The 57,671-nt window shown below is 52.6% G+C and carries 45 protein-coding genes (1 of these 45 running past the window's edge); 32 read left to right on the forward strand and 13 right to left on the reverse strand.

All coding sequences use genetic code 11. From position 1 onward, the window contains the following. Window positions 1–309: 309 nt before the first annotated feature. From C173_RS35720 to C173_RS28160, 12 genes are all read left to right on the forward strand, one after another. Complete coding sequence (locus tag C173_RS35720) at window positions 310–1,932, forward strand: beta strand repeat-containing protein (protein ID WP_442792681.1); 1,623 nt, start codon at window positions 310–312, stop codon at window positions 1,930–1,932. A 188-nt stretch (window positions 1,933–2,120) separates the two neighbouring features. Continuing rightward, on the forward strand, window positions 2,121–3,308 hold the full coding sequence (locus tag C173_RS35535; protein WP_051478525.1) for a collagen-like triple helix repeat-containing protein: 1,188 nt from the start codon (window positions 2,121–2,123) through the stop codon (window positions 3,306–3,308). 27 nt (window positions 3,309–3,335) lie between these two features. Further along, window positions 3,336–4,514, forward strand: a complete 1,179-nt coding sequence (locus C173_RS35540) for a collagen-like protein (RefSeq protein WP_051478527.1) — start codon at window positions 3,336–3,338, stop codon at window positions 4,512–4,514. Between the two features lie 301 nt (window positions 4,515–4,815). Continuing rightward, a complete protein-coding gene (locus C173_RS35545; protein ID WP_051478528.1) occupies window positions 4,816–6,048 on the forward strand; it encodes a collagen-like protein in 1,233 nt (410 codons plus the stop codon). Window positions 6,049–6,071: 23 nt separating this feature from the next. After that, complete coding sequence (locus C173_RS35550; RefSeq protein ID WP_051478529.1) at window positions 6,072–7,277, forward strand: collagen-like protein; 1,206 nt, start codon at window positions 6,072–6,074, stop codon at window positions 7,275–7,277. A 31-nt stretch (window positions 7,278–7,308) separates the two neighbouring features. Further along, complete coding sequence (locus tag C173_RS35725; RefSeq protein WP_051478531.1) at window positions 7,309–9,639, forward strand: collagen-like protein; 2,331 nt, start codon at window positions 7,309–7,311, stop codon at window positions 9,637–9,639. A gap of 127 nt (window positions 9,640–9,766) precedes the next feature. After that, a complete protein-coding gene (locus C173_RS35560) occupies window positions 9,767–10,999 on the forward strand; it encodes a hypothetical protein (protein ID WP_051478532.1) in 1,233 nt (410 codons plus the stop codon). A gap of 61 nt (window positions 11,000–11,060) precedes the next feature. Further along, window positions 11,061–12,269, forward strand: coding sequence for a hypothetical protein (locus tag C173_RS35565; protein ID WP_051478535.1), 1,209 nt, complete (start codon window positions 11,061–11,063; stop codon window positions 12,267–12,269). A 31-nt stretch (window positions 12,270–12,300) separates the two neighbouring features. After that, the gene (locus C173_RS35570) at window positions 12,301–14,652 is read left to right on the forward strand and encodes a collagen-like protein (RefSeq protein WP_051478537.1); all 2,352 of its coding nucleotides are present in this window, start codon (window positions 12,301–12,303) and stop codon (window positions 14,650–14,652) included. Between the two features lie 128 nt (window positions 14,653–14,780). Continuing rightward, complete coding sequence (gene rfbA / locus C173_RS28150; protein ID WP_036731496.1) at window positions 14,781–15,665, forward strand: glucose-1-phosphate thymidylyltransferase RfbA; 885 nt, start codon at window positions 14,781–14,783, stop codon at window positions 15,663–15,665. A 274-nt stretch (window positions 15,666–15,939) separates the two neighbouring features. Next, complete coding sequence (locus C173_RS33950) at window positions 15,940–17,301, forward strand: collagen-like protein (protein ID WP_081751379.1); 1,362 nt, start codon at window positions 15,940–15,942, stop codon at window positions 17,299–17,301. 108 nt (window positions 17,302–17,409) lie between these two features. Then, window positions 17,410–18,543 (forward strand): glycosyltransferase family 2 protein, encoded by a 1,134-nt coding sequence (locus C173_RS28160; protein ID WP_036731498.1) that lies wholly within the window; start codon window positions 17,410–17,412, stop codon window positions 18,541–18,543. A gap of 56 nt (window positions 18,544–18,599) precedes the next feature. Here C173_RS28160 and dmpG read toward each other — a convergent pair whose 3' ends face one another. The 3 genes from dmpG to C173_RS28175 are packed head-to-tail and all read right to left on the reverse strand — an operon-like array spanning window position 18,600 to window position 22,275. Beyond that, complete coding sequence (dmpG, locus tag C173_RS28165; RefSeq protein WP_036731500.1) at window positions 18,600–19,607, reverse strand: 4-hydroxy-2-oxovalerate aldolase; 1,008 nt, start codon at window positions 19,605–19,607, stop codon at window positions 18,600–18,602. 2 nt (window positions 19,608–19,609) lie between these two features. Beyond that, window positions 19,610–20,500, reverse strand: coding sequence for an acetaldehyde dehydrogenase (acetylating) (locus tag C173_RS28170; RefSeq protein WP_036731502.1), 891 nt, complete (start codon window positions 20,498–20,500; stop codon window positions 19,610–19,612). A 5-nt stretch (window positions 20,501–20,505) separates the two neighbouring features. After that, window positions 20,506–22,275, reverse strand: coding sequence for a thiamine pyrophosphate-binding protein (locus C173_RS28175; protein ID WP_036731504.1), 1,770 nt, complete (start codon window positions 22,273–22,275; stop codon window positions 20,506–20,508). A 217-nt stretch (window positions 22,276–22,492) separates the two neighbouring features. Here C173_RS28175 and C173_RS28180 point away from each other — a divergent pair, with 217 nt between their 5' ends. From C173_RS28180 to C173_RS28190, 3 genes are all read left to right on the forward strand, one after another. Further along, entirely contained in the window at window positions 22,493–23,938 is a 1,446-nt protein-coding gene (locus tag C173_RS28180) for a glycosyltransferase (protein ID WP_155991671.1), read from the forward strand. Beyond that, a complete protein-coding gene (locus tag C173_RS28185) occupies window positions 23,935–24,879 on the forward strand; it encodes an NAD-dependent epimerase/dehydratase family protein (protein WP_036731508.1) in 945 nt (314 codons plus the stop codon). Before C173_RS28180 ends, C173_RS28185 begins: the two co-directional genes overlap by 4 nt. 79 nt (window positions 24,880–24,958) lie before the next feature. Further along, window positions 24,959–26,401 carry an amino acid permease gene (locus C173_RS28190; protein WP_036731510.1) on the forward strand — a complete coding sequence of 481 codons (1,443 nt, stop codon included), beginning with the start codon at window positions 24,959–24,961 and terminating at the stop codon, window positions 26,399–26,401. Here C173_RS28190 and C173_RS28195 read toward each other — a convergent pair. Both C173_RS28195 and C173_RS28200 read right to left on the reverse strand, forming a co-directional pair. Then, window positions 26,398–27,009: a LysE family transporter gene (locus C173_RS28195; protein WP_235192055.1), complete on the reverse strand. Its 612-nt coding sequence runs from the start codon at window positions 27,007–27,009 to the stop codon at window positions 26,398–26,400. The two genes, C173_RS28190 and C173_RS28195, sit on opposite strands and share 4 nt — an antisense overlap. A 143-nt stretch (window positions 27,010–27,152) precedes the next feature. After that, the gene (locus C173_RS28200) at window positions 27,153–27,674 is read right to left on the reverse strand and encodes a DUF3231 family protein (RefSeq protein ID WP_036731512.1); all 522 of its coding nucleotides are present in this window, start codon (window positions 27,672–27,674) and stop codon (window positions 27,153–27,155) included. Between the two features lie 160 nt (window positions 27,675–27,834). Here C173_RS28200 and C173_RS28205 point away from each other — a divergent pair, with 160 nt between their 5' ends. The 3 genes from C173_RS28205 (at window position 27,835) to C173_RS28215 (ending at window position 30,550) form a co-directional block, all read left to right on the forward strand. Continuing rightward, on the forward strand, window positions 27,835–28,284 hold the full coding sequence (locus tag C173_RS28205) for a CBO0543 family protein (protein WP_036731514.1): 450 nt from the start codon (window positions 27,835–27,837) through the stop codon (window positions 28,282–28,284). A gap of 58 nt (window positions 28,285–28,342) precedes the next feature. After that, complete coding sequence (locus tag C173_RS28210) at window positions 28,343–29,650, forward strand: MFS transporter (RefSeq protein WP_051478545.1); 1,308 nt, start codon at window positions 28,343–28,345, stop codon at window positions 29,648–29,650. Window positions 29,651–29,893: 243 nt separating this feature from the next. Beyond that, window positions 29,894–30,550 carry a class I SAM-dependent methyltransferase gene (locus C173_RS28215; RefSeq protein ID WP_036731516.1) on the forward strand — a complete coding sequence of 219 codons (657 nt, stop codon included), beginning with the start codon at window positions 29,894–29,896 and terminating at the stop codon, window positions 30,548–30,550. A gap of 49 nt (window positions 30,551–30,599) precedes the next feature. On the opposite strand, the gene C173_RS28220 is transcribed toward C173_RS28215, so the two are convergent. Beyond that, window positions 30,600–31,628: an alpha/beta fold hydrolase gene (locus C173_RS28220; protein ID WP_235192056.1), complete on the reverse strand. Its 1,029-nt coding sequence runs from the start codon at window positions 31,626–31,628 to the stop codon at window positions 30,600–30,602. Between the two features lie 164 nt (window positions 31,629–31,792). On the opposite strand from C173_RS28220, the gene C173_RS34375 reads away from it, so the two are divergent. The 9 genes from C173_RS34375 (at window position 31,793) to C173_RS28260 (ending at window position 42,545) form a co-directional block, all read left to right on the forward strand. Continuing rightward, complete coding sequence (locus C173_RS34375; RefSeq protein WP_155991672.1) at window positions 31,793–31,939, forward strand: lmo0937 family membrane protein; 147 nt, start codon at window positions 31,793–31,795, stop codon at window positions 31,937–31,939. Between the two features lie 155 nt (window positions 31,940–32,094). After that, window positions 32,095–32,652, forward strand: a complete 558-nt coding sequence (locus C173_RS28225) for a 5' nucleotidase, NT5C type (protein WP_036731518.1) — start codon at window positions 32,095–32,097, stop codon at window positions 32,650–32,652. A 188-nt stretch (window positions 32,653–32,840) separates the two neighbouring features. Then, a complete protein-coding gene (locus tag C173_RS28230) occupies window positions 32,841–34,433 on the forward strand; it encodes a sensor domain-containing diguanylate cyclase (protein ID WP_036731520.1) in 1,593 nt (530 codons plus the stop codon). Window positions 34,434–34,516: 83 nt separating this feature from the next. Next, on the forward strand, window positions 34,517–36,142 hold the full coding sequence (gene dcuS / locus C173_RS28235) for a DcuS/MalK family sensor histidine kinase (protein ID WP_036731522.1): 1,626 nt from the start codon (window positions 34,517–34,519) through the stop codon (window positions 36,140–36,142). Window positions 36,143–36,187: 45 nt separating this feature from the next. Then, window positions 36,188–36,895 (forward strand): response regulator, encoded by a 708-nt coding sequence (locus C173_RS28240; protein ID WP_036731524.1) that lies wholly within the window; start codon window positions 36,188–36,190, stop codon window positions 36,893–36,895. A gap of 241 nt (window positions 36,896–37,136) precedes the next feature. Further along, a complete protein-coding gene (locus C173_RS28245) occupies window positions 37,137–38,495 on the forward strand; it encodes a 2-hydroxycarboxylate transporter family protein (RefSeq protein WP_036731526.1) in 1,359 nt (452 codons plus the stop codon). Window positions 38,496–38,766: 271 nt separating this feature from the next. Then, complete coding sequence (locus C173_RS28250) at window positions 38,767–39,951, forward strand: NAD(P)-dependent malic enzyme (protein ID WP_036731528.1); 1,185 nt, start codon at window positions 38,767–38,769, stop codon at window positions 39,949–39,951. 175 nt (window positions 39,952–40,126) lie between these two features. Continuing rightward, window positions 40,127–41,191 carry a suppressor of fused domain protein gene (locus tag C173_RS28255; protein ID WP_036732071.1) on the forward strand — a complete coding sequence of 355 codons (1,065 nt, stop codon included), beginning with the start codon at window positions 40,127–40,129 and terminating at the stop codon, window positions 41,189–41,191. Between the two features lie 205 nt (window positions 41,192–41,396). Next, window positions 41,397–42,545 (forward strand): AI-2E family transporter, encoded by a 1,149-nt coding sequence (locus C173_RS28260; RefSeq protein ID WP_081751381.1) that lies wholly within the window; start codon window positions 41,397–41,399, stop codon window positions 42,543–42,545. A gap of 516 nt (window positions 42,546–43,061) precedes the next feature. Here the strand turns inward: C173_RS28260 and C173_RS28265 are convergent. From C173_RS28265 to C173_RS28280, 4 genes are all read right to left on the reverse strand, one after another. Then, on the reverse strand, window positions 43,062–43,805 hold the full coding sequence (locus tag C173_RS28265; RefSeq protein WP_036731530.1) for an amino acid ABC transporter ATP-binding protein: 744 nt from the start codon (window positions 43,803–43,805) through the stop codon (window positions 43,062–43,064). Between the two features lie 15 nt (window positions 43,806–43,820). Then, complete coding sequence (locus tag C173_RS28270) at window positions 43,821–44,480, reverse strand: amino acid ABC transporter permease (protein ID WP_036731532.1); 660 nt, start codon at window positions 44,478–44,480, stop codon at window positions 43,821–43,823. Between the two features lie 28 nt (window positions 44,481–44,508). Then, a complete protein-coding gene (locus C173_RS28275; RefSeq protein WP_442792682.1) occupies window positions 44,509–45,249 on the reverse strand; it encodes an amino acid ABC transporter substrate-binding protein in 741 nt (246 codons plus the stop codon). A 343-nt stretch (window positions 45,250–45,592) separates the two neighbouring features. Next, window positions 45,593–46,276, reverse strand: coding sequence for a pectate lyase (locus C173_RS28280; RefSeq protein ID WP_036731535.1), 684 nt, complete (start codon window positions 46,274–46,276; stop codon window positions 45,593–45,595). Between the two features lie 241 nt (window positions 46,277–46,517). On the opposite strand from C173_RS28280, the gene C173_RS28285 reads away from it, so the two are divergent. Further along, window positions 46,518–47,198, forward strand: a complete 681-nt coding sequence (locus C173_RS28285) for a GDSL-type esterase/lipase family protein (protein WP_036731538.1) — start codon at window positions 46,518–46,520, stop codon at window positions 47,196–47,198. A 69-nt stretch (window positions 47,199–47,267) separates the two neighbouring features. Here the strand turns inward: C173_RS28285 and C173_RS28290 are convergent, their stop codons facing one another. The 3 genes from C173_RS28290 to C173_RS28300 all read right to left on the reverse strand — a co-directional run bounded on the left by C173_RS28290 (window position 47,268) and on the right by C173_RS28300 (window position 51,107). Next, window positions 47,268–48,467: an MFS transporter gene (locus tag C173_RS28290; RefSeq protein WP_051478609.1), complete on the reverse strand. Its 1,200-nt coding sequence runs from the start codon at window positions 48,465–48,467 to the stop codon at window positions 47,268–47,270. A gap of 252 nt (window positions 48,468–48,719) precedes the next feature. After that, entirely contained in the window at window positions 48,720–50,090 is a 1,371-nt protein-coding gene (locus tag C173_RS35210) for a hypothetical protein (protein ID WP_051478547.1), read from the reverse strand. A gap of 183 nt (window positions 50,091–50,273) precedes the next feature. Continuing rightward, window positions 50,274–51,107: an AraC family transcriptional regulator gene (locus tag C173_RS28300; RefSeq protein ID WP_036731542.1), complete on the reverse strand. Its 834-nt coding sequence runs from the start codon at window positions 51,105–51,107 to the stop codon at window positions 50,274–50,276. Window positions 51,108–51,332: 225 nt separating this feature from the next. Between C173_RS28300 and C173_RS28305 the strand changes: the two genes are divergently transcribed. From C173_RS28305 to treP, 4 genes are all read left to right on the forward strand, one after another. Continuing rightward, window positions 51,333–51,992 (forward strand): ThuA domain-containing protein, encoded by a 660-nt coding sequence (locus tag C173_RS28305; RefSeq protein WP_036731544.1) that lies wholly within the window; start codon window positions 51,333–51,335, stop codon window positions 51,990–51,992. Between the two features lie 24 nt (window positions 51,993–52,016). Then, window positions 52,017–53,120, forward strand: a complete 1,104-nt coding sequence (locus C173_RS28310; protein WP_036731545.1) for a Gfo/Idh/MocA family protein — start codon at window positions 52,017–52,019, stop codon at window positions 53,118–53,120. Window positions 53,121–53,896: 776 nt separating this feature from the next. After that, a complete protein-coding gene (gene treC / locus C173_RS28315; RefSeq protein ID WP_036731547.1) occupies window positions 53,897–55,621 on the forward strand; it encodes an alpha,alpha-phosphotrehalase in 1,725 nt (574 codons plus the stop codon). A gap of 101 nt (window positions 55,622–55,722) precedes the next feature. After that, a protein-coding gene (treP, locus tag C173_RS28320) for a PTS system trehalose-specific EIIBC component (protein ID WP_036731549.1) crosses the window boundary here: on the forward strand, window positions 55,723–57,671 show its 5' portion. Its footprint extends 37 nt past the window's final position; only the first 1,949 of its 1,986 coding nucleotides appear in the window; its start codon is at window positions 55,723–55,725; the stop codon falls past the right edge of the window.

Below are 57,671 nucleotides of genomic sequence, written 5' to 3' on the forward strand. Positions count from 1 at the left end.
GGAGCGACGGGTCTTACGGGAGAGACCGGGGCGACAGGGCTGACGGGAGAGACCGGAGCAACGGGGCTTACAGGTGAGACTGGTGCAACGGGGCTTACAGGTGAGACTGGTGCAACAGGGCTTACAGGAGAGACCGGAGCAACGGGGCTTACAGGTGAGACTGGTGCAACAGGGCTTACGGGAGAGACTGGAGCGACGGGGCTCACGGGAGAGACTGGAGCGACGGGGCTCACCGGAGAGACTGGTGCGACAGGGCTGACTGGAGAGACCGGGGCGACAGGGCTGACTGGAGAGACCGGGGCGACGGGGCTGACGGGAGAGACCGGAGCGACGGGTCTTACGGGAGAGACCGGAGCAACTGGGCTCACGGGAGAGACCGGAGCAACGGGGCTTACAGGAGAGACTGGTGCAACGGGGCTTACAGGTGAGACTGGAGCGACAGGGCTGACTGGCGAGACCGGAGCGACAGGATTGACAGGATTGACAGGATTGACAGGAGAGACCGGGGCGACGGGGCTGACGGGAGAGACCGGAGCAACTGGGCTTACAGGTGAGACTGGTGCAACAGGTCTTACAGGTGAGACCGGAGCGACAGGGCTCACAGGAGAAACGGGAGCAACGGGGCTTACCGGAGAAACAGGAGCAACGGGGCTTACAGGAGAGACTGGAGCGACAGGGCTGACGGGAGAGACTGGAGCGACAGGGCTCACAGGTGAGACTGGTGCAACTGGGCTGACGGGAGAGACCGGAGCAACGGGGCTTACAGGAGAAACGGGGGCGACAGGGCTCACGGGAGAAACGGGAGCAACGGGGCTTACCGGGGAAACGGGAGCAACGGGGCTTACCGGGGAAACAGGAGCAACGGGGCTTACAGGAGAGACCGGAGCGACAGGGCTGACGGGAGAAACGGGAGCGACTGGGCTCACGGGAGAGACCGGAGCAACTGGGCTTACAGGAGAGACTGGTGCAACGGGGCTTACAGGTGAGACTGGAGCCACTGGAGTTACAGGTGTGACTGGTGTGACTGGTGTGACTGGTCCAACAGGAGTTACTGGATTAAGTGTTGTTGAAACAGGTGCGACGGGTCAAACAGGTCTGACTGGTCCAACAGGTCCAACAGGTATGACGGGAGTGACGGGCACAACAGGGAAAGCAGGTAAAGACGGAATAAATGGAGGCCCAGGTTCAAAAGGTGAGGATGGTAACACTGGTTTAACAGGGATTACAGGATTAACAGGGGCAACGGGAGCAACAGGACTCACTGGAGATACCGGAGCAACGGGTCTCACAGGGGTAACAGGATCGACTGGCGTCACTGGGTTAACGGGAGCAACAGGAACAACAGGCCTGACGGGAGAAACTGGTGCAACGGGTCTTACGGGTGAGACAGGAGCAACAGGTCTCACAGGGGCAACAGGAGCGACTGGCGTCACTGGATTAACGGGAGCGACTGGACCAACGGGTATTGGTCTTGTAGGTCCGACTGGTGTTCTGTCCCAGAATTACGCCCAGTATGTTTTCACAGGTGAAAATATTGTGGCAACGGGCGATAATTTCTCTCTTCCACACTTTAGTGTTGTTTTCACATCCAGCAGCGGTACTACTATAAGACCGTTTGTCCTTAATACGAATGAGTTTGTGGTAGATGCCGGAAACTATTTGATATTGTATCAAGCCAATGTTCTATCCTCTGATACAAGAGCAGCAGGGCTGGAATTGAAAATTAACAATAATCCAGAGTCTACATCAATAGTTACTGCTGCAATAAATACTGTCCCTTCTATTGTGAATGGAACTTATATTTTAGAAGCTCAAGATACAACAACTATTCAACTTGCGCTTGTATATGAAGGGACTGCTGTAACTGTTGATATGGATGGAGTTTATTATGGCTTCTTCCCTGCCAAGGTCACTATAATTCAGTTGAGCTGAGTTTCCTTGATTGTGATCATTAAATTTGTTTCTCATGAAGACCAGCCTGATTTGGGCTGGTCTTTTCTCACATAATAAGAACTGTAACACATATCAGTTTTTTCTTACATAGCCTGGACGAATTGCCGAACCAATCGTACAGAGCGGCATATGATGGACTATTCTAAACCAGAAAGGAGAGGATTGATTTGTCTCAAGCTAATCTGCCTAACATTACACCAACCATTACACTCACCCGGAGCGATGCCATCAACATGATGATGGCAGCCATCGCCATGGAAGAGTTAGGACTTAGCCATGTAATTAATGCAGAAGGGGAGAAGATGCAGTACGCGCTCGGCACTCTTCCTGGAGTTACTGCCCCGGTGGTGAACATCTCCAATCTTCAGGACATCACTGATAGTATCCGTAGTATGCTGGGGGAAACGGTGAAAAGCGCCTGGCTGCAGACCAGCCAGTTAGAGAGTCTGCTTGCAGCACCGGTTGATTATGGCGGGATCGGAGCCACAGGCGTAACAGGACCAGACGAGGGTCCGATCGGTCCAAGAGGTCTGCAAGGCGAAATAGGAGAGACTGGAGACGATGGCCCGAGCGGTACCACGGGAGTTAGCGGCTTCCCAGGCATAGAGGGACCTTCAGGGGCAACAGGGGCTACAGGTATAACTGGGGCCACTGGATTGACCGCATTGACCGGGGCAACTGGCCTCACTGGGGAGTCCGGGGCTATCGGGTTAACGGGTCTGACAGGAGAAACAGGCGAGACTGGCGTAACAGGGCAAAGCGGAGAAACGGGAGCTACCGGACTCACGGGTCTGACAGGAGTTACAGGAGAAACAGGAGTTACAGGGGAAACAGGAGCGACTGGCGCTACCGGCCTGACGGGTCTAACAGGAGTTACAGGAGTAACCGGCTTGACCGGAGTAACCGGAGGAACAGGTGAGCCGCCTATTGACCGGTGGTTGTCCACCCTTACTTCAGGAGGTCCAATAGGTCCAAGAGGTCCAATAGTCTTTGATGCCGATGCTTATTCCACTGGTTCCAATATCAGCCGTAGCATAGGTGGTTTCAATCTGCAAAATAACGATGTTATAGGCGTTTTGGAACCGGCAACCTACTACGTTCATTATTCAGCTAATGCTTCTACTCCGACAGGGGAGAATTTTAGCGTTGCCCTTACGCTCAATGGGGCTACCCTTCCAGCTAGCGAAGCAATATCGTATCATACAGCTGTCGCTGCCACTTCTAATCTTATAGTGGGCGGGAGTATTTTCCCCACCGTTACTGGTGAAGCAGTGAATACATTAGTTATGATTAATAGCGGCGCCGGTACAATTACAGATGTTAATGCCTCGATATCTATTCTTAAATTGTTCTAAGCCCACTAACCTAGAGGAGTTGATCATATGTCTCAGGCGAATCTGCCTAACATCACCCCAACCATAAGCATTGCCAGGGATGATGCCGTTAACCTGCTGCTGTCCTCCATTGCGATGGAAGAATTGGGACTCAGCCACATTATCAATGCCGAAGGAGAGAAGCTGCAATATATCCTGGGTACCTTACCCGGAGTTACAGCTCCTGAAGCGACCATTGGCGATGTGCTGGCTATGAACGACAGTGTAAGAAATATGATGCGGGATATTGTGAAGAAGGAATTCATTCTTACCAACAAGCTGGAGACGGTGCTGAACGCTTCAATAATGGTAGGGCCTACGGGTGCAACGGGGGCTACGGGGAATCCGGGCGGGCCTCCAGGACCTCAAGGAGAGCAGGGCATTCAGGGTATCCAAGGTCCCGCAGGAATAACTGGTCAAACGGGAGAGACAGGAGCCACGGGGCTGACGGGATTGACCGGAGTGACCGGCTTAACGGGGCCGACAGGAGAGACTGGACTAACCGGAGCTACGGGGTTAACCGGGCTAACCGGAGTAACCGGCTTAACGGGGCTAACCGGAGAGACGGGGGCCACAGGCTTAACCGGGCTGACTGGACTGACAGGCTTAACCGGAGAGACTGGCGTAACCGGTATAACGGGTGCCACCGGCATAACGGGTGCTACAGGGCTAACCGGCTTAACAGGTGAAACCGGGCTGACCGGAGTAACCGGCTTAACCGGGCTGACTGGCATGACCGGGATGACCGGCTTAACGGGTCTTGCCTTCTTCGCAGATTTCTTCTCTGCGATCTCTACTGAGTTTCAAGTTGGGTTTGATGAAATGGTGACCTGGAGCGTAACCGGACCGGAAAGCGGTGCTATTACTATAAATGATACAAATCAGTTTTTTACTTTGCCTGCTGATTCTACAGTCCTGGTCCAATACTATGTCAATGCTCAGAATAATAGCCTGGACACCATGGAATTTCAATTGTGGACCGTAGATCTGACGTCTGGAGCTTTAATAGAAGGTGTTACTGGTTCTATAGCATCCTCAACACTAAACAATACGGCAATTGCAACCGTAGCGGGAGCCGGTATCATAGGGACAACAGCCGAACAAGGTGTGGCGTTAGTTAATAATACTAATGACGTTATAGGTGAGGGCACTTTCTATGCCAACATCCAATTGATCAGGATTAATTAAATGATCTTTTTATAGCGAGATGCGCCAGAATTGAATTCTGGCGCTTTTCTGCGTGTGGATATTAATAATTGACTAATGAATCCGCCTTTTTAGAGCTGGTGGCCGAATAATCCAGACCCCATGGCTTCAGCGGCATAGAATACTATGTGCTGCCGGACCAGAGAGGTCCATGAATATTCTGCATAGCATGGACTTGGACAATCTATAGGCAGCATAAACTGGTATTGGGGGTGTTGATTGAATAGTTCTGCCGTTCGCAAATGGCAAGCAAATATGAAAGTGAAAGAAGGGTTGTGTCCACATGTCATCATTAATTCCGGTGCAACTGGGAAGTCCGGGACCGGCAATCAGGCTGTCAAGTCCGGTATTGCTGGAAGAGAGTCATCCCTACTTCCAAATTGATTTCAGTGTGCCTCTGTCGTTCAAGCCGGAAGTGTCCGGCAATTATCACCTGATTATCGGGTTATCTGTTCTGAAAGACGGCAATATCATTCATTCCCTGACCGAGCCCTATATCGGAAGCGGGAGCGCCGGGGAAGCTCTGATCGCGGATGTGAATGCAAGTATTACAGGAAGCTTTGGCCAAGGAGGACAATCCTTTGAACTGGAGCTGAGGGTTCTGTCTTCACAGAATATTGCAGTAAATCCTCTGGTTGGCCTCCCGGCAGTCTCCGTGCAAAATGATATAGTTGCTGCTGATGATATCGGTCCAACAGGACCGACGGGTTCGCAAGGTCCGTATGGTACGCGAGGTACGAAAGGTCCAACGGGAAATACCGGTCCGACCGGTATAACGGGTCCTGGCATCATGGGAACGAAGGGGCCTAAGGGACCCACTGGAGCTACAGGCGTGGCTGTCGCAACCGGAGAGGGGAGCGGAACCGGACCAACGGGCCTTACGGGAACTACCGGGGTGGGACCTGCCGGTCCAACCGGAATGACTGGTATTGGAGCTACCGGTATGACCGGATATGGGGTGCCAGGACCGGCAGGAATTACCGGACCAACTGGCGTGACTGGGAATCCGGGGCCCGGATCAAGTATTACCGGAGATACGGGGACGACAGGACTCACAGGTGTAACTGGACCAGGCCGGGCGTTACCACTCGTTGTGAGCAACATTCTGCTGTCGAGCAGTCCCATCGAAAGTGAAATCGTGGGGCAACTTCCGGCGGTGCAGATCAATTCGACAGATCAATGTGTAGTCATATCGGGTACTCTTCAGATAATGTACGGGAATCCCCCTGATGGCCATTACACCAACAATCTTCTATATGAAGTGCGTCGAGATGGTCAGGAACCTGATACCAACGGTTTCTTTTTTTGGTCAAAAATATTCAACTATTCAAGTAATCCGGCATTTAATAACGATCCTTCTGAAGAATTACTGTCCTTCTATGCGATTGATGAGAATCCGCCTCCGGGTCTTCACAACTATACGTTGCGCGTTCATATCTATGATGTGTCTGACAATACAACAATCAGCTATAGATCCTTCAATGCATCTGCAAAGGTATTCCAAAGAGGCAACTGAGACATAAAGGAGTTGAAACATGCATGAACATCTATTCGTCGCTTCCCCTTGGAGCCGGCAATGTGCTGGTGCTCACGGATATCCGTGCAGACTTGGAGCAGCCGTATGCATCTGCGGAATTACAGTTGTCGATTCCATTGCTGCTGGATATTCTGTCCCCCGGTTATTATCATCTACATTTGAATGTTGAACTATGGAGGGCTAACGCGCTTGTTGAGATGCGTGATGTATCCTTAGAATCAACAGCAATGTCTGCCGGACTGGTTCAGACTGAATCAACGGTCAGATTCAATGATGTACTGCCCGCAGGGGTTCATCAATACGAGCTGAGAATGAAGCTGCTCCATTATCAGAATATTGCTTCCTATATCCGAGTGGGCTCCCCCCGGTTACAGACCGGCCCAGGGCCTGTCGTATTCAACGGTCCTATAGGTCCTCAAGGTCCAACAGGCCCCACTGGTCTAACGGGACGTACCGGTGTATCTGGTGGCGATGGGAGAATGGGAGAGGATGGCGCCTCGCTTACAGGCCCGACCGGCCTAACCGGACCTACGGGTCCAACAGGGACAACCGGCTATGTAGGAAGCTTTGCCGGACCCACCGGTGTAACCGGAGCAACCGGAACAGGGGTTACGGGGGCAACCGGACCTACGGGTGTGGGAGGCACCGGAGCAACTGGTCCGGCAATTACAGGCGATACCGGACAAACGGGTCCGACAGGACCCATAGGCTTCAACGGTCCGCCCGGATCAGGTAACGAAACAGGCGAAACCGGACCCCAAGGTGCCAAGGGACATACTGGAGCCTTAGCGGGTGGAGCATCTATTCCAATATTGACTTACAATGTTTCACCAGGGGGTGTTGGGTATATTAATAAGCCCGAACTGCTTGCATCTCTCCCGGTGGATCCAGGAAGCGGGCGTTGCCAAGTAGAGGGGATTGTAGGCTTATGGTTTTGGAAACCATCTACTCGATTAAATTCTGGCATACGGTTAACCATCACACTTACTGATTCTGCTGAAAATACATTGTATCAGTATACTGATTATTGGCAGAAACAAGGTCCTGAATATGCTGAATTCGCACAGACCTTCCCATTTACCGTTATGTATGACGGGCCACCGACTACATTGACGCTAACTGAGGTGATTACCGGTGATGATCAAGATCGATTAATTATCGTGATCCTTCCAACTGTCTTAACTTCCACGATAATTCCGAATAACTAGCATTACGTAATATATCTAAGGCGGTGAAAGTATGTCGAATCTAACAACTCTCCCTTTAGGAGCGCCGGGACCGGCTGTTCACCTGGCGGAGACGCTCGAAATCACTGCGGCTCAGCCTCAGGCGCATGTGACCTTTCATATCCCTGTTATCTTCCAGAGCAGCTCTCCAGGCCAATCCCTGCTGCGGGTTGAACTGGAAACGCGGCTCTCTGGCGCTGTGCTGCACACTCAACTGGTCACCCTGTCCCATAACGGGACTGAGGAGACTGCCAGAACGATGCAAGTTACAGTCGACCACCCGGCATACCCGGGAACATATGCCTACAATATAACAGCCCGGGTAGTCAGTTATATTAACGTTAAGGCCGATCCTTCTATAGGCAGAGCTGTTGCAGGGATTGCTTCTGTTCATGCGATTCGGGCTGCTACAGGAATTACCGGTCCGACCGGCCCTACTGGAACGACCGGCACCCAAGGCCAGAGGGGAGGCGGCGGTGATTACGGAAATAAGGGCGTGACGGGGGCAACAGGGTACGGAGCGACCGGTCCGACAGGAGATACAGGCGAATCGGGGCCTTCTGCAAGCTTCACTGGGGGAATTAACTATGGGCCCACTGGTCCGACCGGGATGACAGGGATTACCGGAATAGGGCCAACAGGTGCAACCGGTAATGCGGTGACAGGTGCGACAGGTACGAGTGTGAAGGGGGCGCAGGGTGCACCAGGGAAGGAAGGTCTGCAAGGAGCTCCGGGACCAACAGGGACGATGGGTCCAGGCCCAAGAGGGCCAGCCGGCGCTACTGGTGCAACCGGCTCAACCGGTGAACCGCTGTCTCCTGCCCAATATCAATATCGTACTGATCCGATGGTGTTGACTGATGCTCCGCGAGTTTTTCTAACCTCGAACGTGCAGACTATGGCCAGACAACGCGTTCTATTACAGGGGAATGTACAAATCACTTATCTCCCGCTCTCAGTAGCTACAAGAATTTCTATTATTATTGGCTTTGCGTATAACTTTAGTACCAGTGGTTCCTTCTTCCACTCGTATAACTTTCAGACGATCGTCCAGGGCTACGGGAGCGATATGCCTGATCCCGGACAACGGGCCAGCGTACAGATTCCTTTTAGCCTGACGCATCTCCCCGAACCCGGGACAGGAACATATACTGTATTTTTGTCGCAGAACTCTAATCCACAGGATAATGTGACGCTGACGGCGGAGAGCCGGTATCTTGTGGTAGAGGCAGTCGATGTCGGAACCATCTCCTCCCCGAACAGTGACGCTTATTTTCTGGCGGCGGGCGGGGTGCAGACCATCAATGCATTGGTTGGTCCCACCCAATCGGTTCCGATGGACCCCAATATCCAGTGGGGAGCGAACGCAGCTTATGCCGCTTCAACAGGCAGTGAGATTTACTATGCGGTACAAGACAGGTTGTATCAGTTTGATACAGAGGCTCAAGTGGTGAACTGGGGAATCGATCTGAATCAGGATATGCAGGCAACAGATCTGCTGCTTACTCCTGACCAGAGATATCTGTTCATCTCGGATGAAGCTAGTCCCCAGGTGCAGGTATATGATCTGGTGAACAGTGTTACCGTCCGAACGCTGACGCTGGAATCGAATGTTCTCTTCTCCGCCGCTTCTCCAGACAGCCGCTATGCCTTCTTCTATATCTATACGGGTGAGGTTCATGCCTACAACATTGCCCTGGGAACACTGGAGCGGAATATTTTCAATGGATTGTATGTTATTCAGCCTCAGTTATATCCAGGCTACTCCAACCCGCTGGTAGTATCACCTGACAGTACCGAGGTGCGGTTTACTCCTGGTCTGGCACAAGTCTTTTATGCCTACGCAGAGGTTGGCAACTTCAGCAACAATGGTCTCAGAACCACACCCGGTAACAGCTCATGGGGCATTGTGCAGTTAAATAACGGAAATTGTATAACCATAGATAACGGGGTAGATCCAAATAATTCGGTGCAGTATGCTAATGTCAACCTTCTTAGACCCAATGGAGATTATGTGTTGGTACAATTTGGAGTTCCATTATACTCGCTGGTTCTATCACCGGATCAGCAGTTTGTTTGCATCCAAAGCGCATATGGTCTCTCTGTACTTGATTCTAATACTTTAGTAGGAGGTTCATTCCCCACAATAACGGATCAAACCTTCCGGGGAGGAGTCAACTTCACAAGAGATAGTAGTTTTCTAGTTGTTATAGGAACTCAAAATATTTACACGATAAGCTTGGAGGATCGTTCAGTCAGAACCTTTGACCTTCCGCCAGAACCTGCTAATCAGCCGCTGATCTACACCCTATCCAGTGGAGCGTACAAAACGCAAAGTAAATAAAATGTGGATTATACTGCCCGAGTAATGCTCAGATCAATCCCTACGGTTAGGGAACCGGTGGGGATTGATCCATTTTACACTAAATGGACAAGGTGAATTATAAAGTGGATAGAAGGGTTGTGTTCACATGTCATCATTGATTCCGGTGCAACTGGGAAGTCCGGGACCGGCAATCCGGCTGGGAAGTCCGGTATTGCTGGAAGAGAGTCATCCCTCCTTCCAAATAAATTTCAGTGTGCCTCTATCGTTCAAGCCGGCATTGTCCGGCAAATATCATCTGATCATCGGGCTGTCTGTTCTGAAAGATGGAACGATGCTTCAGACTCTGACCGAGCCTTATATCGGCAGCGGCAACGCAGGGGAAGCGCTAATTGCGGATGTGAATGCAAGTATTACAGGGAGCTTTGGTCAATGGGAGCAATCCTTTGAAGTGGAGCTGAGGGTTCTGTCTTCACAGAATATTGCGGCGAATCCGCTGGCCGGCCTCCCTACAGTCTCTGTACAAGGAGTCGCGGCTGACGAGGATGACATCGGTCCGACCGGACCAACGGGTACGCAAGGTCCACGTGGTACACGTGGGCCTAACGGTCCGACCGGGAGCACCGGTCCGACCGGTACAACCGGCCCTGGGATCAAGGGAACGAAGGGACCTAAGGGACCCACTGGAGCTACGGGCGTGGTTGTGGCAACCGGATCGGGAAGCGTAACCGGACCAACGGGCCCTACGGGAACTACCGGGGTGGGACCTGCCGGTCCAACCGGAATGACAGGAATCGGAGCCACGGGTATGACCGGGTATGGACTGCAGGGCCCGACAGGAACGACCGGAGCAAGGGGGGAGACCGGGTACACAGGTCCAGGTTCAGGATTTACCGGTAATACAGGGACAACTGGCCCCACAGGTGTAACCGGACCCAGCCGTGCATTGCCGGTAGTTGTGAGTGATGCTCTGCTGTCGAGCAGTCCAGAAGAGAGTGAGCTTGTAGGCCAACTTCCGCCAGTACTGGTTACCTCGACTGATCAATGTGTAGTTGTAGCTGGCACTCTACAGATCAGCTACGGGAATCCCCCGGATTACGAATACAGCAATAATATTGTTTATGTGATACAACGTGATGGAGTCAACCTTCCTGAAGGCGCTTTGTTTAATTGGATGTTGTTCTATAATTATTCGAATGATCCATCATCTAATTCCATTCCTTCCGAACAATCGCTGTTCTTCTATGCCATTGATGATCATCCGCCATTAGGTCTTCACAGCTACACATTGTCGGCTACAGCTAGTACGATAACTCCAAACACAACTATCAGCTATGAATCCTTTAATGCAACTGCGAAGGTATTCCTAAGAGGGAACTGAACTATCTGTTCAAGAATCGTACAGAAGAACAGCATCTGAGTAATAAAGGAGTTGAATATACATGGACATCTATTCGTCGCTTCCTCTTGAGAGCGGCAATGAGCTTGTGCTTACGGATATCCGGACGGATGTGGAACAGCCGTATGCATCTGCGCAAGTGCAGTTGTCGATTCCAATGCTTCTGGATATACGGTCCCCTGGTTATTATCATTTGCATTTAAATGTTGAACTATGGAGAGCTAATGCACTTGCTGAAACTCGGGGTGTATCGATAGAATCAACAGCCTTGGCCGCTGGCCTTGTTCAGACTGAAGCCACCGTCAGATTCACCGATGAACTGTCTGCAGGTATTCACCAATACGAACTGAGAATGAAACTGCTGCATGTTCAGAACATCGCCTCGGATATTCGGGTCGGCTCCCCTCTAGTCCAGACGGGACCAGGGCCTGTTATATTCAACGGTCCGATAGGTCCTCCAGGCCCAACAGGACCCACTGGTCTAACCGGACGTACCGGTCTATCTGGTGGCGAGGGGAGAATGGGCGAGGATGGCGTCTCGCTTACAGGCCCGACCGGCCTGACAGGTCCTACAGGACCCACAGGGGCAACAACCTATATGGGAGCACTCAATGGACCTACCGGAGCCACCGGTGCCACCGGAATAGGAGTCACAGGAGCAACAGGAGTTACAGGGATGGGGGCTGTCGGAGCCACCGGTCCTGGAATAACAGGTGACACTGGGCCAGACGGTGGAACTGGGCCTACAGGCTTCACGGGTCCGCCCGGGGCAGGCAGTGAGCAGGGAGATCCTGGGCCAGAAGGTGCCAGAGGGCCTACAGGAGCGGGAGCGAATGAAGTTTTTATTCCAACATTAACTTACACAAGAAGCAGTCCCTCCATCACAGTGAATTATAATGAGCCTTTCTTGATTGCATCTCTCCCGGTGAATCCTGGAAGCAGCCGTTGCCAAATAGAGGGGATGGTAGAAATCGAATATTGGAGTAACTCAATTATAGAGAATAATGGATTGGAAATGACAATTACACTTACGGATACTGCCCAGAACACATTGTATATGTATACAGATTATTGGCAGAAACAAACGGATTTATTTCGAACTGCACAGGTTTTACCATTTTACGTTATGTATGATGGCCCGGCAACGACCCTGTCGTTATCCATATTGGTTGTTGGTGAGGAACAAGATCAAAGGGATGTCTATATTAATCAATGCACCTTATCTTCAACGGTAATACCTGACAGCATCTGATGTTGCAGAGAATATCAAAGGCGGTGAAGTGATGTCGAATCTAACCACTCTCCCTCTGGGAACACCGGGACCGGCTATTCACCTGGCAGAGACACTTGACATTGTTGCAGCGCAGCCTAAGGCGCATGTAACGTTCCAGATTCCTGTTATCTTCCAGGCAGTGACTTCCGGTCCATCCTTGCTGCGGATTGAGCTGGAAACGATGCTCTCCGGCAGTGTACTGCAGACTCAACTGGTCACGCTGTCCCATACCGGAACGGGAGAGACTACCAGAACCTTACAAGTTACGGTCAACCATTCGGCGAATCCGGGAACGTATGCGTACACTATACGAGCCCGGGTCGTCAGCTATATTAACGTCAAGGCAGATCCTTCTATAGGCAGAGCCGTTGCAGGGATAGCTTCTGTTCATGCCGTTAGAGCCGCCACGGGGCATACCGGTCCGACCGGCCCGACTGGAACGACTGGCACCCAAGGTACGAGGGGCGGCGGCGGTGATTACGGCAATAAGGGCGTGACAGGGGCAACAGGGTACGGAGTGACCGGTCCGACAGGAGATACAGGCGAACCTGGGCTTCCCGCAAGCTTCACAGGCACAGCAGGTTACGGTCCGACTGGTCTGACCGGGATGACAGGGCTCACAGGAATTGGTCCTACCGGTGCAACCGGAATAGCCGTAACAGGGACTACAGGGTATAGTGTCAAAGGACCGCAAGGCTCACAAGGGGTGGAAGGTCTGCGGGGCGCACTTGGACCGACAGGTACCGGCAGCAAAGGCCCGACGGGACCGGCAGGTTCTTCCGGTGCAACCGGAGCGACAGGCGAATCCGTGCCCTCTCCCTTATATCAATATCGTGCTGATTCACAGGTATTGACCTCTGAGCTACAAACGGTTCTCACCCTGGATACATTGCAGACGAAGGCCGGACAACGCGTACAACTACAAGGGGATCTCCGCGTCTCCTATCTCCCGCTGGCAGAAGCTGTTCGAATTCCTCTTTCAATCAATGTTCTCTACAATAATGCAGTGATCCGCTCATTTGAATTCAGGTCCATCGTCCAAGGCTATGGCAGCGGTGAAGCTGATCCCGGCAAAAGAGCCAGTGTGCAATTCCCGTTCAGCCTGACGCATATCCCCGAAGCCGGACCGGGAGTCTATTCTGTTCAAGTGCAAATTGACTTGAATATTCCGAGTGCGCTCTCTCTGATTATGGAGAACCGGTATCTGGCGGCAGAGGTAATGGGCAGCGGGACACCTTACGTCGTCAGCGAGGCAACGGCTTATTTTCTGAAGGATGGTGGGGTTGGAATCCTGGATGCCCGGTCGGCTACCATTCAAATAATCCCTGTGGATCCTAGTATCAACTTTCTCTTAGGGCAAGTAGCTTATGCCGCCTCAGGAGACGACAAGTACATTTACTATGCGGTTGTAGATAAATTGTACCGGTTCAATATTCAATCCCGCGCCCTCGATTGGACAGTGGATTTAAACCTGGGTACGCAAGTATTAGATCTGCTATTAACCCCTGATCAGCGCCATCTTTTTATATCGACTGGAATATCGACTGGAAATGTGCAGACGATTGTTTTTGATCTGGCCAATGGAAGTATTATTGATACCTTCTCCACGACATCCGTTGTACAATACTCTGCGGTGTCTCCTGACAGCCGTTATGCTTTTTTCTTACTCGTTGGGGGTCAGTATAATCCGGCGGTTCATGCGTATGAGATTGCAACGGGAACGCTTACCGAGAATATTTTTGGAGCTTATTCGGTCGCATTGGAAAGAACGGCTTACTCCAATCCACTCGTGGTTACGCCTGACAGTATGGAAGTGCGGCTGACACCGTCCATGAAGAACACTTTATACGTCTACGCAGAGATTGGAAATTTCAGTAACACCGGCTTAAAGCCTGCAGCTGGTCATAACAGCACGTGGGGGATTCGTCAGTTAAAATCCGGCGAAGCCTATATCATGGACAATGGGGAAACTCCTGACAACCATATCCCATTGAATGTTAGCCGTATCGACATTAATGGTAACTTATTAAACAGTTTGCGGGGGCCTATCAATCAGTATACGATCATTCTGTCACCGGATGAACGATGGGTGTGTGTACAGGGAACCCAGGAGCTTAAGCTGATATCAACCAGCAATCAGATGACACAGACTATTCCAATGACAGATATCTTCAAGCTAGGTGCACTGAATTTCACTGGAGATAGCCAATATCTAGTTAATATCGGGTGGGAGAACATTTATATAATTAGCATGGCGGATTTCTCAATCCGGACCATTAATTATAATCCGGACAGTGATCCTTCTCTCCTACCGCTATATTACAGTTTCTCTAGCGGACATTACAAGACACAGAGCAAATAGAAGTGTAGTCAAAATTCAATAACATAAATGAAGATCAACCCATACGGTTCCGGAAACCAAGGTGTTGATCTTCACTCCATAACAAGGGGACAAGGGGAGAAATGTTAAGAATTGGGGAGCGTGGATAGATGAAAGGAATTATTCTGGCGGGCGGCTCGGGGACGAGGCTGCATCCGTTAACGAAGTCGATCTCCAAGCAGATCCTTCCGGTGTACGACAAACCTATGATTTACTATCCGCTATCTGTCTTGATGCTGGCAGGCATCCGGGAGATTCTGATCATCTCGACCGAAAGAGATGTCCGATTATTCCAGGACCTTCTGGGCACCGGCGAACAGCTCGGACTATCCTTTCAATATGCGGTGCAGGAACAGCCGCGGGGGCTTGCAGAGGCATTCCTGATCGGGGAGGAATTCATTGGTGCGGATCATGTGTGTATGATTCTGGGGGATAACATTTTCTATGGACAGAGCTTCAGCTCTATTCTGGAGAGAACCGTCCGGCGGCGGGAAGGTGCCACGATCTTCGGCTGCCATGTGCAGGATCCTTCCGCCTACGGCGTTGTGGAATTTGATAACATGGGTCGAGTGGTTGCACTGGAAGAGAAGCCGCTGTATCCCCGTTCTCATTATGCAGTGCCGGGCTTGTACTTCTATGACCGGCAGGTCGTGGAGATTGCAAGACACATTAAGCCTTCGCGGCGCGGTGAAATCGAGATTACGGATGTTAACCAGGAATATTTAAACAGAGGGCAACTCAATGTGGAGGTGTTCGGCCGGGGGATGGCTTGGCTGGATACCGGGACGCCGGATTCGCTGCTGGAGGCCGCTAATCTGGTCGAGACCGTCCAGAAGCGGCAAGGGCTCTACGTGGCCTGCATCGAAGAGATTGCCTTCAATAAAGGCTACATCACCAGAGAGCAACTGCTGGAGCTAGCCCGGCCGCTGCGTAAGCTGACCTACGGACAATACTTGTCCAGCATAGCAGAAGAATCTCTTGTTGAGGGTAGCTGAGATTCATGAACAGCGCAGAAGAGAATGTTCCAGCTTGACTGACGTACACATTCTGGACTTGGAGCATATATTGGTATTCACAGAGCAGAGGAGAATTGGTGGATGGTGATGAAGCCCATTCTGATGAGTTCATCCACTAAGTCCACACCAAACCTGTACACTTGAATACTACTATATTAATCATTAAGTATGCTGCTGACCGGGGTTGTCCGTTGAGCATTATTCCCTGCGCATACTGGAATGAAATCCAAATCTGTAAGGATGTGACCATGTAATGGCTTTTTTATCAACAGGACCTATTGAGAATAATCCTGTGAACGGAGTGAGACCTACTCAGCAGGTTACAGTCAAAATTGATAACCGCAGCGAGGCTTCTGCGTACTCATTAACCATTCAGGGTTATCAATTGACCGGCGGAACGAGAGTGATGTACGTAAGCGAATTACTCAATGTTGCAGCGAACCAGGTAATCACGAAGAATTACTATGCCGACGTCAATGCTTATGAATTCACATTTATTACATCACCGAATTCATCGGAGGAAGTTGAGCCGGTGCAGATCTCGCTATGGGGCAAGAACGCAGCGGGTCAATTGGTAACGGCACACCGTTTAGTATCGGAAGAATTGTTAGGGGCAGACAGAGGTGGTAGTGGCGGCGGAGCCACAGGTCCGGCGGGAGCAACAGGCCCGGCAGGAGAGAGAGGCCCGGCAGGATTACCAGGGGCGCCAGGAGAAGCTGGACCAGCAGGACCTACCGGACCTACCGGGCAAGGGGGAGGAGAATCAGGAGCCACAGGAGCCACAGGAGCCTCAGGACCTACAGGAACAACAGGAGAACCTGGACCTACAGGAACTACAGGATTCCAAGGCCCCCAAGGAACCACAGGGCCCGGAGGAGGAGCTCGGGGAGACACAGGTCTTACAGGAGCTACCGGAGTCACGGGTCTTACTGGGGAAACGGGAGCCACAGGAGCTACCGGAGTCACGGGTCTTACTGGGGAAACGGGAGCCACAGGAGCTACCGGAGTCACGGGTCTTACCGGGGAAACGGGAGCCACAGGAGCCACCGGGGTCACGGGTCTTACCGGGGAAACGGGAGCTACAGGGCTTACAGGAATGACAGGAGTCACAGGAACGACTGGTCCTGTATTAGCAGGTGAAGGCTTCTCGGTATTTCTGCCAACCTTGGTGACAGGCACCACGGCCACGTTTGTTGGCTGGGAAGAAACGTCGCCGTATTACGGCAATGCGGCATTCGATGCAGTTTTGGGTGAATACACCGTTCCAGAAGCAGGTAGGTACTCTATTGAAGCTACAATTAACTTTGCTTTTGATGCTGCGGTCACCACAGCGTTAGGTGCAGATGTGAATCCGTCATTAGTGGTCCAAAAAACTACGCCAGCTCCAGCTATAGATCTGGTCACCGGATTATTACCGGTACTGGATGTGGCTGTCGCCGGAACTTTAACCCTTAGAACACTTCTTAGAAGCGGTACTGTTACCTTAGCAGGTGAAGTGGAGCTTGCGGCAAATGATGTGATCAGCCTCATCTATCAGCCAGATGGATTGGCGCTTAATTTGGATTTAGGTGCTACAGATCCAGGTGTTGTATGGTCTGTTCACAGATTAACCTGATCCTGAAAGGAACCTGCTTTATTTTGCAGCGAGCTTAAGGGCCATCCTTTGCGGGATGGTTTCTTTTTTATATTTTTGTATATCGAATCATTCTCAGGAGGCGGGGAGATGGAAGCAGAACAGGAAGGTCTGTTCAGTCTGTGTATGATTGTGAAGAACGAAGAAGCTGTGTTAGGACGTTGTCTGGACTCGGTCAGAGACCTGATGGATGAGATCATTATTGTGGATACGGGATCGACGGACAGGACTGTCACTGTGGCAGGCTGGTATACAGAGAAGGTGTTCACTTATCCGTGGGATGAGGATTTCGCAGCGGCCCGCAACTATTCCTTTGAACAGGCGACGATGCCTTACGTGTTCTGGATGGATGCCGATGAGCTTCTGGCCGCACCTGAAGCGGAGAAACTGGCCCGCTTGAAACGGCAACTGAAGGAGGAACAAGCCGGTGTAGAGGTGATCTTGATGGGAAGCCGGCTATTTCCACAGCCCTCCCAAGCGGGTTCCGCTTTAGTAGTGGTCCATTCGGAATATCGTCCCCGGATTGTCAGAAGCGGGCAGCATTTCCAGTGGCATGGGCGTGTCCACGAGGAACTGGATATTGGAGCAGGCGCTTCCATGAACACGGATATTTACATGGACCATCGTCCATCCGCTGTTCATACGGAACGCAACCTGCAGATTCTGAAGCGCTGGATCGCTGAGGAAGGCAAGGCTGAAGGAAGGCTGCTCTTTCACTATGCGAATGAATGCTTCGAGACACGGGACTATCAAGCTGCGGCGACTTCCTATGAAGAGTTGCTGAAGGAACCAAACGGCTGCAAAGATGAACGGATTACAGCTTGTCTGCGGCTGTCCGAATGTTACCGGGAGCTGGGGGAAGCGGGGCTCAGGCTGAATAGCCTCTTCCGCTCCTTCAGCTACGGGCTACCCCAGGCGGATGTCTGCTGCGGTGTCGCCGGATTCTTCGAGGAGCGCAGAGAGTGGGAGAGTGCAATCTACTGGTATCTCCAGGCGATCGCCCGGCAGACAGCAGGACCGGGGAACCGTCCTGTCTCCCAAGCTTATTATACCTGGCTACCTCATGTCTTGGTCAGCCGCTGCTGCGCCGCTGCAAGAGAATGGAAGCAGGCCTGGCAGCATAATGAGCAGGCCTTGGCTTACCTGCCGGGTAATCAGGTCTTGCTTGGCCAAAGAAGCGAATTGCAGAAGGTGCTGGAAGAAAGACGGGGCAGGTCAGAGTAATGCAGAAGCAGGCAGCCGTGGGTTACAACTGCCTGCTTTATTGTATTTATTGAAGCTCAAGGGAAGTCATGTCGCGCTAAGGTCAGCGCTGCCTCAAGAATCAGATCCTCCTGACCGGCCACGACCTTCCGGCGTCCAAGCTCGACCATGACCGCCTTGGGATCAACATTGTACTCCTTGGCAATCCGTTCCACCGGCTTCACGAAGCCGGAGAACACACCGGCCATACCGCTTACGATACTCATGCTGCCGAGTTTGGGCGCTTTGGCGAAGGCACTCTCTGCTTGCTCTGCCAGCTCAAGCAGCGCATAGAGCTCAATTCCTGTGTCCCAGCCGGATTGATGAAGCGCTCCAACCAGCACCTCCAGCTGCGCATTGCCGGCCCCGGCGCCGAAACCGCGTGCTGTGCCGTCAAGGATGGAGGCTCCCGCCTCGGCGGCAGCCAGTGAGTTGCCGATTGCCAGGCCCAGATTGTTATGAGCATGGAAGCCCACAGGGATGTCAAGGATGCTGCGCAAATACTGAATCTTTCCGGTGACATCCTTGGGCAGATAAGCACCTGCCGAATCCATCAGAATGACGGCTTGTGCTCCGTAGCTCTGCATCTTAAGAGCTTCGATGCTCAGCACCTCAGCGGGAGCCATATGAGACATCATAAGAACACCGTAAGCGGTCCGGTTCTGTCCGCGCACATATTCGATATGGCGTTTTGTCAGATCTGCCTCTGTGCAATGGGAGGCGACACGCACGATATCGACTCCCAGATCCAGGGCAGCCCGCAGATCGCGGTTAATTGTAGCGAACCCTGGAATGACATGGATCGATAACAGCGTGTGCCGGAGATTGCTTCTGCAGATGGACAGCATCTCTTCATCAGACAGCAGACTTTCACCAAGCTGAAGAGAGGAGGCACCGAGGCCGTTGCCATGTCCGACCTCCAGCACTGCTAGCCCTGCCTTCTCTGCCATCCGGGAATAAAGATCCAGATTCTCCCGGGTCAACTGATGCTTCACAGCATGGGAGCCGTCCCTAAGCGTAGGGTCGCTAATGATAAGTGGGAGCATGATCATTCTCCTTTGCACACAATAAGCGAGCGTCTGGCATATTCTTCTGCCAGGGCGATCGCCGCGCAATTAATAATATCCAGATTTCCGGCATAGGTGGGAAGGAAGTCGCCAAGTCCCTGGACCTTGACCATCATGGCGATTCTGCCGTTCTCAATGACCGGAGGTACAATAATCTGATAGCCTGGGACATAGTGTTGAATTCGGGTGGCCATTTCCTCTACTGCCTTGCTAAGACTATCCATATCTGGTTCAGGAACAACGGCGAAGAGTGTAGTCTGCATATCTATACTGGGAATGGCAGGGTTCAGATTAAGGATGGCCTTGGCCCGCCTGCAGCCGGTATAGCTGCGGAGAGCATCCTCAGTAGCTCCAATATATTCATCCAGGTTAATTCTTGTGGCAGGTCCTGCGCTCAGAGAGGCGATGCTTGATACAACCTCTATATACGATAACTCCTTTTGGGACTGGGCAATAGCATAGGCTAGCGGCACGGAAGCCTGGCCGCCGCAGGTGATCATATTTACATCGTTACTGTCCAGACATTCCTGCAGATTCACAGCCGGGATACACGTTGTCCCTAGCTGCGAGGGTGTCATATCGATCACGAACTTGCCCAGTTCCTTCAGCAAGGGATAATGACGGATGTGGGCGGCGGCAGAGGTAGCATCGATAACAATGTCGCAGCATCCGGGATTGTCCAGAATGGCATTGATGCCTCTGTCGGATACCTGTACGCCAAGCTCCCTGGCAAGCTGAAGTCCTCTGGAATCCGGGTTTCTCCCTGAGAAGAGGGAACATGTCAAGGACTCGGAGCGCAGAACTTTGATAAGCAGGTCTGTCCCGATATTGCCGCTTCCCAGAATGGCAACGTTCAGCTGATTCGTGCGCATGGCAGTCACTCCAAGCAATTAGATTGGTATTCATCCCTCGGCAGAAAAGGGAACATATCATCGTAAGCTGTAGATATCATCGTTCCATCCTCCAGCTGACGGGAGGATACACGCGGAATGAGCAGTTGATCGGTTGGTGTCATAATCTCACAGATCATCGGCCCCGGGTGGCGGAACAGCTCGTTAAGCTGATCATCCAGGTGGTCAAGCTGTGAGATTCTCAGATAGCCTAAGTCAAACGTCTCGGCAAGCCGCTCGAATGGAACGAAGCTTACCCCGGAATCCGGTCCTTCCCCCAGATAACGCCCGCCCATGAAGTTGGACTGGGTATGGCGGATCAGCAGATAACCGCCATTATTGATCAGAATGAACTTCACAGGCAGCCGATGATGACGGATGGTCTGCAATTCCTGCAGATTCATCTGAAACGATCCGTCACCTGTAATACAGAAGACCTCTCTTCGGCCAGCGGCTACCGATGCACCTATGGCACCGGGCGTATAACCCATAGTGGATAATCCGCCTGTGATGATATGCCGTTGCCCGGCTTTGACTTTGAAGGCCTGGGCATGGACATGGAAGCAGGAGCCGGTGTCAACTACGAAGAGGGCATCCTCTGGTGCGAGCTCTGAGAACCGGGTCATGAAGCGGTAGGAATTGATGCCGCTGCTGTCATCGTCATATTCAGGCAAGTCAACAGGGTAACGCTGCTTCCAGTATTGTGTCTGCCGGACCCACCCGGTATAAGAGGCTTCTCCGTCCCATAACGCAGTGAGCCTTATGAAGAAATTGCGGGCTTCTCCCTGCACCGGAATGTCAGGAATAACCGAGGGCTTATTCAATTCCCTGGCATCAATATCCACATGGATTTTGAAGGCATTCTTGGCAAAGTCGGCAAAATCATAACCGACCAGCCCGATCCCAAGCCGGCAGCCCACGGTTAGCAGAAGATCACAATTCTGTACCGTAAAATTCGCTGGCCGGTCACCGTATGTACCGGGACGGCCGACAAACAGGGGATGATCATGATCCATCAGGTCCATTCCCAGACGGGAGGTCAGTACGGGAATGCCGGTAGCTTCCGCGAATGCATGCAGCGCTTCTACCGCATCTCCATGCCGGACGCCTGCACCTGCCAGCAGACAAGGCCGCTTGCTGCGCTTCAGCGCAGCAAGAACCTGATCAAGCTCAGCATCTGTGATCTCGTGTACCTTGGCTATTGGTTCTGTGAATCCCGGGAAGTCATCCGGGTCAAAGGCTGCGCCTTGCAGATCCACCGGCACCTCCAGATAGACCGGACCTACCCGGCCGTTCTTGGCGAGATAGATGCATTTCTCCACTTCATAACGGACTTGTGAGAGGTCCTCCAGCCTGACAGCATATTTGGTAATCTGGCGAAAAATATCCAGAGAATCGAAGCCTTGCAGAGCGAATTGCCGCGGTCCTTTCACCTGGGCAAGCGCAACCTTGGAATTCCCACCAACTACAATCATTGGGGAAGAATCGACATAAGCTCCGGTTATGCCTGTAATGGTATTCAGCGCTCCAGGCCCTGCGGTAACGTAAGCGACGCCAAGCTTGCCGGTCATCCTTCCGTAAGCCTCAGCGGCCATTGCGGCAGCCTGCTCGTGGTGACAGCAGACATATTCCTGCTTGCCATGCTGGTAGAGCGCATCGGTCAGATGCATAATCATTCCCCCGGTGACCAGGAATACGGTCTCCCCGCCTTCATCATATAAAGAGTGCGTGATATAATCCGCAACCCTCATTCTCATTTATGCTTCCTCCTTCCTGAAACACAGCCATACCCATAGCATGCCGGCTTCACTTGACTTGATAAGCCTATTTATATGCGGATTTTGCGGGAATAGGTCCATAAGATTCACTTCATCCGGATTTTCTCCTGGACCTGACGGTTCAGATGGACTCATAACTTGTGCAGTTAGTGAATAACGTATATGTAAATGTCTTAATGAAAAAGGGGCTATTCTCTTGAACAATCCACCATCACTTCTGAAGGAGACGGGTTACATATCGAATCCATCCAGCGTTTCAATAGGTAGAAATGTCACGGTGCAAGGCGGGTATTACTGGAACATTCATGAACCGGCTTCGGGCAATACTCCCCAACTTACAATCAGGGATGGGAGCCGGTTAGAGACAGGTTTGCATGTGCAGTGCAGCCATAAAGTCCATATAGGCCGGAATGTGATGATTGGGCCTTATGTCAGCTTGACGGACTCTGTAGCGGCTTCAGTCAGACCAGGTTATCCAGGCTGGGCACAAGCGACAGATGTTCTTAAAACCAGCGGGGAACTGATAGTGGGCGATGGAAGCGTAATCGGTGCACACGCTGTAATTGACGGACCGGTCAAGATCGGGAAATTCAGTATTATTGAGCCTAACAGTGTTGTTGTGGATCATGTTCCAAGCTTTTGCAGAGTCTCGGGTAATCCGGCTGTTGTTACACAAGTATTCGTTCCTGAGTTACTGGAGTGGGTTAAAGTGAACAGTGATACGGAGAGAGAGTCCGCACTTGCCCGCCGCACAGAACATCCACTGCTGTCGATCGTGATTCCGACCTACAATCGCGTACATCATCTTGGCAATAATCTGCAATCCATCTATAATCAGGTCTCCGATGAGGATCTAGTTGAAGTAGTGGTGTCAGATAATGCATCGCCAGATAATACACAGGAGGTAGGCCGTGTATACACTAACCTATTCTCCAGTTTTCGTTACAGCCGCAATGAACAGAATATCGGTGGCGACTTGAACATCGCTTATGTCAGTACGCTGGCTAATGGCAGCTTCATTAAACTACAGGGAGACGATGATTACTGGCTGGATGGAGCGCTGATTGATTTCATCGGAATTCTTCTGGAGCATTTGGATTGTGCGCTGATTCATACGATGCCATTTCATCCTGATAACCGGGTTTATACTTTAGAGGGCGGTGACTTATTCCTGGCTCATACGAGTAATAATGCAATGCAGATTTCCATGAATACTATGAAAAAATCCGTGTGGGATCAAATTGAGGATAAAAGCAAATATGCTTATACAAGTATTAATCAAATCTACTGGTTCTATGAAATTCTAATTCTTGATCCTAAGTTTTGCATTATCAATCGTAATTTTTATCTTTACGCAGGAATAATTCCGGAGGGATACAACGTAGGTGAGGTATGTATTAAACATTTCCTGGATGCATTACACCATTATGAAGGCCGTACCTTGAAGAGTGAGACCATTCAAGAGGAAAAAAAGAAACGCTTCTACAATGTGATTCTACCGTTGTACGGAACAATTGTTAGAAATAGATTTGCCAGTGATGTGTCTAACCTTGAGCAGTATTACACGGACTATTATGCGAATGAAGATTATTATGAGGATGGCCTGCTGAAGCTGCGGGAGATTTCGGTGATGCGGCCATGATAAACAATAAGCGTAAGACTATTGCCATTCTAGGAGCCACGGGTCATATCGCCAAGAACCTGATTCTCGGTCTTGCAGCGGCGCAGGAATATGAATTGTATTTATTCTCACGGTCCAGGGAGAGAATGGTCCTTTTCCTGACGGAGAACCAGCTTCAGGAGCGTGTTAAGCTCTGTGAATACAATGAATTTGCACGAACGGCGGACTATGATGTCATTATTAACGGGGTGGGAATTGGAGATCCGCAGAACCTGGTTCAACATCCGTTCCAGGTCTTTCAGATTACTGAGCAATACGACAATCTGATTCTGGACTATCTGCACAAGAATCCGGCTGCTATATACATCAATCTGAGCAGTGGGGCGGTATACGGGTCTGAATTTGATCAGCCTGCTACGGACGGGAAATGGCTTAAGCTTGATCCCAACCATCTGTCCGCTCAGGAATTTTATGGGATTACCAAGCTGAACATGGAGGCCAAACACAGAAGTCTGAGCCAGCACCGCATTGTGGACTTAAGGGTCTTCGGTATTTTTAGCGCGTTCATTGATTTGAACTCCCGTTATTTGCTGACGGATATTATTCACCACCTTAGAAAGGGAGAGATACTGCACACCTCACCGGACAACATCGTTAGGGACTATGTGCATCCCGAGGATTTGATCCAGCTTATCAAGCTGTGTATGAGGGAAGAGGTAGGGAATGAGGTATATGATGTGTTTTCACTAAAGCCTGCGGCGAAGTTTGAGATTCTGGATTACTTTGCAGATCACTACGGGCTTAGGTATGAAATAGAAGATAACTCTTCCTATAACTCGATAACCGGCTCCAAGAATAACTATTATTCACTTAACCATAGTGCCACCCAAATAGGCTACCTGCCCCGTTACACCTCACTTCAGAGCATACAGACCGGTTACAGGCATCTGTCCCGAAATTAAATTCATGAATTCCCGCCCTTAGGGAATTATAGAATTCTTAGAGACCTCTCTAATTCTGAACACGATAAGGACGGAATTCATGAAGCAGACTTCTGAATCAACGGGCAATGAGAAGAAACTGAAGTGGTGGCAGCTCAGCCTGCTCGGTATTGCGGGGACGATTGGCACGGGGTACTTCCTCGGTTCGGGGCTGGCGATATCTATGGGCGGGCCGGCGGTGCTGCTGGCTTATCTGCTTGCGGCGGCGGGAACGTATGCCGTCTTCGATGCGCTGGCGCGGATGACGGCGGCACAGCCGGAGCAAGGCTCCTTCCGCTCCTATGCCAAGCAGGCCTTCGGCAACTGGGCGGGGTTCGGCAGCGGCTGGTTATACTGGTTCTCGGAGCTGCTGATTATGGGCAGCCAGCTTACGGCGCTGTCGATCTTCTCGCGGTTCTGGTTCCCGGGCGTGCCGATGTGGATATTTGCAGCCGGGTATGCGGTGGTCGCGCTGGGGATTGTATTCTTCGGCAACAAAGGCTTCGACCGGGTGGAGAACGTGCTGGCCGTCATCAAGGTGGCGGCTATTCTTATGTTCCTGGTGATTGCGGCCCTGCTTCTGGCAGGCTGGATTGGCGGTGGCAAGTTCACTCCGAAGGTGCCAATGAGCTATAAGGCATTGTTCCCGTCAGGGGGCATCGGGTTATGGTCCGCCTTCATCTTCGCCTTCTATGCCTATGGCGGGATCGAGGTGCTGGGAATTATGTCTTACCGGCTCCAGAAGCCGGAGGAAGCGCCGAAGGCGGGGAAGGTGATGCTGCTGGGGCTGGGAACGGTATACATCTTGTCCATTGGACTGGCGGTGATTATGGTGCCGCTTAGTGCTTTTAACCCGAAGGAGAGTCCGTTTGTGCTGGCCCTGCGCAGCGACCATCTGGCCTTCGTGCCCCATCTGTTCAACGGCGTGCTGATCATTGCAGGGTTCTCTACGATGACTGCGTCGCTGTATGCGATTACCTCGATGATGCTTACGCTGGCCCAGGAGGGGGATGCGCCCAAGGTGTTCTCCAGGAAGTGGAAGGACAAGTATCCGCTGCTGGCGCTGTGCCTGATCGCGGGCGGTCTGACGGGGGCTGTAATTATGGCACTGCTGCTGCCGGGAAAAGTGTACGAATACATCACCACCGCCGCCGGGCTGATGATTCTCTATAACTGGGCCTTCATCCTGCTCTCCTCGGGCAAGCTGTTGAAGCCAAGTACGCTCAGCGGCGTGAAGCGCTGGAGCGGGCTGGTGCTGATTCTGGCTGCGGTCAGCGGAACGCTGTTCCATAAGCTCAGCCGTCCGGGCTTCTATATCAGTCTGCTGATCGTAGCCTTAATTGCGCTAAGCGACTGGATACTCCAGCATTACCGCAATAAGCACAAGCAAGAGGGAGCAGGGGATGAACAGCGCCCAGAAGCGCATACGGGAAGCTTCCATTCCTTGCCGGGAGGACCCGGCTTCCGGATTAAGGGCATCCGGCTGCGGAAGAACAAGATCTAATGAGAGAACAGCAGCCGGGCCGCCTGAATCCCGAAATAGAAGCCGAAGCCGACCAGCGACAGGCCGGACAAGACAGAGATCGCCTTCAGTACCCGCCGGGTCAGGAAAGTGCGGAACAGGCTGGAGGCTGCCGCCATCGTCACATCCCAGAGCACAATGCCGAGGACAATGGCCCCGCTGTAGACCAATAACTGCTGCATCGGATACGCATTGACGGCCTTGGCTAAGATAGAGCCATAGATTCCCAGCCAGAACAGGATGGAGAGGGGATTAAACAGCGACATGAGGAATCCCGACACGAAGGATCTGGACAGCGAAGCTCCGCTTCCGCGCACCTCTGCTGCTGAGAGTTCGCCCGAATGCATGATGCTCTCCACGCCGCTGTAGACCAGCACGAAGAAGCCGAACAGCCACAGGAAGGCCTTGACGAACGGGGCATCCAGCAGATGAATTATGCCGAAATAAACAAGCAACATGTAGATAATATCGGCGCTGATGGCCCCAAGACCCACCACCCATGCCGGCAGGAAGCCTCCGCGCAGCCCCTTGTCCAATTGGGCGGCGTTAATAGGCCCGATGGGGGCTGACAGGGATAACCCGAGAACCATATAACCTATGAATATGTTAATGTTGTCCTCCTCCTTTTTATAATTAGCATATTCCGCAGAAGGCAATAATAGGACAACCAGACCTGAAGAAGGCCCGCGAAGAATCGCGGGCCTCTTGCTTTACAGATGCTGGAGCTGCTGCGTTACGCGTGGACCGTTTCAGGTCTCTTGACCAGCAGCGGCGGGGGAACCAGCCAGCCTTTTTTCTTCAGCAGATGCAGGTTCTTCAGGCCGATGGCCGCCTTGGTCAGATGATATTTGGCGAACAATGCGCCGATATCCTCACGGATGGACTGACCCATCGCCTGGCTGCACGCTACCATCCCAACCGCCAGACTGGCTGCAACCATGGCTGCAATCTCAGGGTCCGTGAACCGTGCGCCCACCGGAATATCCTCCAGTCTCGCTTCAGGCCGGTTCGGGAGTGCCGGAGCAGCAGCAATGCCCTGCTCTGCAAGCAGCGAGTCGCATTCGCTGATCTCCAGCTCCGCCTGGTCGATCATGGCGGCCAGAATTTTTTTTAGGTCGCTGTCCCCGGCGTGATACATATGAGCTCTGTAGCCGGATAAAGCACCCTTTGCTGCCATTGAGGTCTCCCACAGGGTAAAGATCTCTCCATAATGCATCGGCTCTTCCTTGGGGTTGCCGCCTAGAATTCCTGTCATAGGTAAGCTCCTTTACGGTTGGATTTGAACATGGAGTAGCATGTCCCGCAGGAAACGGAGATATTACAGTGCGAGGTTGTGACTTTGTTTACACGGATAAAAGGCTGACTGTCATGCCATAATAAGCAGATGTGAAGTCAGGGTGGAGGAATAGAAGCTTATGCTTATTAATGTGATCATCGGCTGGATCATTCCCTGGTGTATCGGCAGTTATTTTCTCAGAAAAGACAGCGCAGTCATCCTTCATATCGCACCGATTGCCAGTGTAATCGCCTTTGCATTCGATGAGATCGGGTACCATATGAAGTGGTGGAGTATCACCCCGACCGGACCTGGAGTTATTTCGTATCTTCCATATAATCTGGGGGTATTTCCGGTGATCTCCTGTCTGCTCATCTATACGGTGAGGAGGACATCCCTGAATCCGCTGCTGCTGATCCTGCTCTTTACGTGCGGCAAAACCTTGTTTGAGTTCTGTTTGGTCATTAGCGGCAAAGTGAGGTATGATCACGGCTGGAACCTGGGCTGGACGTCCATATCGTATGTACTGGCCTGTTCGTTGTGCTACGGCTGGTATCTGATGATTAAAGGCAGGTCCCAAGGGGTATAAATACAGCCGTTAGACCGACAATAAGCAGGATGCGAATATAAAAGAAGGTGGTTCGTCCATGAAGGGGTCAAAAGAATCCCAAGGGGAAAAGGGTTCAAAAGGGGCGCTAATCGCGCTCGCCTCCATCCCGCTGATTATGACACTGGGCAATTCGATGCTGTTGCCGATTCTGCCCCAGATCTCGAAGGAGCTGGGGGTGAGCGCTTTTGGGGTCAGTATGATCATCACGGTCTATGGCCTGATCGCCATCCTGATGATCCCGGTCGCCGGCTATTTATCGGACCGCTTCGGGCGCAAAAAAGTGATTCTGCCCAGCCTGATCCTGGCCGCCCTGGGCGGTGCCGGATGTGTGGCCGCTGCCTGGTTCTTCACAGGAGTGACGGCTTACTGGATCATTCTTGCCGGACGTTTCGTCCAAGGGATCGGTGCCGCAGGCGCTTTTCCCATTGTCATTCCCTTCGTGGGTGATCTGTTCAAGGATGAGAAGGAGGTGAGTAAAGGGCTCGGAATTATTGAGACCTCCAATACCTTCGGAAAAGTGGTAAGCCCGATCCTGGGTGCTTATCTGGGGACACTGCTATGGTATGCGCCGTTTATCGCCATTCCTGTGCTATGTCTGATCTCTTGTATTCTTGTGATCTTCCTCGTTAAGAAGCCCGAGGCGGAGGAGGAAGCGGAGAAGTCCAGCTTGAAGGAATTCCTGGACGGTATTAAGAGCGTATTGCATGAGAAGGGCCGCTGGCTGTACGCGATCTTCGCTATCGGCGGCATCTGTATGTTCGCCACCTTCGGGGTACTGTTCTATCTATCTGAGATCCTCGAATCGAGATATAACCTGCACGGGGCCTATAAAGGCTTTGTACTGGCCATTCCGCTTGCTTTGCTATGTCTGGCCTCTTACGGAAGCGGTAAGATCATCGGCAAAAACAAGCTGCTCATGAAATGGCTCGGCTTCGGCGGCATGGCCTTACTGACGGCTGCCACGCTGATTACCGGCTTCAATGAGAACATCTATTACATGGTCGGGTTCCTGAGTCTAAGCGGAATCGGGATCGGGGTGGTCCTGCCCTGCATGGATGCGCTGATTACCGAAGGTATCGAGAAGGAGAACCGGGGCACGATTACTTCCCTCTACAGCAGTATGAGATTCATCGGGGTCGCGCTGGGCCCGCCGGTGGTGTCCCTCTTGATGAACCGGGGACATTGGACTCTGTTCTTCACCATGGCGGGCGTCGGGGCCGTCGGCGGGCTGTTGAGCTTCTTCGCGGTAAGACCCAGCAAGGAGGATTCCGAAGGGGAAGGCCGGACAGAGCGGAATTCGTTCAAGCCGAAGAAGGGAAGTCCGCTACGGCAGCGTGCGCGGTAGGAAAGTTATACAGCAAATAAGGGGCGTCCCAAGCGGGAGGCACCTTATTTGCTCTTTTACATACGAATGCCGGCTATCTCGCAATCCTGTGAAAATAATACACTTTTGCTCCGGCCGGAAAGCGAGCGGAATTCACGGATTTTGCGGATCAGCTTTAATCAAATCCGTATCTCTCTGAATAGACTAACTTATATAAGAAATTATCATAGCAAGAGCCGACAGAGATTTTAGGAGGGCACCTATGTGAATGGATGGAACAGCAGCAGACCTGTGTTTGAGACGGATGAGCGGGGGATACATCTGAATACCGCTTGGGAAGGGCATCGCAGATTCGGCTATGACTTGGTCTGTCATATGCAGCCGAACCGGGTGGTGGAGTTAGGAACTTATTATGGAGCTTCTCACTTCGCCTTCTGCCAGGCCGTCAAGGATCATGGGCTTGCAACGGAATGTTATGCAGTCGATACGTGGCTAGGCGACCAGCATTCGGGATTGTACGATGAATCCTGTTATCAATCTGTGCTATCCTCGTCGGCCACCTATTACCCCGGGATCTCCCATCTGCTGCGCATGACCTTCGACGAGGCATTGCTTCAATTTGCAGACCGAAGCATTGACCTTCTGCATATTGACGGTCTTCATACTTATGAGGCGGTCAAGCATGATTATGAGTCATGGCTGCCGAAGCTGGCGGATAACGGCGTTATTCTGTTCCATGATATTGCGGCTATGCAAGACGACTTCGGCGTATACCGCTACTGGGAAGATCTACAGATGCAGTACTATGCATTACAATTCGAGCATAGCTATGGACTTGGCGTTCTGATGCCCAAGGGCTGCTCCCCGGTAACCTTGCACATGCACGCTAACTGGAATGTAATCAAGCCGCTGTATCCTTAATGAATACAGCATGAATTATCCTGCTGAATACAATTTGCTTCAATCAAGGTCACTTCCCTGCGGCGAGCATCCTGCGGATGGTCTGGACGACCAGCTCCGGCTGGTCATGAATGACCATATGCCCGCTCTTCTCGGCGACAATAAGCTCACTATTGGAAGAGAGCTTCAGCATGTTACGCTGGCCCTCCTGCAAGATAGCTTCGAGCTGTCGGCCCGCTTCTTCGGAAACCCCGAAGGATGCGTAATCCTGGGGCAAGCCCCGGGCGATCACCTTGACCGGAAGCGAGCCGAAGCTCTGTCCACGGATTGCATCCTCGGTTGAGCTGGCCAGGGCGGCTTCCTGCTCCTTGGCGGCAAAATAGCTTGGCGTGGATATGACGTTAATGAATTCCCCGCGGTCTTGCTCGGCAACCAGGCCTTCCAGGAGCTGATTCTGGAACAGCCGAAGCGCACCGGAGCGCTTGAGCAGGCTCAGCAGGGAGGCACTGGGGTTGCCGGCAAACTTCTCGGCGGCCAGAATCGGCTTCGTCTCGCGATCGTCATTCTCGGGTCTGGCATCAATAAGCACCAGCCCGGTCACTTCCTCCGGGTACGTCTGCGTGAACAGCCGGGCGTACATGCCGCCAAGGGAATGGCCGACCATCAGGTACGGGCCGGGAACGTCTGCATTCTTAAGGGCGGTGTGCAGCTCGTTCACAATATTGGCGCCTGAGCGTTCCGTATCCGCCTGCTCGCTCCAGGCATACCCGGCACGGTCGTAAGTGACCACGGTGGCATGTGCAGCTAACTGTTCAGGGATATCTCTCCACGACAGGCTGGTTTCGCCGCTGCCTGCTTCCAGAATGATAGCGGGTGCTCCCGCTCCTAACTGGCGAATGTGGAGGTTATAGCCTCCGGCATCCACCAGTTGACCTGGTGCAGGATAGCCTTTACGGGCGGAGCTGGAAGCAATGGCTTCATACAGGAAGCCCGACCCTGCGATAAGAACAAATGCAGATACAAGGATTAATATGATCTTGAACAGCCTGCTCCGCAATTTGCGGGAGCCTGGACGCTTGACAGGGACTGGATTTTTCACGTTGGCTAATGACTCTCCTTTTTAATACAATTGTATTATTTAAAATAGTATAGCAGCCTGTCCGCTATTCAAGCAAGCTCCGTTCTGTTGATCACCCGTTTGAATCTTCCTCGACAAGGGTAAAATACAGACAAATAACTTCGGAAGAGAAAGGCGGTAAGCTTATGCTGTGGGGATTAATCGGATTGATTATTGTGGCGTGGCTGTTTGGTTTTATTTTTCATGTAATGGGCAATCTGATTCATCTTCTGCTCTTTGTAGCGGCAGTTCTGTTCGTGGTCAACCTGGTCAAGGGACGGTCGCGCAGATAAAGGGGAATGAGCGGGTAGGAATAGGCAGCAAAGCATATGCCCCGGTGAAGGAGGCATGTGCTTTTTTATGTTCAGTCTGGCGGATGCCTGGACACCTATTCCCCGGTTGCCTATAATAAATGAAAATGAATGAAAATGTACATGGAGGAGATTCAATGCGCAAACCGATCATCGCCGTCGATATGGATGATACCATCTGCCATCTCGTGAAGCGTGCGATATACCACAATAACATTGAGTTTCCTACACATCCGCTTCGCTACGAAGATATGATGGATTGGAACACGGACCATCTGCGCCACCCGGACAGCACCATGGACCTGTTCTTCGGCCGACCCGGCCTGTACGAGGAACTGGAGCTGTTCGACGAATATGTGGTGGAAGAGATGGAGAAGCTGCACAACGCCTATGATGTTATTATTGTAACGGCCGCTGTACCGAAGACGGTGCTGGAGAAATGGAACTGGCTGCAAAAGCATATGCCGTATATCCCGGCCGACAATTTCTTCACCTGCAAGCGGAAGCATCTGATCGGCTACGATCTGCTGATTGATGACGGCCCGCATAACCTGCTGCCCGCCGTACAGGCAGGGAAGAAGGTGCTCTGCATCCCGCATCCGTGGAACCTGAGAGCACGTGAGCAATACTCTTTTCCGCTGATGACCTCCTGGGAGGGTGCCAAGGAACGGGTGGATGAGATTTTGCAGGCGTAGGCTGAACCTGATCTTAACCTGAACCTGAATAACCGCTTGAAGATGAGCCCCGTTTCTGCGGGCTTATTCTGCTATGTCCGGGAGACATTCGCCGTATGTACTGCCATAAATCCGCTGTCGAACATTATCAATATTTGCTGTATGATGGGTGTATCTTTGCGTTTCTTGCTCCAAGGAGGATTGCAGTTTTGTCTAAAGGGTTAAAGAGTAAGGTTAGTCAAAGTAAAAAGCTGAGTCTCACCACGCTGCTCACAGGTCTGGTGACACTGGTCGTTCTCCTAACTTCGAGTATTCTTCTGCTGGGTTCTTATGAGTCCAAGAAGCGATCCTTAATGGAGACTACGCTTCATCTGAATTACATCAATGCTGACCGTATGTCGAGGACTATGGATTCATTATTTCAGTCTATGTGGGGGAGTCTGGAATACAACGCCGCAAGGCTGTCTGACATAGAAGCTATGCCGGCTCAGCAAGTGAATGATTCCCTGGATTTGATGCGCAGCAGCAGCAATTTCTTCAATTCCATCACCGTGGTCGACGCCAGCGGATTCGTCCGTCATGTCTCACCTGCCAGCATAGGGACTACAGGCAAGCACATCACCTCAGAGAATAGCAAGGAAGCATTAGCGCTCCGTAAGCCGTATACCTCTTCTCCATACCTGACTGCCAATACCAAGCGGTTAATTGTATTTTTGAGCCAGCCCATCTTCGATGCTGCGGGTACCTACGCCGGAATGCTTAGCGGCACCATCTATCTTCAGGAGAATAACGTTCTGTCTGAGATTTTTGACAATGTACAGGAGGATGACTCGGGGTCTTATTATTATATTGTGGACTCCGAAGGCCATCTGGTGTATCACCCGGATAAGGCGCGGATCGGCACAGATGTCAGCAGTAATGAGGTTGTGCAGCAGCTGATGAATAAGCAAAGCGGAGAACAGCGTGTCACGAACACCCGGGGCATCGAGATGCTGGCTGGTTATTCCAGTGTGCCCGCCAACGGCTGGGGAATCGTGGTCGTCTCCCCGATTGGCCACATTCATCAGGAGCTGATGGGACATATTCGTATCCTGATCGGGTATACCTCCTTGCCGTTCATCATCCTGCTGCTGGGCGTTATTCTGCTGGCACGCAAGTTTGCGCGCCCCTTCGTCTATCTGGCAGATGTCGTGAGCAAAATGGGCAAGGAACAGATAGAATTGCAGGAAGCGAAGCGGTATTGGAGCCGGGAGGCTTACTTACTGACAGACGGAGTGTCGCTTGCCCTGGCCAATATTCAGCAGCAGACTGAGCAGTTGACCCATGAAGCCGAAACGGATGTGCTGACCGGTCTGATGAACCGCAGGTCCCTGGAGCATACGATCAGCCAGCGGATAAGCTCTGGTGTTCCCTTTTCACTGGTGCTGCTGGATATAGATAAGTTCAAGCTGGTCAATGACACGTACGGCCATAATCTGGGCGATGAAGTTCTGAAGCATGTCGTCCGGGTCATCGTGACTTCACTTCGGCCGGATGATATCTGTTACCGCTACGGCGGGGAAGAATTCGTTATTCTGCTGGCCCGGACCACGCCTGCTGAAGCCTTCAGCGCTGCTGAGCGAATCCGTCTTGCGGTTGAGCGGAGCCAGGGGCCGATTGCGGCGAAGCTTACGATTTCACAGGGGATTGCCCACTACCCTTCCCATGCCGCCGATCTTACGGGACTGCTTGTGAAGGCGGATCAGGCTTTGTATCTGGCGAAGAGCAGAGGGCGCAACCAGTCCGTGATTGCGGAATCCTAGCAGAATTTACTTTGAATTGTGACTGTCGCGCTTTGAAGGCTTTTGCGTTATAATCGAGAAAAATTTCCTGAAGGTGGAGCAATGTGAGAATTGGTACAAAAAGATTACGCCTTCAGACCACCATCACCCTGATGATCTGCCTGATCGTCGTGCTGGTGCTGCTGATTGTGTATGTAATGTTCGGCATGAGATTCTCCGAAGAAGCCCGGGCTTCTCTGGAGAACAAGGCCATCACCATTGCCCGCACGGTCTCGCGTACACCGGGGGTGGTGGACGGGCTGCTTGCAGAGTCCGATTCCGGCAGCATCCAGCGTTATGCAACCGATATTAGCGTCATCAATGACGTTCAATTTGTGGTGGTGATGGATATGGGCGGCATTCGCCGTTCCCACCCTGATCCGGCCCTGATCGGCAAGCATTTCATGGGCGGGGATGAGACCGATGCACTGCATGGCAAGGAGACCATATCCGTGGCTGAAGGCTCGCTCGGTTATTCAGTGAGAGCGTTCTCACCGATCTTCGCCTCTGACGGCAAGCAGGTTGGAGCAGTAGCGGTGGGCATATCGCTTGGCAGCGTCCGTTCCGCCGTTCAGCAGAACCGCTGGATTATCTACTCGGGCATCCTGGTCGGCGGGCTGATGGGGATATTCGGTGCCATCCTGCTCGCCCGCAAAATCAAGCGGATGATGTTCGGCATGGAGCCGGGCGAGATTGCCAAGCTGCTGGAGGAACGCAGCGCTATGCTGCAATCGACCAAAGAAGGGATTCTGGCCGTCGACAAGGACTCGCGGATTACCCTGGTGAATGCCGAGGCTCGCAGACTGATGGGCAGTGTCGGCTTGAACCAGGAACCGGTAGGCAGGCAGGCCGGGCAGTTCTGGCCGCTGCTGCGGATGGAGAAGGTGCTGGAGACCGGGGAAGCCTTGCAGGATAAGGAAGTGGAGCAGAGCGGCATCACGCTGCTGGTGAATGTGGTTCCGGTCAAGGTGAACGGAGTGATTGAGGGGGCCATAGCCACGTTCCGGGACAAGACCGAAATCAGTATTTTGATGGAGCGACTCTCAGGAATCTCCCTGTATGCAGAAGCACTGCGTGCCCAGACCCATGAATTCATGAACAAGCTGCATGTCATTATGGGGCTGAATACGATGCGCAGATATGACCGGCTGGAAGAATATCTGACCGATATTGTGCAGAACATCCGGACGGAGGCGGACTCCGTGGTCAGACAGGTCAAAGACCCGGTGATGGTCGGCTTCCTGCTGGGCAAGCTGAGCAGAATCAGAGAGGCAGATGTGCGGCTGGTTATTCTGGACGACGGTGTGCTGCCGGAAGCTGCGGATCATGAGACCGCACGGGAGCTGGTCACGATATTCGGCAATCTGCTGGACAATGCGCTAGAGGCCTTGCAAGGGGCGGACACTAAGCTGATAGAGATCGGATTCTGGCATAAGGACAATCTGCTTACCCTGAAGATCAGCGACAACGGCCCCGGCATCTCTGCGGAGGACGGGAATCATCTGTATGAACAGGGCTACTCGACCAAAGGCAAAGACCGGGGCGTGGGGCTGTATCTGGTGAAGCGGAGTGTAGCCAAGCTGGGCGGGACGATTGACTACCAGAGCCGGGCGGATCAAGGAACCGATTTTACTATACAGTTGCCTTATCTTGCGAAGCATGATGATAACCTGTTGAAGACTGATGATTAACTATGAAGAGTGTGGATAACTGATGAAGAGGGTTGAGACCCAATTATGATAAAAGTACTGATCGTTGAAGATGACCCGATGGTATCGGAGATGAACAAGTTTTATTTGGAGCAGGTAGAGGGCTTCCGCGCCCAGGGGTGGGCCAGCTCTGCGGCCGAGGCGCTGGAGCAACTGGAGGAGCAGCCGTATGATTTGATTCTGCTGGATATTTACATGAAGGACAGCAACGGGCTGGAGCTGCTGGCCGAGATCCGGCACAGGGGCATAAAGATTGATGTGATCGTCATCTCGGCGGCGAGCGACAAGGAGAGCATCCGCGAAGCGCTCCAGAACGGAGCGGTGGACTACCTGATCAAGCCGTTCGAGTTCCCGAGGTTTCGCGCGGCGCTGAACGGCTACCGGGAGCAGAACAAGCTGTTCCGCAGCCAGGAGCGGCTGAACCAGTCGGAGCTGGACCGGCTGTCCCGGTTCAAGCAGGAACGGATGACCTCGCAGGAGCTGGCGAAGGGCTTCACCCGTCAGACGCTCCAGACCATCTGGCGTGCCGTGGAGGCCTGCGGCACTGAGCTGTTCTCCGCCGAGGACATCTCGGCGGTATCCGGCATCTCCCGTGTCTCCGCCGGCAAATACCTGATCGGCCTGACCGAGATGGGCGTGCTGGAGATGGACCTCGTCTATGGCAGCATCGGCCGTCCGGTGCAAAAATACCGGATCGCTCCGAACGGCAAGGGATTGATTACTAAGTATATTTGAGTATAACTAACTAATCCTGGAGCTCCTGCCGCGCAACCTGCGGCGGGGCTTTTTGTGTTGCGCAGACATTGGAAGTGGGCTGGGAGCTGAAATGAAAGGGATAAATCCCCCGTTCCCAGCCCATTCCTGATAGCGCTTACTTTAATAATTTACAAAACCCCTTTATTACTTTCATAAAAACAAAAGCGCTTTCAAAGCAGCTATGATGAATTTGTAAAAGAGTTAAGGAGGTAAGGTTAACATGCAAAAAGCAATTCAACCCCCGCTTTCGGTACCGGAACAGCAGCCTGTTGTACTGAAGCAAGGAGAACAGGGTTTCGTCCAGAAGCTTCTGCATTTAAAAGTAGGCGTTATTCCGCTCCCGCTGTATGTGGTATTTGCACTCATTATTTTTGCGGCTTCTGTGCTTGGTGAACTGCCCAACGACATGATCGGCGGCTTTGCAGTAATTATTGTACTGGGGGTGCTGCTCAGTGATCTGGGCTTCAAGCTTCCGATTCTCAAGAATATCGGCGGTCCCGCGATCCTCTCCCTGATGATCCCATCCTTCCTGGTCTTCTGGAATGTGCTGGACCCTTCGGTGCTCGAATCGGTCAACACGCTGATGAAGACATCGAATTTCCTGTACCTGTACATCTCGATTCTGGTAGCCGGAAGTATTACCGGGATGAACCGGACTACGCTGATCAACGGCTTCATCCGCATCTTCATTCCGATGATGGCCGGAACCCTCGCCGCTGTGGCTGCGGGCCTGGGCGTAGGGATGCTGCTTGGTTATAGCGCACACCGGACACTATTCTACATTATCGTGCCTATTATCGGCGGCGGTGTCGGTGAAGGGATTCTCCCGCTGTCGATCGCGTTCTCGCAGATCCTCGGCGGGGAATCCGGCTCCTATGTGGCCCAGATGATTCCGGCAGCGGTGATCGGCAACGTGTTTGCGATTATCGGTGCGGGCCTGCTCAAGCGGATGGCTGACAAAAATCCGTCCATCACCGGGAACGGTGTGCTCGTAAAGTCGAAGGACGGCCAGAAGCTGGCGGGCAGCACGTATGACAGCGCGAAGCCGGACTTCCTGCTGATGGGCGCGGGCCTGCTGTTCGCCTGCGGACTCTTTATCACCGGACACCTGCTGTCGCCGTTTGTTGGCATTCCGGGTCCGATTCTGATGATCTTCGCAGCGGCACTACTCAAGATTTCCAAGCTGCTCCCGTCCAAAATCGAGCAGGGCGCTTATCAGCTCTACAAGCTGGTATCCGGTACTTTAACCTGGCCGCTGATGGTCGGCCTCGGGATGCTGTACATCCCGCTGAAGGATGTCGCCGCCCTGATCTCGCTTCCTTATATTATTGTCTGCGCTACTGTTATCGTGGCGATGACGATCACCGGCTATTTTACCGGCAAATGGGTCAATATGTACCCGGTTGAAGCGGCCATTGTTACCGGCTGCCGCGGCGGCCTTGGCGGAACAGGTGATGTAGCCATTCTGTCTGCCTCGGGACGCATGGAGCTGATGCCGTTCGCACAGATCTCCACCCGTATCGGCGGTGCAATTACAGTAGTTGTAGCCACACTGCTCATCTCCGTCTGGGGCGGCTGATCAGGGTCCTCAATCAGCAGACAAGACGGCTGAATCACATGAAATCGCATCCAATCGTGTCTAAATCGTGGACAATTTTCAGGTGTCAGCTTTTATCTTGCCAATCCGATAATTATCGCGGAGAATGACTAAGGGAGTATATGAAATGCAGAGTTGACGGGCCTGCATACGGGTCTGGTACGGTTCCGGATGCAGGTATATCCGCTATATATAGTAAGATCTGAGAATAGATGCAAGCAAACGGTTAACCAGTTGAATGGAGGAGTTATTCATGGAACTATTAGAAGAAATTATGCTGCTGCATAAAGGCGGTAAGCTCGAAACTACTCTGAAGCATCCGATTCTGTGCAAAGACGACCTGTCCAAAGTCTACACGCCGGGTGTGGCGAAGGTCTGTCAGGCGATTGCCGACGATCAGTCCCAGGCTTACGAGCTAACCACGAAGAAGAATACCGTAGCTGTCATATCCGATGGTACGGCTGTACTTGGTCTTGGCGATATCGGGCCGAAGGCGGCCATGCCGGTCATGGAGGGCAAAGCGGCGCTATTCAAGCAATTCGCAGACGTCGACGCCGTGCCGATATGCCTGGACACCAAGAATACCGAAGAGATTATTGCGATTGTAAAAGCGCTTGCCCCGACGTTCGGCGGCATTAACCTGGAGGACATCTCCTCTCCGCGCTGCTTCGAGATTGAAGCCAGACTAAGAGCCGAGCTGGACATTCCCGTCTTCCATGATGATCAGCATGGTACGGCAATTGTCGTGACAGCCGGACTGCTGAATGCGCTCAAGGTATGCGGCAAGGATATTAAGGATGTCAAAATCGTAGTCAATGGCATAGGTGCAGCCGGCATCTCCGTCTCCAAAATGCTGCTGCATGCCGGAGCGGTCAACCTGATCGGCGTGGACCGGGAGGGCGCGATTAACCGGCTGGCGGATTATGAACGCAGCCACTGGAGCGATTACGCCCGGATTACGAACCCTTATCTTGAAACCGGAAGTCTGTCCGATGTGATCAAAGGCGCAGATGTCTTCATCGGAGTCTCTGCACCGGACGTGCTGAAGCTGGAAGATGTGCTGAACATGGCCACAGACCCGATTGTGTTCGCCATGGCGAACCCGATGCCGGAGATTGATCCTGCCATTGCTGCGCCGCATGTAAGAGTCATGGCGACCGGCCGTTCCGACTATCCGAACCAGATTAACAATGTGCTGTGCTTCCCGGGGATATTCAGAGGCGCGCTGGATTGTGAAGCTACGGATATCAATGAAGATATGAAGCTGGCGGCAGCAGAGGCGATCTCCTCAGTGATTGACCCGTCTGAGCTGCATGAGAAATATATCATCCCGGACGCCTTCGATCCGCGTGTAGTAGAGAGAATCCGCATGGCTGTAGCTGAAGCGGCAGCTAAGAGCGGCGTAGCCCGCAAGGACCTGCTGGTCGGCATTAACTGATACCTATATTAATGAAGATACACCAAACGGCAAGCTCGTCAGATGAGCTTGCCGTTTTTTGCGGAATTTATATGGTTTAGGGTTTGTGATGATGGAATTGGGGTAATGAACGGGAGATTCTGGGCCGGATATGGGAATTCCGGCTGTACATAAATATGAACCTGGAGGGAACAAGATGAGTGAGCAAGAAGTGGAAGCTATCGGCTGGGATGCCATTGAAGATCAGATGAAGAGACTGTACGGGCAACAGGAGCCGAAGCATTATGCGGCAATGCTGCCGTATAGCCTGGGAGGCAATGACCCGCTGAACGGAATCAGCGCTTATGCTGCCGAGCAGCCTTATCCGCATTGGCATTTCGTAACCTTCGGCTTCACCGAGCTGTTCGAGAAGGAGTCTGAAGACCTTGAATACAGCGGCTACGGCTTCGAGCTGACCTTCCGTCTGGCGCGTAGTGCAGGCGAGCAGGATCCTCCAGCCTGGGCGATCAATCTGCTGCAGAACATGGCCAGATATGTATTCTCCAGCGGAAATATCTTTGCTTCCGGCCATCACCTGGATGCCAATGGCCCGATTTGCCTGGGGGCGGATACTCAGCTGACAGCGCTGGCGTTCACCGATGACCCGGAGCTTCCGGCTGTGGAGACGCCGAACGGCCGTGTAGAATTCTTGCAGATGGTAGGAATCACAGCGGATGAGCTGGAAGCGATGATGTCCTGGAATACCAACGCCTTCCTGGAGGCCAGTCAGGAGGTGCTCCCTCTCTACATCACCGATCTTGCCCGGGATTCGCTGCTCCGGCTTCCGGCCATTCAGGAAGCGGTGCGTCAGGGTATCGACCGTGACGGTTCCCAGACGGGCATTCTGTATGTGGATGAACTGGATTATGAGCCGGGTACAAGCCGCCTGTTCAGTGCAGCACCTGCTGTCCTGACCATAGGCGCACGGCAGGCACCGACTATAGCCAAGCTGCTGCGCGGCCGTCTGCTGAAGGGGAAGCCGCTGACGCTGACCAGCAAGAAGCTGCAGGTGATGCTGGAGTTGAAACCCGTTAACGGGACTGTGGTCAACGAGGATTGTGTCCGCATCGGCTTGACGGAAGAGGTGGTCCTGGAATTGGAAGAGAAGCTCCAGCCTAAGGAAGGGGAGCTCCGGCTGTCTGCCGCCAAGGAGTTGAAGGTGCAGATCCGCAAGACCTACATCAAAGACCAGGAAGGCAATGTGGTCGAAACTATCGGCTAACCGCGCGGACGGCAGCTTTCTTTTCGGCAAATCATACCCGTCTATCTCAGAGCCGTTTCATGACGAAATTAAACATAGCCGTATTCCGGCCTGGAGACCAAATCTTTAGCTTATCTTTAGACTTGGTTTAGTCTGAATTAAGAAACCCCGGCTATATTTAAGTGAACAAGAAACGCTGTTCAAAATAACGGAACGGGAGCCCACTATGGCCAAATTGAATTTGTTTATCCGCGTGTGTATTGCCGTGCTGCTGGTGCTGGGCATTATCTATGTCGGCTCACTGGTAGACTTTATTTTTACCCCTGTTATCTCGTTGTTCAATGTTGTGATGGTGCCGTTAATGCTGGCCGTATTCTTCTATTATCTGCTTCGGCCCCTGATCGACTTCCTGTCCTCGCGCAAATTGAAGCGGACGCTGGCGATCCTGCTGGTCTATCTGGTCATTGCTGTTCTGCTGCTGGGCTTCACGGTAGGCGTCTGGCCATCGCTGCAAAGTCAGCTGCTGAACCTGGTCAACAATATGCCGGGTGTGCTGAGAGCAGTGGGGGAGCAGCTAAGTAAGCTGGAGAACACTGAGCTGCTGTCGGGACTGATTCCCGAGAATATGAACCTGTCCAGCCAATTGATGGGCTATTTGAATACAGGCTTCTCGCTGGCAACGGGCTATGTGTCCGGGCTGTTCTCCTTTGTCTCTAATTTTGCAATTGTGCTGTTCACCTTCCCGATCCTGCTGTTCTACATGCTGAAGGAGGGTGGGAAGTTCGGCGATAAGCTCGTGAGCTTCTTCCCGAGACGCTATCACGAGGAAGGCGCGGGGGTGGTTGCCGAGATTGATAACGTGATGGGCAGCTTCATCGTCGGCAGAGTGCTGGTCAATCTGGCGCTCGGCGTGCTCATGTACATCGGGTTCCTGTTCATCGGCCTGCCGTATGCACTGCTGCTGACGCTGGTGGCGGTGCTGATGAACTTTATCCCTTTTATCGGAGCCATTCTGTCTACCGTGCCAATCTTCATCATCGGTCTGATTGAGTCCCCGTCTACGGCGGTCTGGTCGATTGTGGTCGTGCTCGTTGCGCAGCAGATTCAGGATAACCTGGTGGCCCCTTATATCTTCGGCAAAAGTATGGATATCCACCCGCTGACCACCATCATTCTCGTCCTGGCCGGCGGCGATTTCGGCGGAATCATCGGCATCCTGGTTATTATTCCGGTCTACATGATGCTCAAGATCATCATCGTCAAGCTGTATCAGCTGTTCATCCGCAGGCGCTGGGATGAGGAGCCGGCAGCGCCGATGGGACCGGTAGAGCCGATGCCCGGGGACACGGCGCCGCCTGCGGATGCGGGGGAGTAAACGGAATTGAAAAAGGCAGATTAAGGACCGATTAGCGCGTAGGGGGTCCATAGAAATTGCGAGGTTGGACGAAGCAAGGGTGAGCTTGGATGAAGTGAGAGTGAACAAGGGTGAGGTTGGGGCAGAGTAATGGAAGATTTGGGTGAGAGGTGGAAAATAGGCACTTATTTCACGTGGAGTGGACTGTTACAGGGAAGCAGTTGGAAAAAGTACATCTAATATTCCAATATATAAGGATTCGCCTAAAGTCGGCTCCAACAAGTGTTCTTTATCCAACTAATCTTGGAAAGTATGTCTGTAGCGCAAAATTAGATGGACTAAATCCACTTGCTTCCTCTGCTGCGTTCTGAGCTTAGCTTGATCCTCGTCCCACTATCAGATTAGGTATATAGATTAAAACAAACACACCGGAAATCAATCCATAACATGATTTCCGGTGTGTTTGTTTTGTTATATTCGTTTGTAATGTAATCAGCTACTTCGATGTTTTCTTAAACTTATAAGTATCCACTATACCTACTCCCGCATCAAAAACGTCCGCGTCCGCTCCAGCTTCGGGCTGCCGAAGATCTCCTCCGGTGTGCCGGATTCGGCAATGTCCCCGTTGTCCATGAAGAAGACGCGGTCGGCGACATCGCGGGCGAAGCTCATCTCATGGGTGACGATCATCATCGTCATGTTCTCCTCGGCGAGCTGGCGGATGACACGCAGCACCTCGCCGGTCAATTCGGGATCAAGCGCCGAGGTTGGTTCGTCGAACAGGAGAATGTCCGGGCTGAGCATCATCGCTCTGGCGATGGCGACCCGCTGCTTCTGCCCGCCCGACAGTGTGGAGGGATAGACGTCTGCTTTGTCAGCCAGGCCTACCTTCGAGAGCAGCTCCCGGCTCTTGGCCGTAATCTGCTGCACACTCTCCCGCTTCAGCGTGCGCGGGGCAAGCTCCAGGTTGTCCCGCACACTGAGATGCGGAAAAAGATTAAAATGCTGGAACACCATCCCCATACTTGAGGTGATGTCTCTAATATTCGCCGTACTGGCGTAGCGTCCATCCTCAACAAGCACTTTCCCGCAGATCGAGATGCTGCCTCCGGTGACCTCCTCCAGATGTACGAGACTGCGCAGCATGGTGCTTTTGCCGGAGCCCGAGGGCCCGATCACCGCAACGACTTCGCCGGGCTTCACGTCAAAGCTTATCTGGTTCAGCACACTGAGGCTGCCGAAGTCTTTCTTCAATTGACGTACTTCAATCATGCTACTCATAGCCAAACAGCCCTTCTACTCAAATTTGAAACGTTTCTCCAGCAGCTTGAAGAACAAGGTCAGCACCAGTGTCATCAGCAGATAAATAACGCCCGCAACGACAAAAGGAGTGACGGTAAAATCACGGTTCACCGCCGTCTTGGCGAAATTCAGCAGCTCAGGCACCGCCACGGCATACAGCAGAGCGGTATCCTTAACCAGCGTAATGGATTCATTGGCGACCGCAGGCAGCGCCACGCGGAACATCTGGGCGAGAATCACCTTGCGCAGCGTCTGCCACCGGCTTAAGCCCAGAACCTTGGCCGCCTCATGCTGGCCTTTATCGATCGAGAGCAGCCCGCCCCGGAAGATCTCGGCGAAATAAGCGCCGTAATTGAGAATAAAGCCCAGGCTGGCCGCTACAAAGCGGTCCATAACGAGATATTCCCCGATCACGGGAATCTGCGGCAGGCCGAAGCAGAAGAAGAACAATTGCAGCAAGAGCGGCGTTCCGCGCATGACGTAAATATAAGCGTGTGCGATCCAGGCCAGCGGCTTTAGCGTGCTTTTGGCCATCAGAGTGACCACCATCCCGAGCGGAATGGACAGCACGATCACAATCAGGAACAGCAGCACCGTGGTCCGGGCGCCTTCAAGCATCGGTCCGGAAATTCTAATAATATAATCGATATCCATGGCTTAACCGGCTCCTAAACGATAGCATCTAGTTCAATACCTTGTTCTCTCCGAACCACTTGGTTGAGATCTCAGCGGCGGTTCCGTCACTGTTCAGCTCATCCAGCGCCTTCTGCAGCTCTGTCAGCAGTTCATCATTGCCCTTCTTGATTCCAATACCATATTGCTCAGGAGCCAGTGATTCTTCCATCAGCTTATACGTATCCGGCTCCTTGGCTATGTAATATCTGGCGACAACCTCATCAATAACTACCCCATCCACACGGCCGGACTTGAGGTCTGTCAGAGCCAGGACATTGTCGGGGTATTCGGACACGTCCTTAAGCTCGGCTTTGATCGGACTGGCATCCAGGGCATCGGCGGCAGAGGAGAGGCTTTGCAATCCGACTTCTTTGCCGGCCAGATCCTTAAGCGCAGACAGCGATGAACCCGCCAGCACGACTACCACCTGGCTATTCTCCAGATAAGGCTTGGTGAACAGCACCTTCTCCTTGCGCTCGTCCGTGATGGTGTATCCGTTCCAGATCATATCAATCCGGCCGCTGTTCAGCTCGGATTCCTTGGCGGACCAGTCAATCGGCTGGAAGGTAACCTCCTTGCCCATCTTCTTGACAGCCGCTCGCGCATAGTCAATATCGAAGCCGACAAGCTCATTGTCATCATCCCGGAAGCCCATCGGGGCGAACTTGTCGTCTATGCCGATCACCAGCATCCCGTCCTTGCCGCCTGAACCGGACCCTGAGCAGCCTGTAATTAGTACAATAGCCATGATGGTTAATAGAACCCATATTCCCTGTCTCTTCATCTCTCTAATCCTCCTAGTAGATTGCGTGCCGCATCCGCCCGCTTTAGTTCGTTAATACGTTATCAGGCTATCATAATAGCATATCATGTGAGCTTATGTCGATAGAGTTCATAGAGGCAGATGTGTCCAAAATAAATCAAACTCTCCGTCCCGAAGCTGCCCGTGTTCATGTGTGCTTATCCTCCGTATATATAGAAACCGCCTCCATCCCGGAAGAGCCGGAAATGAAGGCGGTTACTGTTAACGGCGGTATGTTGCGGGCATCAGACTGGTGTATTCACACTAGCTTCCCTGATCTTGTTTTACCTTAATATTGCGTGTTGCCCGATTGGCTGGTCTTGCCCGAGGCAAAGCCCTTGAATAGGGTGGGCACATTGCGGTAGCGGGTATTGGTAATCCGGGCTGCGCTGCTGCTGCTGTCTGTGCGGAAGATGGAATCCTTGACGTTCGAAATGTCCGAGTTGTCCAGTGTGAAGTTCACCGTGTAGGAGGTGCCGCCGTTCTGGCGGGCCAGCTTGCCGATATCATCGGCTCTGAAATTCTTAATGTTGATGGTGCCCGCAGCGTTCGCCTGAAACACTTTATCGTAGGCTTTGTACGCACCTCCGCCTGTAATATTGACGGTGCCGGAGGCCTTCAGGGTCAGGGCATCCTCGCCGACATCCTGCCAGGTCACATTGGAGATGGTAGCATTCCCGTAACAGTGCACCCCGTCTGCGCCGGGAGCGCCGATAATTACATTTTTGAGTGTAGCATTCTTTTCCAGCCGGAAGATGGGCTTCTGATTCTCTGCCTGGCTGCCGTCTCCGAGCGTGCTCGGATTGGCGACGAACGTCTGGCCATTGCCGTTATACGTCTCACCGGCCTTCACTACAATCGTCGAATTCACCACAATTGGCGATGCGGCTGATACCTCGGGGGGACTGGCAACATAGAACGAAGACAACAGTGCAACCGACAGGAGCAAGCCAACTACCTTTTTCAAAAACATTCCGCCCTTCAACTGTAGAATTGAGGTCCGGCGTACCGGTACCTTGCGGGCAATCCAGCCAGATGTGCACCTCCGACTGCACCCGATATCTAACCTATTCAGAACACGTGTGCATAGAACATAAACCTTACATGGAGATCAATTTCCATATTTTCGACACAATTGGGCAAGGGTTGCAAGCTGAGAGATAAAGGTTAACAATGGTAGAATAACATAGACAATAGAAGCGGAGGAGAATAGAATGACTCAGGAAGAATTTGACGAGATGATGGAGATTCAGTGGCAGAGAGAGAAAGAAGAGAAGGTGAAGAAGTATAGCATTCTGAATACCTTGGCGCTAAAAGGGCAGACCGTGATGACCGGCTCGTCGCTGATGGAGTTTTTTCCGGTGAATGAATTACAGCAGACGCTGGAGAAGCAGACGGTGATCTATAACCGCGGGATTGCAGGCTATGTAACCCGGGAATTGCTTGAAGTGCTGGAGGTATGCGTGCTTGCGCTTGCACCTTCGAAGCTGTTCATTAATATCGGCACCAACGACATCAGCTCAGCGGACGGGGAGTATAAGCTGGAGAAGCTGCTTGCGAATTACAATGAGATTCTGACCCGAATTAGAGAGAGGCTGCCGGAGTGCAAGGTGTATGTCATGGCGTATTATCCGGTGAATGCCAAGGCCGAGTTCCCCGGAATGGATGAGGAGATGCGGGAGAACTACTTCAGAACGAGAACCAATGCGGCTTTATTGGAAGCGAACAGCGCGGTGGAACAATTAGCCGGGAAGCACGGGTATGAGTTCATTAATGTGAATGAGGGACTTACGGACGCTGAAGGGAATCTGAAGGAAGAGTATACGATGGACGGAGTTCATATGTATGGGAACGGGTACTCCGTGGTTCTTGATAATCTGAAAAAATACCTATAGCAGCCACACGCAGCAAGAGCAGCGGTCTTCCGGTAGCCGGAGAGGCGCTGCTCTTGCTGCTCACAACCCTCAGATCAGTTCCCGCCGCCGCTTCAAATACACATACAGCACAATTCCCGACAAGGAGCAGACCGCTGCGCACAGCCCGATGAACCCGTACCCCGCCTGGAGACCGCGCAGCAGGCCAAGCTCTGTTGTGCTGCCGTACATTCTTTTGACGGTCTCAATGACCCAGCCGATAATATAATTGCCGATGACACTGCCCAGGCCCATCAACGTGACCACAAAGGTAATAGCCGTATCGCTTCCGTTCGGGTAACGGCGGGCAATAAAAGCCATCACGGTAGGATAGATAATAGCGATCCCAGCGCCGGATAGGGCGAACAGAAAGGCGAGACGCTCCCCGCCGGCCAGGGCGGCGAAGGTGCAGACCGCCGAGAAGCAGGAGAAGATAATCAGCGAGAGCACGAAGCCGATCCGGTCTGTCAGTGCACCCAGCAAGAGCCGTCCCAGGGAGAATAGCAGGAAGAAGGCTGACAGTAAGCCGGAAGCGCGGACGGTATCCCAGGCGTAGGCTTTTTCCAGAAAGTTAACCAGCCAGCCGCCCACAGCCAGCTCTGAGACCACGCCGAAGGACAGAATCATCACCATCATCCAGAGCGCGGGATCGCGCGTCAGGGTACGGAAGGAGGTGCGGTCCTCATTCGGCAGATCATCCCCGGGAAACGTGCTTCGCAGCGCCGACAGAATCGGCAGCAGGCAGAGCGACAGCATGACCAGATACATCCCCCGCCAGTCCAGCGTATGACCGAATACACTCAGCGACATCACCCCGGTTGCCAGCAGCGGCGCTACAGTTGAGCTTAGGCCATAGAAGAAGTGGGATAGGTTCATCATCATCCCCGTGTTTTTGACGAATATGCGTGCCCCCAGAATCGCCAGCCCGATCTCCAGCATCCCGTTCCCTATGTACATCAGAAAGTAAGAGGAAGCAAACAGCGGATAGCTGTGGGACAGGAAGATCAGCACCCCTGAGAGGACCATGGAGGCGAACGAAATAACAGTAACGGCCTTAATTCCCCATTTGCGGACAAGAATAGCCGTGAACGAGCAGGCGATCAGATAGCCAAGCGCATTAAGCGAGAGCAGGGTGCCGAGCTGCCCCTCATTCAGATTGAAGGCGAGCTGAATCCGCGGGATGGCGGGCCCTTTAATATTCTCCGAGATGCCAAAGACGACAAAGCCCAGGAAGATAGTGACAAGTTGCATGATATAAACGGTATTGCGTTTGCTTGCAGAGTTGCGGGACTGAGCTTTCAAGGTAAATTGCCTCCTGGAAGATTGCGTGTTGGAATACGTGTATTGTAGTTATTTTACGGTGAAAGGGCAAGGGTTACTTGTTCAATCTCCCTACATAAAGAAAGCCCGCACAGGCAGGGGATGATAACTTTCCTGCGGTGTACGAGCATTTGGAGGAATTGGACCGGTTGAACCGCCTTTGCTCATTTTTTAGCCCTACATTTAAGAGATTCTAAATATGCTTACATTACTGTAAGTGTCAGATTGTCCTGTGATTTGCAAGTTTAACCCCGTAATCCCTTGTGCCGTGACTGGGAAAATAAGCTCTGTGTTGGCCGTAGTTACATTTATCAGACCACTGGCCGCCAGGGCCAGGCCGCCAGAGCCTGTAGTTCCTCCAGCAGCTTTATACAGATAGGAGGGGAAGGGGGTAATTGCACCGTTCAAAGTAGGTATAACAGTTATAATATCGGCACTTGCAGAGGTATCACTAATAAACAATCGAATGTTGTAGGCAACAAAATAAATGCCTGTTTCTGGTATCACTATACTTTGGTTACCGCCGGTACCTCCAAGGGTAATCCCCTGAGCAAATACCGTATTGAACGGGATATTAACCGGGACGCCATTAGTTACTGCTGTGTTATTGACCGGAACAAATCGTCCATGAGTGGCCAATATATTCGGCCCTGTGATTCCAGTAGCCCCAGTGAGGCCAGTAGCGCCGGTAAGGCCGGTAGCCCCAGTGAATCCGGTGCTTCCGGTGACTCCGGTAAGGCCGGTAGCCCCAGTGACTCCGGTGACTCCGGTGACTCCGGTAAGGCCGGTAGCCCCAGTGACTCCGGTGACTCCGGTGACTCCGGTAAGGCCGGTAGCCCCAGTGACTCCGGTAGTTCCGGTGACTCCGGTAAGGCCGGTAGCACCAGTGACTCCGGTGACTCCGGTGACTCCGGTGACTCCGGTCGGCCCTGTTGCCCCTTCTCCTGGACCAGTAGGTCCGGTCACTCCGGTTGGCCCCGTGGCCCCTCCCCCTGGACCGGTAGGTCCGGTCACTCCGGTTGGCCCCGTGGTCCCTCCCCCTGGACCGGTAGGTCCGGTCACTCCGGCTGGCCCCGTTGCCCCTCCCCCAGGCCCCGTAGGTCCGGTCACTCCGGCTGGCCCCGTAGCCCCTCCCCCTGGACCGGTAGGTCCGGTCACTCCGGTTGGCCCCGTGGTCCCTCCACCGTTATGTTCTCCAAGCAGTTCTTCAGATACTAAGCGGTGAGCGGTGACCAGTTGACCAGTACTACTCTTGCCCCACACCGAAATTTGAACGACATTGCTCAACTCAGTCACACTATCAGATGTAACAAATATAAATTCAAAACCATTAAAATCAGCATAATAATTCTTCGTAATGACTTGATTTGCTGCAAGCTGGACAACTTCGCTAACGTACAAGACCCTTGTTCCCGCATTCAGATAATACCCCTGAATAGATACAGAGAACGCCGAGCTCACGCTGCGATTATCGATTTTAACAGTAACCTGCTGAGTAGGCCTCACTCCGCTAACCGGGTTATTTTCGATCGGTCCTGTTGATAAAAAGGCCATTGCTTGATCACTTCCTGTCCGTATAATTGAATTTCGTTCCATCAGCAGCACACTTAATGATTAATATAGTAATATTCAGACTTACTGGTTTGGTGTGGACTTAGGAAGCCCCATATAACCGCAAAAAACCCGCAAGGATACTCTCCTGTGCAGGCTGTTACTTTTTCTTTAGCATATTTCAAGCTACCGCAGCTCGCTCGGTGTGCGCAGCTTGACCTGCTTGAACACACGGTTGAAGGTGCGGATATTGGTGAAGCCGCATTCCAGCGCGATATCCAGGATACTTTTGTCCGTATTAAGCAGCAGCCGCTCCGCCTGGTTGACGCGGATGCTATTCAGGTAGGCGACGTAGCTCATGCCTGAGATGCTTTTGAAGAAGCGGGAGAAATAGAACAGACTCATGTTAGCGTGGCGGGCAGCGTCGGCCAGCGTGATGGGGTGCATGTAATGGACGTCCAGGTATTCCAGCACCTCCTGCATGATCTTCATGTTCGTAATGCGCCGCTTATCCTTGTGGGGATTAACGATATCCAGCGGCAGCTGCCGCAGAATCAGGGCACACAGCTCGTGCAGCAGCCCGGTCATCAGCTGCTCGTGATGTGGAGGCTTCTGAAGATGCTCCTGCAGCAGCTCCTGCATGATCGCGGGCAGGCGGCCGCGAATTCGTGCTTCGTCCGGGCCGGACGGATGCTGCTCCAGAAAAGGGGAGGTCAGCCGCATATTAAGCGGCCAGCCGGCGGGGAACCCGATCAGCGAAGGATTGAAAATAATCATCAGCAGCTTGGACTGGCTGTTCTTGCTGTCATAATAATGAATATCCCCGCTGCTGCATACAGCCAGATCCCCGGAGTTCAAGAGCCGCGTCTCCGAGTTGATCCCCATGCGGATGGAGCCCTCCAGCACATAGACAATCTCCAGATCGTTATGCCAATGAGCCAGGAAATCTATATTGTGACTCACAAAAGCCGTGAAGGGAAACGCGGATTGATAGGTTCTGTTCTCGTGAAAAGCTCGCATGCTTACTCCTGTTCTCCACATTCCCGGCCGATGGTCAGGAAGCGGTTTCAATATTTTGCTGCTAACAGCATCATGCAACCTTAAATTTAGCAAAAAATGACCATTCCCACAAGCAAAATGACGAGCAAGAAGGCTCGTAATGGATTACAATTTCTTCAGGAAGACCTGATCTGAATCAATCTATAACCCAAACTTGGATAAATAGGACAAAAAGGAGAGGTTGATATGGCAAAGAAGGCATTGATTGTAAAAGGTGGATGGGACGGGCATGAACCGAATGAGGTAGGGGCGCTTTTTGCAGATATCCTTACGAATGAAGGCTTCGAGGTTGAAGTCTCTGATACGCTGGACAGCTTCAATGATGCGGAGGCGCTGAAGGCGCTGAACCTGATTGTACCGGTGTGGACCATGGGCGAAATCAAGGGGGAGCAGTGCTCGGCGGTTCTGGCGGCTGTGGCTTCCGGCGTAGGCATCGCGGGCTGTCACGGCGGGATGTGCGATTCCTTCCGGACCAATACGGAATGGCAATTTTTGACCGGGTCGCAATGGGTGGCGCATCCCTTCAACGATGGAGTGGATTATGAAGTGAACATCGTGAAATCCGGCTCCAGCCCGATTGTGGAAGGTATGCAGGACTTCATGGTGAAGTCTGAGCAGTATTATCTGCATGTCGATCCGGCGGTGAATGTACTGGCTACCACCACTTTTGGAATAAGCGAAGGCGAGCATTCGGCCAATGGTGTGATCACGATGCCGGTGGTCTATACGAAGAAATGGGGCCAGGGCAAGGTATTCTATAACGCGCTTGGACATCATGCGGATGTGTTCGATATCTCGGAGGCCAAGGAACTGATGCGCCGGGGCTTCTTGTGGGCAGCTAAATAAACGAAGGACAAGGTGGGATACAGCGTGCGTAAAGTTAAAGTTGGGATTGTTGGCTGCGGGAATATCAGCGGCATTTATTTTGAAAATTTGACCGGAACCTTCAGGAATACGGAAGTCTACGCTTGTTCGGATCTTAATCTGGAGCGGGCGCAGCAGGCGGCAGAGCAGTACGGAGTGCCGAATGTCTGGACAACAGCGGAGCTGCTGGCTTCGGATGAGATTGAGATTGTTGTGAATCTGACGACGCCAAATTATCACTTCGAGGTGTGTAAGCAGGCGCTGCTCGCAGGCAAGCATGTCTATGTGGAGAAGCCGCTGTCGTTGTCGCTTGAGAACGGAACCGAGCTGGTCGCATTGGCAAAAGAAAAGAATCTGTTCATCGGCTGTGCTCCTGACACCTTCCTTGGGGGTGGTCTGCAGACCTGCGCCAAGCTGATTGCAGACGGATATATCGGCGAGCCGGTGGCGGCAACGGCCTTTATGCTCTGCCATGGTCATGAGAGCTGGCACCCGGACCCTGAATTCTACTATCAGGCCGGCGGCGGCCCGATGTTCGATATGGGACCGTATTATCTGACGGCTCTCGTATCCTTGCTGGGCCCGGCGACTACGGTATGCGGCATGACTAAGACCTCTTTCCCTACCCGGACGATCACCAGTGAGAAGAAGTTCGGCAAGGTTGTAGAGGTTGAAGTCCCTACGCATGTGGCCGGAACGATCCAGTTCGCCAGCGGAGCAGTTGCAACGATGATTACCAGCTTCGATGTCTGGCACAGCACGTTGCCGCGCATCGAGATCTACGGCTCGCTGGGCACCCTGATTGTGCCGGACCCGAACACCTTTGGCGGCCCGATCCTGCTGCGCCCGGCGCATAGCTCCGAATTCAAGGAGATTCCGGTGGTTCACAGCTATGAAGGCAATAGCCGGGGAATTGGCGTTGCTGATATGGCCCGCTGTATCGGGACTGGAGAGACCCCGCGCGCTAACGGCGAGCTGGCTAATCATGTGCTGGAGATCATGCATGCCTTCCACACCAGCTCCGATTCCAAGCGCTATGCGGAGCTGACCACCACCTGCGACCAGCCGAAGCTGCTGCCGCTGGGACTGATTAAGGGATATTTGGAATAATTAATAGTAAGAGAGATATACAGAGATAAAAGAGGTACAGAAAGATACAGAGAGATTCAAAGAGGTATAAAGAGGTACAGTGAGGTAAAGAGGACTAGTAATAGGCAGCGTTCCTGTCTCCGGTATTCGGGGAGGGGCGCTGTTTTTTTATTGTTTAGGAAATTATGAGAGTGCACCCGATCTCACCTGACGCGTGCTAAATATGCTAATGAGGAGCAGTAGTGCACCTCATTATGCCGAATGCCGCCAGAAGTAGACGAATGGAGAAGGGGGAGGGCAAACTGCTGCGTCCCTCGCCGCGCCATCGCTCCGTTGCTGCTGCTTGAAGCAAGTGGAAAAAGGGCAATTGCTTTAACGCAGAATCACAAAAGTGGGAAAACGAGTGGAAAAAGTACATTTAATTCTGCCTGAAATGTCCAGAGGCAGGGAAATGGAACATAGTAGATGCTGTTTATCCAATTAAATGCCCTCCGAAGCCTATTTGACGAAATTTAAATGTACAATTTCCACCTACTACTTATACCCGCCAGCTTCCCGGCACCCACTATCTATCAACTACCCTACCCACCCACTATCTACCCTACCCGCCGACTATCTACCCATTACCCATTTGCTACTCCAACTACTAAATTACCCGTTAAATCATCTACTAGGCCAGCCCATATTGACAACCTGTATATACAGGTTTACACTGTGTGAGGTGTTTGATCTTGTATATACAAGTGTAATGAATGACAATAAAGCGATTTTTGCTGAGGACAACACAGAAATTCTACATGGAGGTGCTAACTTTGAGCCAAGCCCGGCATTCGGAATGGTGGCGGCGGTCCACCGTGTATCAGGTGTACCCGAAGAGCTTCAAGGATACGACAGGTAGCGGAACAGGAGATATAAGAGGCCTGACGGAGAAACTGGATTATTTGCAGGAGCTGGGGATTGATATTGTCTGGCTCCAGCCGGTCTATGTCTCGCCGGGACATGATAACGGTTACGATGTGGCCGACTATGAGCGGATTAACCCCGAATTCGGCACGATGGAGGACTTCGACGAGCTGATAGCGGAGCTGCACCGGTGCGGAATGAAGCTCATGACGGATATCGTAGTCAACCATACCTCGACAGAGCATGAGTGGTTCAAGCAGGCGATCTCCAGCCGGGATAATCCGTACCGCGATTATTATATCTGGAAGGACCCGGCGCCAGGCGGGGGAGTACCGAACAATTGGCAGTCGAAATTCGGCGGTCCCGCCTGGCAGTACGATGAGGCGTCAGGCCAATATTATCTTACTTTGTTCGACAAAACACAGGCAGATTTGAACTGGGAGAACGAGCAGGTTCGCATAGCGGTCAATGAGATGATGCTGTTCTGGGCCCGCAAGGGTGTGGACGGCTTCCGCATGGATGTGATTAACCTGATCTCCAAGGACCAGCGCTTCCCGGATGATGACGGGAGTGTGCCGCCGGGCGACGGGCGGAAATATTACACAGACGGTCCACGGGTCCACGAATACATCCGGGCGATGTATGATGAGGTGTTTGGCCCGCATGAGCTGATTACGGTTGGCGAGATGTCCTCTACAACACTTGAACATTGCATCCGTTACTCCAATCCTGAGCGGCGGGAATTCTCAATGACGTTCAACTTCCACCATCTGAAGGTGGATTATCCAAACGGCCGGAAATGGGAGCTGATGCCTTACGATTTCGAAGCACTCAAGCGGCTATTCAGTGAGTGGCAGACCGGGATGCAGCAGGGCGGGGGCTGGAATGCATTATTTTTCAATAACCATGATCAGCCGCGCGCCCTCTCCAGATTCACCGATGATGACAGGTACCGCGAAGAAAGCGCCAAGCTACTGGCAACTACACTGCATGGACTTCAAGGCACGCCGTATGTCTATCAGGGAGAAGAGATCGGGATGCCGAATCCCAATTGGAAGAGCATTGAGGAGTTCCGCGATATCGAGTCGCTGAATATGTACCGGATTCTGTGTGAGCAGGGGGCAAGCCCCGGGGAGGCTCTCGCTATCCTGCAGGAACGTTCAAGGGACAACTCCCGTACGCCGATGCAGTGGGATACAAGCGCGAATGCAGGCTTCACCACTGGTATTCCTTGGCTGAAGGTGGATGAACGTTACCCGGACATCAATGTGCAGAAGGAGCGGGAGCGGCCGGATTCGATCTTCCATCACTACCGCAAGCTGATCGCTCTGCGCAAGACGCATGCGGTCTTCACCGACGGCATCTACCGCAGACTGGACGAAGCACATCCCGAGGTGTTTGCTTATGCACGGATGGGGGACGGCGAGGCGCTGGTGGTGGTCTCGAACTTCAGCGGCAAGGATGTCCGCTTCCGGTTCCCGGAGGAGCACTGGGCGGACTTAAATGTAGCCGGGAAGGACAGGCTTCTGCTTGCCAATACGGATGAGCATCCCTCACTGACTCAAGAGCTTCAGCTTAGTCCGTATGCTTCATACCTGTGGCTGATCAGCCGGAACTAAAGGAAGCTGGCCCTAGAGAAATGTACTTAAATATAGAAGCAACGCGCGCTAAGAGAAGCAACAACTGGTAAGCATTCATCAACTACGCGAGGAGTGACAATATGGCTATAGACCGCAAAAATGTTGAAGATATCGTCCGGGCGGTTGGAGGCAAGGAAAATATTGAGGTTGCAACGCATTGTGTTACCCGGCTGAGGTTCTCACTCTATGACGAGAGCAAGGTGGATTCGGCGGCGCTGGACCGCAACGACCTTGTGAAGGGACAATTCTCTTCCCAGGGACAATTCCAGATTGTTATCGGACCGGGAACAGTAGATAAAGTCTATGATGAGATGATTCAGCTGACCGGCGGTGCGCGTTCCTCCAAAGATGAGGTGAAATCAGCCGCTGCCCGCAAGCAGAACCCGCTTCAGCGGGCGATCAAGACGCTGGCCGATATTTTTATTCCCATTCTTCCGGCCATCGTAACTGCGGGTCTGTTGCTGGGGATCAATAACCTGCTGACCGGCCCTGGGATCTTCTTCAGCCAGTCACTGGTGGATGTCTATCCGCAGTGGAAGGATATTGCGGCGATTATCAATACGATTGCCAGTACGGCGTTTACCTTCTTGCCGGCTCTGATCGGCTGGGCGGCCGTGACCCGCTTCGGGGGCAGTCCGCTGCTCGGGATTGTGCTGGGTCTGATTCTGGTTCATCCAGACTTATTAAGTGCTTACAGCTATGCCAACGCTTCTACGGAAGGGACGGTTCCAACCTGGAATCTGTTCGGCTGGCATCTGGAGCGGATCGGTTATCAGGGGCAGGTCCTGCCGGTCCTGGTATCGGCCTATATTCTGGCCAGCATTGAGAAATTTCTGGATAAGCGGGTCCATGATTCGATCAAATTGCTCGTGGTCGCACCCGTGACTCTGCTGATTACAGGGTTCCTGGCCTTCACCATCATCGGACCGGTTACGTTCGGCATTGCGAATGCCATTACCTCCGGGCTGATCTATATTTTCGATCATTTCGCCATCCTCGGCGGCTTAATCTACGGCGGATTCTATTCGCTGCTGGTCATTACGGGCATGCATCACACCTTCCTGGCCGTGGATGTTCAGCTAATCGGCAGCGAAGGAGGCACGTTCCTCTGGCCGATGCTGGCGCTCTCCAACATTGCCCAGGGTGCGGCCGCACTGGCTATGATGTTCGTGATTAGAGAACAGAAGACGAAGGGGCTGGCTGTTACCTCCTCCGTCTCGGCTTTCCTTGGAGTCACCGAGCCGGCGATCTTCGGGGTGAATATCCGCTACCGCTATCCGTTCATCTTCGGAATGATCGGCTCCGCGATGGCCGGAGTGCTGCTGACCGTGAATCAGGTCCGGGCCACTTCCATTGGGGTAGGAGGGATTCCCGGCTTCCTGTCGATCTTCCCTAACCAGTGGGGCGTATTCTTCATCGGGATGGCGATCGTACTGATTGTGCCGTTTGTTGCCACGGTGCTGTATGGCCGGGCAGTTGTGCAGCGTGCAGCGAAAAGCCCGTCAGAGGCAACAGATCTGACGGATGCTAAGCCTGCGTCCAAAAGCGGGGAACTGAACAGCCGCAGCTCGGTTCAAGGCTCGCAGGAGCAGGAGCCCGTAAATATTCTGGAGCTGGCGTCGCCGCTCAGCGGAACGGCAGTGCCGCTTGCGCAGGTTCCTGATCCTGCATTTGCCGAGAAGCAGATGGGTGAAGGGATTGCCATTGAACCCGCCGAGGGTAAGGTGTATGCTCCGTTTGATGCTACAGTGGCCCATGTGATTAAGAGCAAGCATGCGCTGATTCTGGAGCATGCCAGCGGAGTCCAGGTGCTGATCCATGTCGGGATCAACACCGTGTCGCTCAAGGGCAGCGGCTTCACCACACGTGCCAATATCGGCGATAAAGTGAAGGCAGGCGAGCTTTTGCTGGAATTCGATATGGAGGCCATCCGCGCCGCAGGGTATCCATTAATCACTCCAATCATTATCCCCGCAGGGCAGGATATGGTGGAGCGGATTGAGGAGAAGACCGGACCGGCAACGGCGAA

This window comes from Paenibacillus sp. FSL R7-277 (assembly GCF_000517965.1).
Lineage (GTDB): Bacteria > Bacillota > Bacilli > Paenibacillales > Paenibacillaceae > Paenibacillus_AQ > Paenibacillus_AQ silagei.

Coding starts and splice junctions, on each gene's coding strand:
- C173_RS28205 (WP_036731514.1), top strand. CDS start 27,835: ATGCTTATTAATGTGATCATCGGCTGGATCATTCCCTGGTGTATCGGC.
- C173_RS35725 (WP_051478531.1), top strand. CDS start 7,309: ATGTCGAATCTAACAACTCTCCCTTTAGGAGCGCCGGGACCGGCTGTT.
- C173_RS28225 (WP_036731518.1), top strand. CDS start 32,095: ATGCGCAAACCGATCATCGCCGTCGATATGGATGATACCATCTGCCAT.
- C173_RS28255 (WP_036732071.1), top strand. CDS start 40,127: ATGAGTGAGCAAGAAGTGGAAGCTATCGGCTGGGATGCCATTGAAGAT.
- C173_RS28240 (WP_036731524.1), top strand. CDS start 36,188: ATGATAAAAGTACTGATCGTTGAAGATGACCCGATGGTATCGGAGATG.
- C173_RS35210 (WP_051478547.1), bottom strand. CDS start 50,090: ATGGCCTTTTTATCAACAGGACCGATCGAAAATAACCCGGTTAGCGGA.
- C173_RS28305 (WP_036731544.1), top strand. CDS start 51,333: ATGGCAAAGAAGGCATTGATTGTAAAAGGTGGATGGGACGGGCATGAA.
- C173_RS28190 (WP_036731510.1), top strand. CDS start 24,959: ATGAAGCAGACTTCTGAATCAACGGGCAATGAGAAGAAACTGAAGTGG.
- C173_RS28160 (WP_036731498.1), top strand. CDS start 17,410: ATGGAAGCAGAACAGGAAGGTCTGTTCAGTCTGTGTATGATTGTGAAG.
- C173_RS28300 (WP_036731542.1), bottom strand. CDS start 51,107: ATGCGAGCTTTTCACGAGAACAGAACCTATCAATCCGCGTTTCCCTTC.
- C173_RS28275 (WP_442792682.1), bottom strand. CDS start 45,249: ATGGCTATTGTACTAATTACAGGCTGCTCAGGGTCCGGTTCAGGCGGC.
- C173_RS28195 (WP_235192055.1), bottom strand. CDS start 27,009: ATGGTTCTCGGGTTATCCCTGTCAGCCCCCATCGGGCCTATTAACGCC.
- rfbA (WP_036731496.1), top strand. CDS start 14,781: ATGAAAGGAATTATTCTGGCGGGCGGCTCGGGGACGAGGCTGCATCCG.
- dmpG (WP_036731500.1), bottom strand. CDS start 19,607: ATGCTCCCACTTATCATTAGCGACCCTACGCTTAGGGACGGCTCCCAT.
- C173_RS28280 (WP_036731535.1), bottom strand. CDS start 46,276: ATGTTTTTGAAAAAGGTAGTTGGCTTGCTCCTGTCGGTTGCACTGTTG.
- C173_RS35560 (WP_051478532.1), top strand. CDS start 9,767: ATGTCATCATTGATTCCGGTGCAACTGGGAAGTCCGGGACCGGCAATC.
- C173_RS28175 (WP_036731504.1), bottom strand. CDS start 22,275: ATGAGAATGAGGGTTGCGGATTATATCACGCACTCTTTATATGATGAA.
- C173_RS28185 (WP_036731508.1), top strand. CDS start 23,935: ATGATAAACAATAAGCGTAAGACTATTGCCATTCTAGGAGCCACGGGT.
- C173_RS34375 (WP_155991672.1), top strand. CDS start 31,793: ATGCTGTGGGGATTAATCGGATTGATTATTGTGGCGTGGCTGTTTGGT.
- C173_RS28210 (WP_051478545.1), top strand. CDS start 28,343: ATGAAGGGGTCAAAAGAATCCCAAGGGGAAAAGGGTTCAAAAGGGGCG.
- C173_RS35550 (WP_051478529.1), top strand. CDS start 6,072: ATGAACATCTATTCGTCGCTTCCCCTTGGAGCCGGCAATGTGCTGGTG.
- C173_RS33950 (WP_081751379.1), top strand. CDS start 15,940: ATGGCTTTTTTATCAACAGGACCTATTGAGAATAATCCTGTGAACGGA.
- C173_RS28290 (WP_051478609.1), bottom strand. CDS start 48,467: ATGCAACTTGTCACTATCTTCCTGGGCTTTGTCGTCTTTGGCATCTCG.
- treC (WP_036731547.1), top strand. CDS start 53,897: ATGGAGGTGCTAACTTTGAGCCAAGCCCGGCATTCGGAATGGTGGCGG.
- C173_RS28285 (WP_036731538.1), top strand. CDS start 46,518: ATGACTCAGGAAGAATTTGACGAGATGATGGAGATTCAGTGGCAGAGA.
- C173_RS35540 (WP_051478527.1), top strand. CDS start 3,336: ATGTCTCAGGCGAATCTGCCTAACATCACCCCAACCATAAGCATTGCC.
- C173_RS28245 (WP_036731526.1), top strand. CDS start 37,137: ATGCAAAAAGCAATTCAACCCCCGCTTTCGGTACCGGAACAGCAGCCT.
- C173_RS28170 (WP_036731502.1), bottom strand. CDS start 20,500: ATGCGCACGAATCAGCTGAACGTTGCCATTCTGGGAAGCGGCAATATC.
- C173_RS28265 (WP_036731530.1), bottom strand. CDS start 43,805: ATGAGTAGCATGATTGAAGTACGTCAATTGAAGAAAGACTTCGGCAGC.
- C173_RS28260 (WP_081751381.1), top strand. CDS start 41,397: ATGGCCAAATTGAATTTGTTTATCCGCGTGTGTATTGCCGTGCTGCTG.
- C173_RS35570 (WP_051478537.1), top strand. CDS start 12,301: ATGTCGAATCTAACCACTCTCCCTCTGGGAACACCGGGACCGGCTATT.
- C173_RS28200 (WP_036731512.1), bottom strand. CDS start 27,674: ATGACAGGAATTCTAGGCGGCAACCCCAAGGAAGAGCCGATGCATTAT.
- C173_RS28270 (WP_036731532.1), bottom strand. CDS start 44,480: ATGGATATCGATTATATTATTAGAATTTCCGGACCGATGCTTGAAGGC.
- C173_RS35565 (WP_051478535.1), top strand. CDS start 11,061: ATGGACATCTATTCGTCGCTTCCTCTTGAGAGCGGCAATGAGCTTGTG.
- C173_RS35545 (WP_051478528.1), top strand. CDS start 4,816: ATGTCATCATTAATTCCGGTGCAACTGGGAAGTCCGGGACCGGCAATC.
- C173_RS28250 (WP_036731528.1), top strand. CDS start 38,767: ATGGAACTATTAGAAGAAATTATGCTGCTGCATAAAGGCGGTAAGCTC.